The sequence below is a fragment of the Flectobacillus roseus genome (genome assembly GCF_030056595.1).
Lineage (GTDB): Bacteria > Bacteroidota > Bacteroidia > Cytophagales > Spirosomataceae > Flectobacillus > Flectobacillus roseus.
This window is the reverse complement of sequence record NZ_JASHIF010000002.1, coordinates 807399-865069: the sequence shown is the minus strand read 5'-3', so window position 1 is coordinate 865069 and position 57671 is coordinate 807399. Positions and strand designations below refer to the sequence as shown.

39 protein-coding genes (1 of these 39 only partly in view) are annotated in these 57671 nt (G+C 37.6%); 13 read left to right on the top strand and 26 right to left on the bottom strand.

All coding sequences use genetic code 11. The features are described 5' to 3' along the window. The 9 genes from QM524_RS03660 to QM524_RS03620 form a co-directional block, all read right to left on the bottom strand. Nucleotides 1–416, bottom strand: partial view of an acyltransferase family protein gene (locus QM524_RS03660; protein ID WP_283343541.1) — the 5' portion only. 730 nt of this gene lie to the left of the window's left edge; 416 of the gene's 1146 nt are visible here — the first part of the coding sequence; it begins with the start codon at nt 414–416; its stop codon lies beyond the left edge, outside the window. Between the two features lie 106 nt (nt 417–522). Next, nucleotides 523–2736: an alpha-N-acetylglucosaminidase gene (locus tag QM524_RS03655; protein WP_283343540.1), complete on the bottom strand. Its 2214-nt coding sequence runs from the start codon at nt 2734–2736 to the stop codon at nt 523–525. Between the two features lie 272 nt (nt 2737–3008). Next, on the bottom strand, nt 3009–4625 hold the full coding sequence (locus QM524_RS03650) for a RagB/SusD family nutrient uptake outer membrane protein (protein WP_283343539.1): 1617 nt from the start codon (nt 4623–4625) through the stop codon (nt 3009–3011). 19 nt (nt 4626–4644) lie between these two features. After that, complete coding sequence (locus tag QM524_RS03645; RefSeq protein ID WP_283343538.1) at nt 4645–7908, bottom strand: TonB-dependent receptor; 3264 nt, start codon at nt 7906–7908, stop codon at nt 4645–4647. A gap of 505 nt (nt 7909–8413) precedes the next feature. Continuing rightward, nucleotides 8414–9613, bottom strand: coding sequence for a FecR family protein (locus QM524_RS03640; protein WP_283343537.1), 1200 nt, complete (start codon nt 9611–9613; stop codon nt 8414–8416). A gap of 152 nt (nt 9614–9765) precedes the next feature. Further along, the gene (locus tag QM524_RS03635; protein ID WP_283343536.1) at nt 9766–10362 is read right to left on the bottom strand and encodes an RNA polymerase sigma factor; all 597 of its coding nucleotides are present in this window, start codon (nt 10360–10362) and stop codon (nt 9766–9768) included. A 318-nt stretch (nt 10363–10680) separates the two neighbouring features. Further along, the gene (locus tag QM524_RS03630; protein ID WP_283343535.1) at nt 10681–11073 is read right to left on the bottom strand and encodes a hypothetical protein; all 393 of its coding nucleotides are present in this window, start codon (nt 11071–11073) and stop codon (nt 10681–10683) included. Nucleotides 11074–11304: 231 nt separating this feature from the next. Then, on the bottom strand, nt 11305–12498 hold the full coding sequence (locus QM524_RS03625; protein WP_283343534.1) for an aspartyl protease family protein: 1194 nt from the start codon (nt 12496–12498) through the stop codon (nt 11305–11307). A gap of 70 nt (nt 12499–12568) precedes the next feature. Then, the gene (locus QM524_RS03620) at nt 12569–13357 is read right to left on the bottom strand and encodes a helix-turn-helix transcriptional regulator (protein WP_283343533.1); all 789 of its coding nucleotides are present in this window, start codon (nt 13355–13357) and stop codon (nt 12569–12571) included. A 1372-nt stretch (nt 13358–14729) separates the two neighbouring features. Between QM524_RS03620 and QM524_RS03615 the strand changes: the two genes are divergently transcribed. The 3 genes from QM524_RS03615 to QM524_RS03605 all read left to right on the top strand — a co-directional run bounded on the left by QM524_RS03615 (nt 14730) and on the right by QM524_RS03605 (nt 17111). Then, nucleotides 14730–15494: a hypothetical protein gene (locus QM524_RS03615; protein ID WP_283343532.1), complete on the top strand. Its 765-nt coding sequence runs from the start codon at nt 14730–14732 to the stop codon at nt 15492–15494. Further along, nucleotides 15460–16734, top strand: a complete 1275-nt coding sequence (locus QM524_RS03610) for a T9SS type A sorting domain-containing protein (protein WP_283343531.1) — start codon at nt 15460–15462, stop codon at nt 16732–16734. Before QM524_RS03615 ends, QM524_RS03610 begins: the two co-directional genes overlap by 35 nt. A 212-nt stretch (nt 16735–16946) precedes the next feature. Further along, nucleotides 16947–17111, top strand: a complete 165-nt coding sequence (locus tag QM524_RS03605) for a hypothetical protein (protein WP_283343530.1) — start codon at nt 16947–16949, stop codon at nt 17109–17111. 649 nt (nt 17112–17760) lie between these two features. Here the strand turns inward: QM524_RS03605 and dnaK are convergent. After that, complete coding sequence (gene dnaK / locus QM524_RS03600; protein WP_283343529.1) at nt 17761–19665, bottom strand: molecular chaperone DnaK; 1905 nt, start codon at nt 19663–19665, stop codon at nt 17761–17763. A 912-nt stretch (nt 19666–20577) separates the two neighbouring features. Here dnaK and QM524_RS03595 point away from each other — a divergent pair. Continuing rightward, entirely contained in the window at nt 20578–21522 is a 945-nt protein-coding gene (locus QM524_RS03595; protein ID WP_283343528.1) for a D-2-hydroxyacid dehydrogenase, read from the top strand. 202 nt (nt 21523–21724) lie between these two features. On the opposite strand, the gene QM524_RS03590 is transcribed toward QM524_RS03595, so the two are convergent. Further along, complete coding sequence (locus tag QM524_RS03590; protein WP_283343527.1) at nt 21725–22681, bottom strand: hypothetical protein; 957 nt, start codon at nt 22679–22681, stop codon at nt 21725–21727. Nucleotides 22682–22814: 133 nt separating this feature from the next. Between QM524_RS03590 and QM524_RS03585 the strand changes: the two genes are divergently transcribed. After that, a complete protein-coding gene (locus QM524_RS03585) occupies nt 22815–23264 on the top strand; it encodes a hypothetical protein (RefSeq protein WP_283343526.1) in 450 nt (149 codons plus the stop codon). 177 nt (nt 23265–23441) lie between these two features. Further along, nucleotides 23442–24257, top strand: coding sequence for a Cof-type HAD-IIB family hydrolase (locus QM524_RS03580; RefSeq protein ID WP_283343525.1), 816 nt, complete (start codon nt 23442–23444; stop codon nt 24255–24257). A gap of 349 nt (nt 24258–24606) precedes the next feature. Here the strand turns inward: QM524_RS03580 and QM524_RS03575 are convergent, their stop codons facing one another. Continuing rightward, on the bottom strand, nt 24607–25719 hold the full coding sequence (locus tag QM524_RS03575) for an XdhC family protein (protein WP_283343524.1): 1113 nt from the start codon (nt 25717–25719) through the stop codon (nt 24607–24609). Nucleotides 25720–26193: 474 nt separating this feature from the next. Here QM524_RS03575 and QM524_RS03570 point away from each other — a divergent pair, with 474 nt between their 5' ends. From QM524_RS03570 to QM524_RS03550, 5 genes are all read left to right on the top strand, one after another. Further along, entirely contained in the window at nt 26194–26634 is a 441-nt protein-coding gene (locus QM524_RS03570) for a CoxG family protein (RefSeq protein ID WP_283343523.1), read from the top strand. Between the two features lie 59 nt (nt 26635–26693). Further along, on the top strand, nt 26694–27176 hold the full coding sequence (locus QM524_RS03565; protein ID WP_283343522.1) for a (2Fe-2S)-binding protein: 483 nt from the start codon (nt 26694–26696) through the stop codon (nt 27174–27176). A gap of 42 nt (nt 27177–27218) precedes the next feature. Then, nucleotides 27219–29603 carry a xanthine dehydrogenase family protein molybdopterin-binding subunit gene (locus tag QM524_RS03560; protein ID WP_283343521.1) on the top strand — a complete coding sequence of 795 codons (2385 nt, stop codon included), beginning with the start codon at nt 27219–27221 and terminating at the stop codon, nt 29601–29603. A gap of 63 nt (nt 29604–29666) precedes the next feature. Further along, the gene (locus QM524_RS03555; protein ID WP_283343520.1) at nt 29667–30491 is read left to right on the top strand and encodes an FAD binding domain-containing protein; all 825 of its coding nucleotides are present in this window, start codon (nt 29667–29669) and stop codon (nt 30489–30491) included. 133 nt (nt 30492–30624) lie between these two features. After that, nucleotides 30625–31524, top strand: a complete 900-nt coding sequence (locus tag QM524_RS03550) for an AAA family ATPase (protein ID WP_283343519.1) — start codon at nt 30625–30627, stop codon at nt 31522–31524. 239 nt (nt 31525–31763) lie between these two features. Here QM524_RS03550 and QM524_RS03545 read toward each other — a convergent pair whose 3' ends face one another. The 14 genes from QM524_RS03545 to QM524_RS03485 form a co-directional block, all read right to left on the bottom strand. Further along, complete coding sequence (locus tag QM524_RS03545; protein WP_283343518.1) at nt 31764–34550, bottom strand: MSEP-CTERM sorting domain-containing protein; 2787 nt, start codon at nt 34548–34550, stop codon at nt 31764–31766. Beyond that, nucleotides 34534–35028, bottom strand: a complete 495-nt coding sequence (gene xrtK, locus QM524_RS25970) for an exosortase K (protein WP_388046289.1) — start codon at nt 35026–35028, stop codon at nt 34534–34536. Before xrtK ends, QM524_RS03545 begins: the two co-directional genes overlap by 17 nt. 286 nt (nt 35029–35314) lie before the next feature. After that, nucleotides 35315–37537, bottom strand: a complete 2223-nt coding sequence (locus tag QM524_RS03540; RefSeq protein WP_283343517.1) for a GH92 family glycosyl hydrolase — start codon at nt 37535–37537, stop codon at nt 35315–35317. A gap of 65 nt (nt 37538–37602) precedes the next feature. Further along, on the bottom strand, nt 37603–39801 hold the full coding sequence (locus tag QM524_RS03535) for an alpha-N-acetylglucosaminidase (RefSeq protein ID WP_283343516.1): 2199 nt from the start codon (nt 39799–39801) through the stop codon (nt 37603–37605). Nucleotides 39802–40033: 232 nt separating this feature from the next. Further along, nucleotides 40034–41158 (bottom strand): acyltransferase family protein, encoded by a 1125-nt coding sequence (locus QM524_RS03530; protein ID WP_283343515.1) that lies wholly within the window; start codon nt 41156–41158, stop codon nt 40034–40036. A 563-nt stretch (nt 41159–41721) separates the two neighbouring features. After that, nucleotides 41722–43305, bottom strand: coding sequence for a RagB/SusD family nutrient uptake outer membrane protein (locus tag QM524_RS03525; RefSeq protein WP_095163690.1), 1584 nt, complete (start codon nt 43303–43305; stop codon nt 41722–41724). A gap of 72 nt (nt 43306–43377) precedes the next feature. After that, on the bottom strand, nt 43378–46734 hold the full coding sequence (locus QM524_RS03520) for a TonB-dependent receptor (protein ID WP_283343514.1): 3357 nt from the start codon (nt 46732–46734) through the stop codon (nt 43378–43380). A gap of 121 nt (nt 46735–46855) precedes the next feature. Then, nucleotides 46856–47851 (bottom strand): FecR family protein, encoded by a 996-nt coding sequence (locus QM524_RS03515; RefSeq protein ID WP_283343513.1) that lies wholly within the window; start codon nt 47849–47851, stop codon nt 46856–46858. Nucleotides 47852–47905: 54 nt separating this feature from the next. Then, a complete protein-coding gene (locus tag QM524_RS03510) occupies nt 47906–48460 on the bottom strand; it encodes an RNA polymerase sigma-70 factor (protein ID WP_095163687.1) in 555 nt (184 codons plus the stop codon). A 425-nt stretch (nt 48461–48885) separates the two neighbouring features. Next, entirely contained in the window at nt 48886–50013 is a 1128-nt protein-coding gene (locus QM524_RS03505; RefSeq protein ID WP_283343512.1) for a Gfo/Idh/MocA family protein, read from the bottom strand. 33 nt (nt 50014–50046) lie between these two features. Continuing rightward, entirely contained in the window at nt 50047–51405 is a 1359-nt protein-coding gene (locus QM524_RS03500) for a putative oxidoreductase C-terminal domain-containing protein (RefSeq protein ID WP_283343511.1), read from the bottom strand. Nucleotides 51406–51707: 302 nt separating this feature from the next. Next, entirely contained in the window at nt 51708–53105 is a 1398-nt protein-coding gene (locus QM524_RS03495) for a Gfo/Idh/MocA family protein (RefSeq protein ID WP_283343510.1), read from the bottom strand. Between the two features lie 181 nt (nt 53106–53286). After that, entirely contained in the window at nt 53287–54309 is a 1023-nt protein-coding gene (locus QM524_RS03490) for a hypothetical protein (protein ID WP_283343509.1), read from the bottom strand. 109 nt (nt 54310–54418) lie between these two features. Continuing rightward, nucleotides 54419–55510, bottom strand: a complete 1092-nt coding sequence (locus QM524_RS03485) for a helix-turn-helix domain-containing protein (protein ID WP_283343508.1) — start codon at nt 55508–55510, stop codon at nt 54419–54421. Nucleotides 55511–55726: 216 nt separating this feature from the next. Between QM524_RS03485 and QM524_RS03480 the strand changes: the two genes are divergently transcribed. Next, a complete protein-coding gene (locus QM524_RS03480; RefSeq protein WP_283343507.1) occupies nt 55727–56338 on the top strand; it encodes a TetR/AcrR family transcriptional regulator in 612 nt (203 codons plus the stop codon). A 32-nt stretch (nt 56339–56370) separates the two neighbouring features. After that, on the top strand, nt 56371–57594 hold the full coding sequence (locus QM524_RS03475; RefSeq protein ID WP_283343506.1) for an MFS transporter: 1224 nt from the start codon (nt 56371–56373) through the stop codon (nt 57592–57594). The last annotated feature ends 77 nt before the right edge of the window (nt 57595–57671 follow it).

The following is a 57671-nucleotide window of genomic DNA, read 5'->3' as shown; positions in this document are numbered from 1 at the left end:
AATACACTCGCCATTCTTGTCTGCTCGTAACCATTCCATTTAAACAAACCATTTACCACTAGACCTAAAAATATTAGCGTAATAGTTCGCTTTAACATACTCCAATACAAAGGCTTTTTAATGTTGAAAGGCAACTCATAAGCCTCTGCAACGGATGCTTCATTCACTTTCTTTTGCATAGAGAAAGGCATCGAGGCACCTGCAATAAACAAAAACAATGGGAATATCATATCATAAAATGTGATACCGTCCCAAGCTGTATGATGCAGTTGTTCGGACATCCACTCAAATGCTGGAATATGCGTAGTTTCTGCCAAAGCATGAATGATATGCTCACCACTCATAATCCAAAACATATCAAACCCACGAAGCGCATCCAGCGAAATGAGTCTTAGATTTTTTGACTGATTGCTCATATTATAGTTTGTCGAAAAACATTTTCTATTTTCTTTTGTAAAAACTCCAAAGAAGCCACAGTTCAAGCCCTTGTTTAGTTGCCTTCAACAAGGGCTTGAATTGACACTATTTATATGCTTCAATCAAGGCTTTTTGATACTTCAAGTGTAATTTTTGCGCTAAAGCAATGCTACTTCCTTGTGGGGTTGATGGAAATGATTTTTGTGTAGTTACCCATTTCCATTCCCAAGTACGAATTTGCTCGTCGAAAGCTTTCAAATCTGGCTCCTTATTTTCAGACATTGCCTTAGTTAACTCTTGAAAAAACTGTGACCAACGTGGCTTATAAAAATCATTGAGCAAACCGCTCCACTGGCGATTTGAATACTCGTGCAGAGGACTGTTGGCATCGCCCCAAAGCGTAACCAAGTCTCTCGCATTTTGCTCGTAAAGTGCTTTTTCTTGTGGTGTAGTACCCCAAGATCTAGCCGAGCTAATCCAAGGACCAAGCATAAAATCTTTTCGGGTTGCTAATAAAGCATCCATGTCAGAAATCAAAGTAAGAAAAGCTTCTGAGTCGACTTTGAACTGCGCTGCATTTTTACTTTTGTAAGAATCTTTCCATTTTTTCTGTAAAATCAAGGCATAATTAGCCAAAACCTGACGAGTAACATCTACCACATCGTACTGAAATCCATCTGCGTTTACTCCTTTTTTGGAAGCTTCAATAAATAAATCCCAAGCAGGTAAAAGCTCTTTTGGCGGGTAATTCAATCTTGTACGAGTCCAAATCGTAGTGGAATCAAACGTAGGACGACCAGTAACAATAGACTCGGCACCATCGCGAATGTCTTTGCCATTGTAAACCGTATTTCTTAGAATTTGCCAAGCATCCACCAACGATTTGTCATCTGTTTTATATCTATTTTTTGCATATTTCACCAACCACTCGTCCAAATTTACAGGAGTAGTTTGCCAAGTATGCTGCATCATCAATTCATAAATCACTGGATTTTGCTCAATTGCTTCCATAGTCAAACCTATTCCCTGCAAATTCTTGGAATTGGGGTCATTGAGTGCTAGTGCTGGTCCAGAAGCCACACCCTCCAAACGTCCAAAAAGGTTGACATTTCCCCCAAAATTATTCAACATATTCCAAATCCAAGGCTTTCCATAAAACGCTTCGGTTCTTTTCCACACGGGCTCAATTTCAGTAGCTAAATCCAAAAGTAACATTTTGTCATTTGGTACTGCATTCAATAAAGCCTCAATTTGAGGAGCCTTCCAGAATTTTCTATCACTATAAAACAACCAACCTTGCATCACCCAAATACCTTTAGGGTCTGCCTGACGGATACCTTCATAAATCCTTGCACTCAATTTTGATAAATAGGCAGGCTCATCGGTCGGAGGCTCATTTTCGTTAAAGGTATCAGCCGAATACAAATGATTTGTACCAAAAAGTTTGGTTTGTTTATCAATAAACTTTTTCCCTAATTCTGCAAAAAGCGGGTCTTCCGAATCAAGAATATAGGTATCGCCAAAGCCATTAGTCCAGTTTGTAGCTTTTAGTTTGGCGTTTGGATATTTCTTTTTAAATGCAGCTGGTACGTGTCCCGTAAAGGCAGGCAATACCGGTGTCATGCCCAAAGCTCTTTCTCTTTGTAATATTTTTACCTGCAAATCTTTGTGGGATTTCATCCAGCTTACTGGCAGTGGACCACCCCAACCGTCTAAGTTTCCCATCCAAAACCAAGAGAAATAAGCCGGTCCACTAAAAAAGTCTTTTAGGTCATTATCAGAAAAACCCATTTCGTTATAAACCTCTCTCCAAGTGTACTCTTCACCTGTAATGGCCAATGGCATATTGATGCCATGCATAGCCATCCAGTCTATTTCTTTTTGCCATCTTTCCCAATTCCACCATGACATACTATAGTTGAATGTGCAATAGTTGAGATAATAACGGTATTGATATGGCGTAGTCTTAGTGATTTTTTGAGTAAGTTGTGGCAATTTAGTTGGCAAATCAAGGTTTTCACCGTTCCAAGTGATTTGGCAATGACAGTACTCAGTAAGGTAGTAATACAAAGCTGAGGCTACAGATACACCGTTATTTCCTCGCAATATAATCTTATTGTTTTTACTTTCTATTTCGAAAAGGTCTTTTGGTGCAGAGGCAGAAAGGGACTCAACCACAAATGATTCTGCTCTTTGAGGAATTACGCGTCCGATGAGAGCCTGCGATTCTTTTAAATTTAACTGTGCCATTGCATCTGCGCCTACAAATAGACCCAGCAGTATGCCACAAATTTTGAGAGTTTGGTAAAATGTTTTCATTGAGGTATTATAATTAAGTTGAATAGACAAAGTTCTGTCACTTTTGAAGACTTTGAAAGGTAGGATAGATAGTAAGATTTTGAATACCTCTGACAAGCTAATCTCGACTTGTCAGAGGTAAAACAAAGCACTAACGTATTTTATTATACGCTATTTCAAAATTTATGAGAGTGATTTACTTATTCAATAAATTTTAATTCATTTGGCAAAAGTGATGTGGATGCAGATTTGAGGTTATTTTTCAAAACTCTACACTCGCAACTCATCACTTATTAATAGCCTGGGTTTTGCTTCAAGTTTGGATTCAATTGCAAGGCATTACGTGGAATTGGGAAAATTCTACGGTATGTGTCTGCGTTAGTTTTGAAACCCCACTTGTTTTCAAATTTCCCAAAACGAATCATATCGTTACGATGCCAAGATTCAAAAGCAAATTCTCTAACACGTTCTGCATAAACTCCTTCTAAGTCGATTGTGGTTAATGCAGGAGAAGTTGTACGTTCTGAACGAACTTGATTAACCAAAGAAACTGCCGTTGCACCACCTGTAGGAGCACCACCACGCAAAATTGCCTCTGCTTTCATCATCAAAATGTCAGAATAACGGAATACAGGAACGTCGTTATTTTGGTCACGGTTCAAAGAAGTAGCATCAGGATAAAACTTGATATTACGATATCCCATGTTCCATGCAACTTCATCATTACCAGCATCAAATGATGCAACACTTTGACGCAAAACGATATCAGGTGTTAAATTCACTTGGAATGTTTTCACCTCTGTTGGATTGCTTCCTTTATAGAATTGGTCATATCCTAAATTTGTAGTCGTTACAGTAATTGGAGTCACACCATCCGCCATATACTGCAATCCTGTTAACCATTGACCGTTACGAACGTCTTTCGAGTCATTGAAGTAAGCGTAGTACTCAGGCAATGTACTTGCCGAACCAGCTGGAGTATATGGCATGCTGAAGCGTTTTGCCATACTTCTTGGTACTTGGTAACGAGCGTGAATATTTACCGAACGGAATGGGAAGCTGTTAGACATCGTTGGATTGTAAGGAATCGCAAAGATGAACTCTTTCATTTGTGGTCCATTGTTAGGATAGAACATCTGCAAATATGAAGCTCTTGGTTCGATTCCGTATTTGCCTGAAGCAATTACCTTATCACAAGCTGCAATACAATCATCGTAACGTTTTGTACCTGTATACACTTCAGCATTCAAATACATTTTTGCCAAAAGCGCATAAGCAGTCCATTTGTTCGGACGTCCATACTGAGATACGTCATTAGCCTCACTTAAAAATGGAATACATGATTGGATTTCTTTTTCAACAAAATCAAAAACTTGTGCTCTTGGCGTATTAGTTTTTGGTGTAAAATCACCATACAATGTATCCAAAGGCACATTTCCATAATTGTCCATCATCATGTAATAAGCAAATGCTCTTACCATTTTGATTTCGGCAATACCTGTATTTTTTGCTGCACCAGACGGCATTGTTGTTCTCAAAATATTGATAGTTTGGTTAGAAACACCAATAATCGTCGACATCCAGTACCAGTTACCATTCAAATAACCGTTGTCTTGCGTCCATGTGTGATAGTGCATAGTTTGGTTTTGACCACCGTCAAACCAGTTACCACCACGTGCAGGCATGATTGTTTCGTCTGTACTAAAAGACTGTTGTTGGAAATATTCAACAGCATAATTTCCTCTCAACGCCACATAGGCTGGACCAGAAGCAGAAATATATTGAGCTGCATTTGAGGGGAATACATCAGGAGTAAGTTCTGTCGTAACAGGAACATACAAATCGTGGCAGGAGAACATAGCTCCCGACATCAAAATGATTGCGAGTATATGTAAAAATGTCTTTTTCATGATTTCAACTAAAAGAGGATTAGAATGATACATTAACACCTAACAAGAAGGTACGAGTTTTTGGATAGAAGTTGTTGTAATCTACCCCTGGCGCGATTCCACCTTGGTTTACCTCTGGATCAATACCCTTGTAACCTGTGATAACAAACAAGTTGTTTACAGAACCATACACGCGAAGGTTTCTAAGAACTCCAATTTTCTTGAAATTATAACCCAATGTAGCATTATCGAAACGAATGAAGCTACCATCCTCAATAAAGCGTGAAGAGTAGAAATAAGCATTGTAATCAGCAGCAGATTCATTGCCTGCATCTACCAAAATATTAGCATATTGTGCTGTATTTGGTCTGAATAAATCGGCACGAGTTGCATTGAAAATCTTGTTTCCAAAGACACCACGGATAAATACATTCAAATCAAAATTACCATACTTGAAGGTGTTGTTCCAGCCCAACATCAATTTTGGTTGAGCACTTCCCAAATATTTGTAATCCTTTCCATCCACTGGTGTTGTTGTCAACTTACCATCAGCACCTACAAATTGAGATACTCCACTGGCATTTTTTCCTGCATATTCCAAAGCAAAGAACTGACCTAATGGACGACCTGCTTTCAGAATCTGTAACGAACGACCTGATTGGCCTCCACCTTCTGGACGTGACAATAATACTGAGTCACCACCTGCAAAAAGTGGGTTTGTCAAACTTGTAATTACGTTGCTGTTATGTGCCAAGTTCAATGTACTATTCCACGAGAATGCACCTTGTTGAATCAATTTAGCATTTAAAGTCAACTCGACGCCTTTGTTATTGATACTTCCACCGTTTGCCACTATACTACCTGTTGGTACTTTGATTGGGTCAACACTGTATGAATAAATCATACCTGTAGTGTTTTTGTTGTAAAATTCAATCGAACCAGATAGTTTACTTTTTGCTAGCGTAAAATCTAAACCGATGTTGGTTGTAGCTGTTTTTTCCCATTGTAAATCTGGGTTAGCAGCCTTTGTAGGACCGAAAGCACCTGTTACTGTACCATTATAGTAGTAAGTACCCAAACTACCAGAGATAAACTGAGAAGTGTAAGCATTAAAGCCTGAAGCGTTACCAGTTACACCATAACTTGCTCTTAATTTCAAGTCATCAAAGATATTTTGTCCTTCTAAGAAATCCTCTTGACTTAATCTCCAAGCTACCCCAACTGATGGGAATACCCCCCATTGGTTGTTGGTACCAAATACCGAACTACCATCTCTACGTACCGAAGCTTGTAACAAGTATTTACTTTTGTAGTTGTAGTTCAAACGAGCAAAGTCAGAGATCAATCTTGTTTCTTGGTAAACTCCATCAGGACCGAAGCTAATCTGGTAACCTGAAATACCGTAAGGATTACTCAAAGCCAAGTTGTTATAGCCGATATTATCTACTGGCATATTACTAGTTGTTACCTGAAAACCTTCACCAATTTTGTTGTTTTGCCAAGAATAACCAATTACTGCGTTGATCGAGTGATCACCAAATTCCTTGTTCCATGTCAAATACGTTTCTAGAATTTTAGATGTATTTTGGTATGAACTACGGTTGGCCTGTCCATTTTTACCAAAAAGTTGGTTTGTGTGATATCCGAAACCTGGGTCTGGGTTATCATACATGTTATTGTAATTAGTAGTATAATAACTATTGTAAAAACTTCCTGATAGGCTATTTGAGTTAAGATAAGAAAGGTTCAAATTATACGTCAATCCAAAAGGCAATTTCAATTCAGATTTGAAACTCCCAATCAAATTACTATACTTGGTATTCATTTGGCTATTATTAATCATAGCCACTGGATTGTAATAGTTGTTGTTTTGAAAATTTTCAAAGTAAGTACCATTACTTCTCATGATTGGAGATACTGGCAAATACAAGGTTGATTGTAACAAAACCGTATTTCTGTAAGGCATATCCTCCGCATCACTCGTTGAATTAGTTACCGAAAAGCCTAATTTCAACTTATCTTTTAAAGCATATTGTTCAACTGACAAACGACCAATTACTCTTTCCAATGAGCTATTTAAAAGGATACCATCCTTTTTAACATAGTTTACACTTACACTATAGTTGCTATGTTCGCCACCACCTGATACCGATAGGTTATGGTTCGTTGAGATAGCTGTACTTTTCTGAATAGCTGATTGCCAGTCTGTACTTGCACCCAAATCATCTTTATCCGTTAGACCAACACCTGTTTTTTTCAAAAAATCTCTCAATTGGTCAGCATTCATCATGTTTAATCTGCTAGATACTTTTTCAGCACTGATGAATGCGCTATATGAAACCTGCATTTGTCCTGCTTTTCCTTTTTTAGTGGTTACCATGATTACCCCATTGGCAGCACGGTTACCATAAATTGCAGTAGCAGCAGCATCTTTCAATACGTCAATTGTAGCAATGTCATCTGGCGCGATTGTTGAGATATCAGCACCTGGCACTCCATCAATTACATAAAATGGACCTTGCGAGCTATTCAATGTAGACGCACCACGCATAACGACTGCGGCAGGCTTGTTAGGGTCACCACTAGCTGTGATGTTCAATCCTGGCACTTTACCTTGAAGTAACTGACCTACGTCAGTCATTGCGCCCTTATTCAATTCTTCTGTTTTTACAGAACTTACCGCACTTGATAAGTTTTTGCGTGATTGGCTACCATATCCAACTACTGCAACCTCAGTTAATGAAGTAGCAGATTCTTGTAAAGCAAGCGTAATAAATGTCTGATTACCAACGGCTACCTCTTTGCCATTAAAGCCAATGTATGAAAACACAAGCGTTTCATTCTTTGATGCATTTAGCGAAAATTCCCCATTAGCATCGGTAGTAGTACCACGAGTAGTACCCTTTACAGCCACACTCACGCCAACCAATGGCTTACCGTCAGTCGATGAGGTTACTTTACCTTTTACTGGAGTTGCAACTACCTCGACAGGTGCCAATACAGGCGCCACTTTGGCAGGTTTTAATACGATAGTTTTGTCAACAATAGAGTATTCGATTTTCTCATTAGCAAAACATGATTCAAGAACTTCTTCGAGTTTGGCGTTTTTCAACGAAACGGTTACTTTATCAGACTTTTGCAACAAATCGGATTTATACCAAAAAGTATAACCGCTTTGACGTTCAATTTCTTTAAAAACCTGTGTAACACTAGCATTTCGAAGATTAATATTAAATCTCTGCGAAAAACTAACTGCACTTACCTGTAAACATATCGTAAGCGATAAAATAAAGGTTAGTTTCATGACCCTGTAAAGTTTTGTGGAAAAGTGCCCACGACAGGAAGCCGAAAGGCATGGCAAATCCAGCCTAATTTGGAAAATAGGATTGCGATTCATACTTTTGTTTGGGGTTTAAAAAATAAGATACTTGGAAAACTGATTTTTATCAAACTCCGAATGTAAGCGAAGACGTGCCAGCGTTTTCGCTTTTTCTTTGTTCAATGTCTTGTCGTGAAATAAGCGTCACGGGCACTGTACTGGTTAAAAGAATATAAGTATTAGTGCTGAATTATGAATTATGAGTTATGAATTGTGAATGAAAATTTAAAATTTCATAACCTTACATACTCAGTTGATCAAATCTTATTTTGCATGATTACTTAAGTTTACAAATACAGTATTTCGGTCGACTCGAAATTGTATCTATCATTTAATAATCTATTGATGCTCAATTTATTTTCATAGTTAATAGGAAATCAATTTCCACTAACGCAATTCCACCCTATTTGTACTCAGTAGTAAACTTCACTTACGGGGTAATAATAATTTTTTTGCCCTCTATTTTAAAATCAACTTCACTCATAGACAGAATCTTTAGCACATTCGAGAGATTGGTATTACGAGGAAGCTTTCCCGTAAAATGCTCGTTGGATATTTTACCAACATATTCAATATCAACATCGTACCATCGCTCAATTTGACGCATTACCTGCTCTAGACTGGCATCATTAAATTGGAAATAGCCGTTCTTCCATGCCAATTCCTCTTCAATATTCACATCATTGACCGTTCTGAAAATATTGCTATTGATACCAACTTTTGATTGCTGACCCGGTTGTAAAATAGTCGTCTTTTCATTATTACTTACTTTTACCGAACCTTCTAGCAAAGTTGTTTTAATTACTTTTTCGTTCTGAAATGCCATCACGTTAAAGTGTGTTCCCAAAACTTCTACCTCTTGGCCTTGGGTTACTACTTTAAAAGGCATTTTTGGATTTTTTGCCACTTCAAAGTACACCTCTCCTGTCATTTCTACTCTTCGTTCATTACCAGTAAACGCTGTAGGAAATCTCAAGCTAGAAGCAGCATTAAGCCATACTTTCGTACCATCTGACAATACCACCTGATATTGACCACCTTTGGGTGTTGTCAATGTATTGAACATAGGCTTAGCAACAGCAACCTGTCCACCTTCATAAACGACTTTACCACTTTGGGTTTTACGAATATCTGTTTCTCCTTGCTTACCCAAACTTCCATTAGCAGAATTATCTAAAACTACTTTCGAGCCATCATCTAGTGTCAAAACAGCCTTATCTCCCCCTGGGAGCACATCGTGTTGTTCAAACGATTTTACTTCTACAATTCGGTTTTCGGTTCTTTTCAGATTAGCATTATACTGTAACCAACCAAAAAAGCCAAAGCTTATAATCAATGCCACAGAGGCAGCCATGCCATAAGTGGTTCGCCAAAAACTTGGTTCTCTGTATTCTTCTTCTATCGGAGTCGCTTCTTCCTCATGATTGAAGATATTAGTCAGTATTCGCTCCGACATCTCTTCGGGCATTGGAGTATCCGAAGAAAAGTTTTTCCAAATACCCGCCAACTTCTGACCTAGTTCAGTTTCCGAACTTGCATCTACCCACTCCATTAGCTCTTGTAATTCCTCTTCGGAACAGGAGCTTTGAAAATATTTATCTATCAAAAAGTCAATTCGTGTCGAAGGCATATCACTTCTATGGATTTTACTCCCTTGGTTTATGGTTTTTGAAAAATTCCCAATGGTTCAAACATACAACCGAAGGGCTCACGGAAGAGGTTAGCTAAAAAGAAGACAATTGTCAAAAAGGATAGGACTAGTCAAATTGAAAAAAAATTAAATTATTTTTTCAATTCGTACCAAAAAGCTAAAGCCATCAAGATAACAGCCTGATATTTAAGGCTTTTCTTAATCGTATTTAAGGCTTGAATAATGTGATTTTTTACGGTAAGTGGAGAAATATTAAGCATTTCCGCAATTTCATCATGTTTGAGATATTGCTCTCGGCTTAATTGATACACCAATTTTTGTTGTGGAGGCAATGTTTCAACAATTTGTTGAAGCAAAAATTGTGTTTCTTCAAACTGAATTTTATGATCCGTGCTGTAGTCCTCCTCAGTTTGGGTTTCGAGGTACTCGACATACAACAAAGCTTGACGAGCTCTGGATTTGAAGGAATTAATGGCATAATTTTTTGCCATTCTAAACAGATAAGAATCAAAAGAAATAATGTTTACTAAATCAGTTTTGTCTTTCCAGAGTTTCAAAAAAATCTCTTGAATAATATCCTCCGCTACATCACTAGATTCAGTAATTCGAAACAAATAACCATAAAGCTTATTTTTATACGTATGAAAAATCAAAGAAAATGCTTCTTCACTACCATTAGAGGCATGAATAAGTAGTTCTTTTTCATCATATAAAGTCTTCGTAGTCATTCAATCATTTATCATAAGGTAACTAATTCCAAATCGGATACTAGTATAAATCTACTCAATAATTTCAAAAAAATATAACTTTTGGATTATTATTGTATCATAATCATCCAATAATACTGTAAAAAATTTTAATAAACGGAAACATAGTGCCGAAATACATCAGAAATCGATTGAAAAGCAAAAATACTTACCAACACAGCAATAGTACTTTTCCAATATTTAATCAAAAATAATACAGAAGTATCTATATAACAAAAAATCCCCAGCAATGTTTTTCAAGTCATCACTGGGGATTTTGCTACTGAATAGTTATGCTGTTTATTTCTTTTTCGCTTTCGGGTCCTCCAAACTAATAGCAATTCTAAAGCTTGTCTTTTTAGGACTATTATTTTTTACTGTAAAAGTATAATCTTTCGTCACAGAGATTGTAGCCTGATAAGGATCAGCATTTGGCTCAATCGACTCTTTACCTAATTCCATCATACCTTTTTTGGTATCGTCAATAAAACTCAATGTCAATACTTGTCCTTTCGTTGCTTTGAACACAAAACTTTTACTGCTGTTAGCTTCAACTTTTTGTTCCCATACCAAAGAATTAGAACCTTCCTTTGCAAAATCGATACGTTTTGGTGCTTGTGCCAACGAGGCATTTACCGCAACAACAAAAGTGAATAATACAAGAGTGGCGAGTTTGAAAATGTTGTTTTTCATGTGAGATATGTTAAAGTGTTTATCATGAGAAAATCTCCTAGATTACCAAATTACAAGTTTTTTCAAGAGTAAACCAAAACACTTTAGAAAAAGAATGATGACAATTTGATGACAAAAAACAACAGGAAAATTCGGCGCTTAATTGGTTTAACTAACGATTATATTTAGGGATGAATTTTGAAAAATGGCTAGTACTGGCTAGAAAGCCAGCACTAGCAGAGCAAGCAAATTTTAATCCATCCGTGAATACATCAAGTTATTCGGATTTAGATACATACAATTATTCCTAAAATCGATGATTGTTGTGAAGCGTTTCAAGATTAGATTACCAATGTTTCCCAATCTGTCTGGTGTATCAGGGTCTTTTTGTGGGACACTCAATTGTATATTGTAAAGTTCAAAATCTGCAATTTTTAGTCTTCGCAACAACAAAACATCAGTTACGATATTTATATCTGCTGTTCCAATCCAACCAGATTCCCCAAGTTTATTGAGCTTGCCAGCTAAATTATGCTTAGTAAAATATTCCTTAGAAATACTTAATGAACCATCCGAACCCGAATCAAAATCAAACCATTCTTCGTATTCAGTATTATTCACAATCATTTTACATTTGATATACGGTATGCCGTCAATTAATCTAAAATCAACCTTTCTAAAATCACCAGAAATAGGTGGTAATGAGTCATACACAATCATTTTTTTAGTCTCGTAATTAATTTTTAAGACCTTATTCTGAAAGGCTACCCAACCCAAGACAGCATCGAAGGGAGAATCTCCGAAATCTATTGCTAGAAGTGGTACTTGATTCCAGGTTAATCCATTTATTGTTAATTTATTTTGTGAGCTAGTAGGCACTCTTTCCACCCCATCGGAACCAACATTTAGAAACGACCCATCTAATTTTACTTTTACCTTTTTATCAATCAAAGGTGTTGAAATAACCATTCCAGAAGCGCCAGTATCAAACAAAAAGGTAAGCGTGTCAGAATTATTGATGCTTCCTTTCAAATAAATTCGACTGTCCTCCCCTATGCTAAAGGGGATGGTATCATGCTTTGCTGACTTGTTCTTGGTATAAGCGTATTTTGGATAGCTAATAACTTGATTTCTATTGGTATTAATTTGTGTTTTGATGGTATCCTTTCCATTTTGAACTATCAAAAAATCAACTATTTTATTCATCTCAACCTTGAATGTGATTGAATCAATATCTGAGATATAGGTTATTTCTTGTGTTTTTGTAAATGGTTTCGGGACATACACATCAGGATTGGCCTTGGCGATAGGATGCTGCTCGTGAATTTCGGATTTTCCCTCTCTAATCTTAATGGTCTTGGCATTAGACTTAAGAATTGGCAACGTTTTTTGGGCAAATGAACATTGACAGAGTAAAAAAGATAGGATAAAAAATAGTTTTTTCATGTTTGAGAAGTTTGATTTGGTGCAAAATAACAAACCTCCCAACTCGTAAAATAGAACAAAATTAGCCTAACTAAAAATTTCTGAATGATTTTGGATTGAGTCCAGTCAAATGTTTGAAGGTTCGTAAAAAATGACTCTGATCTGAGAATCCGCAAAAAAGTGCAATCTCAGTCAAAGATTGATTCGATGATTTTAATAAATCTAAACTTCGCGTGATTCTTATTCTTCTTACGTATTCACTAATGGTGCAGCCGATGTATTTCGGAAAATGCTTTGATATCGTCACAGGATGTACACCCAGCAAAATAGATAACTCTTCAAGACTGTGATTAAGATTCCAGTTGTCATTTAAAAACTCTTCAAGTTTTGTACACCATAAAATCTGTTGATAATCTTTGACATCTGCTTCGGCAACAAAATCTAATATAAGTGAATGTAGTGCAGTTTGAGACAAACCATCGTTGAAATTGAGTTCAGAATTTAGTTTGAGCATAAACAGCTTGCTTCTTACATTTTTTAGCACTGCTTTTTCTAATAATTCTTCCGAAATATCATGTTTACGCAAAAAATCGGAATCAATTTCAAGATTCAGGTTTTTAGTATCTGGTGTAAATGGAATTGTTTGGTGAAATTCTCCTGAATGATAAAACAAAACATCCTTTGAAGTTTTAACAGCTGTTTGATTGTTTTTCCGTTCCAAATGCCCTCCATTAATGATAAAACTCAAATGCGGATTTGCATGATAGTGGTAAGACTGATCGACCTTGTCATGATAGGCAGTTTTGCTGGTTATGATGCCCTCAAATTCAACTAAATTTAAGATATTCCCAGAATATTCACCTTTGTTTAGCGTACTCATATTTTATTATAAATGTAGTTTAGATCATCTTGAAGTCTTCGTTTTCCAGCCTAAAGAAAAGCATCCTTTATTCATAGAGTATTCATTTAATCCTTTCAGTATATCAAAGGTAAAAGGAGGATTGGTTGAAAGCTTGTGCTAATGGAGTAAAAAATAGTTTGGCTTCACTTAAGGCTCTGTTTGATATAAATTTGCATTTTGCATAACCTCATAAATTTGGTATATAGTTATGATTAAACCGAATACTACGCCGATGGTAAATTGAGTTTTAAACACTTTTTTATAAGAAATAGAAGTATCCATAACCCGTTTTAGCATCGCCCAAATCATAAGAGTAATGGTCGTAATGAACAGACTTATGAAGGCTGATGAGAAAAGTCTTCCCAGAAAATATAGGATAAAACTTTCTTGCAATTGACGGTAAATGATATGGTTTGTTCTCATTCCAATAGTATGGATGAACAAGGTTACTCCAAAAATTAAAATCTCATAGAGAATAATTGATATAAAATCTTGTGAATTGTTCATAGTAATTTTTCTATATTTAAAGGAATCTAGGTCAGTAAAAATGCTACTAATGGTATGTTTCTATTTGACAAATTTCTATAAACTTTAATCATTAAAAGGATTTGATTCTCCTATTGATTGTCCTAAGAATAATATGTGTCTAGTGCTTGTCCAGCAAGCTATTTTAGGATAAACTCTGCAAGTTATATAGATATTGTTTGGGGGTTCTTTATTTCTGATAACAAATACAAATAATTTTTATTATTAAAATATTTCATTGCTTAAGATACCTTCAGAACCTGATGGATATTTACGTTTTGATTTATCTTGAAAATTTAACTTCACTACCAAGTTTTATCCATACAAACAAATCCTGTTAAGCTAATTTTAAATGATTTAACTATTAGAAATTAGGATAGAATCCTTAGAAACTATGAGTGCTGGCTTGCAAGCAAGTGCTAGCAGGCAAGACACACGGAAATATATCAGCACCGTAGGTGCGACAGTTTGGTAGCAAGCATATAACAGGAGAACATTAAAAAGCGCCGTAGGTGCGACAGAATATGGTTTGTTTTCTGTCGCACCTACGGCGCTTAAATGATTATAATTCATAATGATAATACTACCAAACTGTCGCTCCTACGGAGCTATGCTATTATTAACCTATCCTTCCTTGTAAAATATTTTGAAATCAGGACAGAATCCATATAAACTGCTAGTACTGGTTTGAGAGCCAGCACTAGCGGAACTTTGGCGTGTTTTGGCGTGAAATGTCATATTTATTTCCTTTTAAATGCAAAATTCTACATTTATCTTTGTTTGAAATATATTCTTGTAACTACATCAAGGATAAAACTAAACTTATATGAAAATCAAAGCACGCTACACTATCCGACTATTCTTGGGAATAGTTCTAGCATTCCTAATCAATTCAAAAGCTATCTCACAAAACACCATTGGTCCGAGTTGGGAAATAAGTCCAGAAATGGGAGTAATAACTTCTTATTTCGGAAAAACTAATAGATTATTTTCGAATAAGACATTAATAAGACCAATTTTTGGGGTGGCTATTGTTAGAAATATTCATAAAAATTATAAAATCAAACTACAAACTGACTTTGTAAGGATTGGTGAAATAGATAAATACTATAACCCATTTGTGGCGGGTATACAATACCAAGATGATATTATTCTCCCCTATATTCAGTCCGATTTATCTTTCAATTCAAAACTCAATTTAAAAAGAATAAAATTTAGCAGTCTGTCTTTCGGCGTAGGTGTATTTTTAGGCAAAATACTTACCCCTTATATAACAACGAAGATTATAGGAACTGATACTTGTACTTATCAATGTAACAATGGAACTATAACAAACTATAGTTCTTTTAATTGGGGAATTTTAGCCGCGGCAGATTTGAATTTACAATCCTACATAAAATTGCCAATCTCTCTGAATGTGAAATACAACTTAGGTATTTCTGATTTAAGAGATAGCAATATTTCCCCTCTTACAGGTATAGCATCTCCAATTAGAGTAACAACCAACTCATTATCAATTCAATTAAACTATTGGTTTTCCCTAAACAAAAAGAAACATGACAGCAAAACACTTATTCTTCCAGAAGATTAGTTTAATCCTTTATTTAACATTTGCGGTATCTTTAGTTAGTTATGGACAATGTCCTACTCCACCTCCTGTTTGGGATGTTGAATACAATGTAGACGTAACCGCAGTTTGCGGAAATACAAACAATATTACAATACTCGTTAGAGTCGTGGAAGACACCAATGCTGAAAATGTATATTTTCCTGGTCCCAAAGATGCCTCGTGCTTTATCCTTCCATCAGGCTGGAGTTTTATTTCTGCTACTCGTGGTGGAACAGAAAAGGAATTTAATACTACGGTTCGAAAGTGGACTGTTGTACTTCAACCTTCAGCGTATAGTAGTGGTGTAGCAAAAGTTCGTTCTGGATATGGATGCACTCTGGGAAATAATTATTACTCTGAATGGCACAATTTCACAATTAGGCGGGTAGTTCCTAATCCTGTTATAACTAGTACTGGTTCGGCTCAAACATTTTCCAATGGGGTATTACTTTGTAGTCCAACTAATTTTACTGTTAATTCAAGTGGTGCAACCTCATATTTATGGCAAAATTCAGGTGGTGTTTCAGCTAATGGAAGCACAAGCTCTTCTGCCTATATTACTGCTACAAGTTCAGGAACAATTTCAGTAACTTCGTTTAATAGTTTTTGTAATGTCCAAAGTTCTGGTTCAGCAAATATTTCGGTAGGTTATGGAGTTCCTTCCAATGTTAGTTTTACTGCTGACGGAGATGGGGGCAGTTTTATAAATATGTGTTCTGGAAATAGTAAATTTTTATCAGTAAATGCTAACTTTTCCTCAAGCTATAATTTCCAATTACTGAACGGAAGTGCTTCACTTCTGTATTATGGTGGCAATACAGCCTCATTTACAGCTTACAATACTGGCACGTATAGAATAGAAGCATCTGCTTCGAACTGTTTTGGTTCAGGTAGTAATACAAAATATATAAATGTTATCAATTGTTCATCATCAGCATATACAGTTGGCCCAAACCCAGCAAGCAGCTCTATATCAGTAACTTACGAAAAAGACACACCTACAGACCTAATGCCTGATAACATTAAGCTCTTTGATAGTAAGATGACGGAATATTTTTCAGAGGACATTAAGAGTAATATAAAAAGTAAGAAAATTACTGGATATGCAATTGAAATTGATGTTAGTAAAATCCCACGAGGTGAATATTATCTGCATATTACCAATAAAAATCATCCTGAAACGGACAAAAGATTAGAGAAATTGAAAGTTATTCTACAATAAAAATGCAGTTATACCGATTATTTTGTTACTACTATATTTTGCTCAAAGGTAAACTATAGTAGTAACAAAATACAATTATACATCTTAACATTTTATTATTTATTGCGACTTCGCTGTTTTATTCAAATAAATCCTAAAAATTTCTTATTTTTGAATCAAATACACAGTAAAGTCATTATAATACATTAAAATAATCTCTACTTATCAATTTTATGGAAGAAAAATTCAAACCTCGTAAAGCCTTGGCTGCAGAGTTAGGTCTTGCTACACGTACATTTGAGCGTAAAATTAAAAAAGCTCAAATTTTAATTCCCAAAGGTTTATTATCCCCTCAAACTCAGAAATTTATAAAAGAAGCACTAGGATGTACATCTTGAAGATTACGTAAACAAAACTTTAAATCCTCCTACTGTTCCTATGTTTAGTAAAATAATGTAGAAAACACTGTAACAAACGAGAGTCTGAGAATGACTTCTATTGACTATTTTACCCACAAACGCTAGCAGTTCGTAGTGCAATGCTTCGCTTCTATATCTTTTCATCTAATAGACTTTAAAGATGTTTAAACTTTCGTAGAAATTGCGTAAGCAATGCATTTATAATGTTTTAGCGAGACGAGGAGGACGCCACTCCAAGAATTATAAACTCTTATTTTATTTTGTGGTTGCTGCTTCGGTTACATATTCTCTCTAGATAGAAACGCCAACTTAAAAGTAAGACGAAGTATCAATCAATAAAATATATTTTTGAAAAGTTCAAACGGCTTTATTATTATTCTTTTTATAAATAAAACATGAATCTAGCAATAGGATTTATTAAGGACTGAGAAGTAGTAGTGAATTTATTTGGATGTCTACCTAAAATTGACATTAATTTCGATTTTATGTCAAGATAAATCATTAAAATCAATTACCACAAAAAAAAGTGCTACAAAATCTCCTTTCAAAAAACTGAAAGATTCCCGAAGGGAGATTCTATAGCACTTTAATATATTTAGCCAGAGGCTAAGGGTCGGTTACCGACTTCTTATTTTACTTCTTCAAATGGAACGTCTTCTGCTTGTGAAGAACCACCACCTGCGTTAGCTGATTGACCTGCATCGCCAGTTGGTTGAGCTGCGTCACCACCTTGAGCGTACATTTCTTGAGATGCTGCCATCCAAGCGCTGTTCAATTTTTCTAGTGAAGCATCGATAGAAGCAATATCACGTGAAGCATGTGCTGTACGTAATTCAGCTAATGCACCTTCAATCGCAGTTTTGTTTCCTTCTGAAAGTTTTTCACCGTATTCTTTCAATTGTTTTTCTGTTTGGAAAATCAATGAATCTGCTTGGTTAACTTTCTCGATTTTTTCTTTTTCTGCTTTATCTGCTGCCTCGTTAGCTTTCGCTTCTTGACGCATTCTTTCGATTTCTGCATCTGTCAAACCGCTAGATGCTTCGATACGGATGTTGTTTTCTTTACCTGTACCTTTATCTTTCGCTGATACATGCAAGATACCATTGGCATCGATATCGAAAATTACTTCGATTTGAGGAACACCACGTGGTGCTGGTGGAATACCGTCTAAGTGGAAACGACCTAATGAACGGTTGTTAGCTGCCATTGGACGCTCACCTTGTAAGATGTTCAATTCCACAGATGGTTGGCTATCAGATGCCGTTGAGAATACCTCAGACTTACGAGTTGGAATTGTAGTGTTTGCTTCAATCAATTTAGTAAACACGCCACCCATAGTCTCGATACCTAATGACAAAGGAATAACGTCTAGCAACAATACATCTTTTACTTCACCTGTCAATACACCACCTTGTACTGCTGCACCGATTGCTACTGCTTCGTCAGGGTTAACGCCTTTAGAAGCTTTTTTACCCCAGAATTTCTCTACTTCTTCAACTACACGTGGGATACGAGTCGAACCACCTACCAAGATAACTTCGTCGATATCAGAGTTGCTATAGCCAGAGTTTTTCATAGCACGACGGCAAGGCTCCAACATTCTTTGAATCAATGTATCAGCCAATTGCTCAAATTTAGAACGTGACAATGAACGTACTAAGTGCTTAGGCATACCATTTACTGGGAAGATATATGGCAAGTTGATTTCAGTTGATGCACCAGAAGACAACTCAATTTTAGCTTTTTCTGCTGCTTCTTTCAAACGTTGCAATGCCATTGGGTCTTGACGCAAATCAACACCTTCGTCATTTTTAAATTCGTCTGCCAACCAGTTGATAATTACTTGGTCGAAGTCATCACCACCTAAGTGTGTATCACCGTCAGTTGATTTTACTTCGAATACGCCATCACCTAATTCCAAGATTGAAATATCGAAAGTACCACCACCAAGGTCAAATACTGCGATTTTCATATCTTTACCACCTTTGTCCAAACCGTAAGCCAAAGCAGCAGCAGTTGGTTCGTTGATGATACGTTTTACTTCCAAACCTGCGATTGCACCAGCTTCTTTTGTAGCCTGACGCTCAGCATCGTTGAAGTATGCAGGAACAGTAATAACAGCTTCAGTAACAGTTTGACCTAAATAATCTTCAGCAGTTTGCTTCATTTTAGTCAAAATCTGCGCTGAGATTTCTTGTGGTGTATATAAACGATCACCGATACGAACGCGTGGCGTATCGTTTGAACCTTGTTCTACTGTGTAAGCAATTGTTTTAAGCTCGCTACCTACTTCAGAGTAGCGCTTACCCATAAAACGTTTGATTGAAGAAATCGTGTTTGTAGGGTTTGTAATTGCTTGACGCTTTGCTGGATCTCCTACTTTACGCTCTCCGTTTCCGTTATCCAAAAATGCTACGATTGAAGGTGTAGTACGACGACCTTCTGAGTTAGCGATTACGACTGGCTCGTTACCTTCCATAACTGCAACACAAGAGTTGGTTGTGCCTAAGTCAATACCGATAATTTTTCCCATTGCTAGAGTGAATTAATTATTGTTAAATATCTTGTTTTCTTTTTAAGTCAAATGTTAAGATTGGTTTATTCCACCTTTCGGACTTTGCCTTTCGCATCTTTTTTTCATCTGACGACGTAAAGTATTTAACAATCTTAATGCCAACCGAAAATTCAGTTAATTTTGCTGACAATCTGTCAGTATGCCAAAATAGCCCATTTTTAATGTCTGACAAAAGATTAGGAACTATGACAGGAATGGCAGATTCTTCAGAGTGATGAGTTTTGAATTGTGAGTTTTGAGTAGGTTAAAAATATTGGGGATTTGTGATTGCTGATTTCGGAAGTGTTAGAAAAATACTTTTGTTTGTACAACTTATAGAAGATTACACTTCCGAAATCCAACATCCGATCTCAGAAATAAAGGGTTTTTAAAATCTTTTGTGCAATACTAATTTAGGGTTGCCCCTACATTCCTAAAAGTAAAAAAGATACACAAAGAGGATTTATCTAAGTTTAGTTTTAAAACTAAGAGTTTGAAAGAAATATGATTCCTCTTAGTCGGTGAATAAATTCACCGACTAAGAAAAGAATACGCCAATTTCAAAGAACCAATAACCTGTAACACGACAAAGGCTGTTAAGTAGAATTCTAACTACTACATACTTTTAGAAGAAATAGACTTCATAGTATTAAGGTCAATTTATTAAGTTAGTGGGCAAAATAAAATTTAAGATTATGCTTTGGGCTTTCAGGTAACGGCTTTCGGCGGTGGGTTTTGGAAAAAAGCATGGCGATGGATAATAAAAAACATTTTAACACTCTGTGCCTTTTGCCTGTTGCCTTATCCCTTAACCCATCACTTAAATCTTATTTTGCAGTACTACTTAACTTATATACCGTTAACTTTTAACTTACAGCAACTTATCTCGAAATGAAAATTTATATCCACACATTACTCAACGATGCTGAAAAGCAGTTATTAGTCAACGCATTATCTCCAGAAAAAGGCTACCAGGTCAGTTTTGGCGATACCTTATTACCTGAAAATCGTAAGGAAACCTTCTTAGAGGCAAGCGTATGTATGGGTAATGTTCCCTTAGATTGGGCGGAGGAAAGTACCCAATTACAATGGTTACAATTACATTCGGCGGGTTTAGATCCGTATCAAAAATTATCGCATAGTCGTTTCCCAATCACACATCTCAAAGGATTTTTTGGTCAGTCTGTGGCAGAAACCGCAGTGGCAGGTATCATGGCAGTCTATCGTGGCATCGACCGTTTGTCTGTGCTACAAACTCAAAATCACTGGGTAGGTGGTAGTATTCGTCCTTCTTTGCATTTATTATTTAGAAAAAAGGTGGGGATTTTAGGAAATGGCGCGATTGGTCAAACGGTAGCAAAAATCCTAAAGGGTTTTGACTGCGATATTAAAATCTTTTCAAGAACGGCCATCGAAGGAGAAGTATGGTCATGGTCAGACATAGGAGACTATTTACCTGAGCTAGATATTTTAGTCGCTTGTTTGCCAGAAACTACTGAAACAATTGGCTTGATTGATGGGGCTTTTCTTAATCAAATGAAAAGAGAAGCCTTGTTTGTCAATGTAGGTCGTGGTTCGGCAGTGGACGAACCTGTTTTAATCGAAAAGCTACAAAGTGGAGCTATTGCTGGGGCTGTTTTAGATGTTACGGTTGAAGAACCCCTTCCAGAAAATCATGTCTTGTGGAATATGCCCAATGTGCTTTTGACGCAACATTCGTCAGGAGGCTGGGCAGAAGAAAACGCTGATAAGGTGAGAGTATTCTTAAACAATCTTCAACGTTTTGAAAACAATGAGCCATTAGAAAATATCGCAGATTTGGCAAAAGGATACTAGGGAGTGAGGAGTTTTGAGTTTTGAGTGCGGAGTTATCCGCATTCAAAACCACGTAGAGACGTAATATTTTACGTCTCCAAACCAAAGAACCCAAACCCAAATTACTAGTTCAAGACTTTGTCTTTGACTTTTTTTAAACAGTTTATAAACTCGAGAAAATTCTAGTCCGAGACAAAGTCTCGAACTAGCCTCTACAAAAAAATTATATTCCTAATTTTGACATCAACTTGGCGCCCATGCTGTTTTTATTCGAAATATATCGCACGCTCGCACCGATATATGGTGCTGTGCCAGGGTGATAAGTTTGAAGATTTTCTACGGCAGAATTAAAGATTTTGTCTTGCCTAAAGGTCACGATTCCTCCTTCCAAGGATAAATTGAATACTTTCAGTACGTGAGCGTTGGCGGAAACTGTGAATTTTACGTGCTGATAATTTTCTTTTCTCGCCAACTTTTCTCCTGAACCAAATTCCTGAAAACCTGCGCTGTAGCCTCCTAAAGCAATATTTCCTCCCAGATTAAACCATTCTGTGATTTTGCGAGTACCTGTTACCTGAAATGGCAAAATCCCAGAAATACGCCAATCTTCGTTGATACGTTTGTTAAAACCAAAAATTGGGATAATTCTAAATTTTTGATTGAAAGCCACCGCTGTTCCGTACATGATTTGGGTATTTAATCCCAATATTCTAACACGAGCCGCCCCACCCCACAAAAAAGGTTGTGGCGAAAAAAAAGTCTCGTTTGATTCAGTAATACCTAAGCCTCCGCCATAGAGCCAGAACTTGTCTCGCAAACTTGCTTTTAACTGAAAAACTCCAGCCGAAAGGGTTTTATAACCACCAGAGGGGGTTTCCTTCCCTGAAATGGTAGGATTAATCTGACTCAAATTGGCTACTAAAAAAGTGTGCTTTGCTTGAATATCAAACTTTTTCCCGAAACCAATTCCTACATTGAAATCAGTGGAAAGTGGCACAAAGCCAAGCGTTGAAGTACGAGTAAGTCCAAAGTCTTTGCCATCGCCCATATTGGCAGAGGGCATCGCTTCGGTTTTGATGGTAATATTAGGATAGAAAATTTGTGATATTGAGTTGTTTTGGGCATTAGCATGCAATCCTAACGCCGAAAGAGAAATTGTAAAGCAGATTTTTTTGAACATATTATCAAAGGTTATATGCGGGTTTAACGAAGAAATTCCACAAATAGTATGATGGTCATGCAACCCTCGTAGGCACTGCAACGTCTATACGAGTAGCTCATAAATCTATTCGTTTACTAAACATCTTCACATCATGAAATTTTTTGCTTACACCCTAGTATTGCTGTCGGGTATCGCCGTGTTTAGTTCTTGCAATCATCTCTTCAAATGTGAAGGCTATGCTTGTGTTTCTCCTCCTCCTATTCCTAGGTTTTCTATTTTTAATGCTTCAGGAAAAAACATTACAGACTCTACCAGTTTTTATATCCGCAGTGCTGGCGATGACACCAAGTACAAGGGTACTGTAGTTGGAACTCCTACAGCAGTTATTTATTGGGATATCATGTTTACCAAAGCAGGTAATGGCATTAAGGATTTTGAACTCTTTATAAACGATACCAAAATAGGAAACATCGTTTATGAAACATTGGTGGTAAAATCAGAATGTTGTTCTAATTCGGTGATTAATACCTTGAATTTCAATGGCAATTCTATATTGGCTTCACAAAATCAATATGGTGTTTACGAACTGAAACTAAAATGATTTAAAGATTTTTTTATCTTTTCAAAAGAACTTTCTTGAATATTCAAAGGGATAAGAATAGGATGTAATACAAGCCCTTATTTTTGTGGAGTAAGGTAAAATCAACATCCATTTTACCGCTACTCAAAGCGATTACCAGAACACTGTAATCGTGATTTCACAAAATATTTATCCCCTATGAAATATAAAATGTTGGTATTGGACATGGACGACACTTTGTTGACCGATGACCACCGTATCTCAAAAAAGAATAAATCTGCCATCGCGCAGGCACAAGAAACAGGCGTAAAAGTGGTATTGGCTTCTGGCAGACCTACTCCAGCCATGTTGAGTTATGCCAAAGAACTTGGCTTGCATCAAAATAACTCTTATATCTTGGCTTACAATGGGGCTGTGATATTGGATATGACCACAGAAGAGGTACTTTTTGAACAAAGTATTAGCAAAGAAGATATTCATGCTTTGTATGACTTTAGTCAAGAAAACGGGGTACATATTATTACTTATTTAGATGGCAATATTATAGCTTCTTCAGAATCGCCATATATCGATATTGAAACTCAAATTACAGGGATGCCATTGATTAAAGTTGATGACTTTAAGAAAGCAGTAGACCGTGATTCTGTCAAATGTATTATGCTCGATGAGCCTGAGCGTTTGGTTGAGGTTATGGCAAAACTCAAGGCGCAGGTAAATCACAAAAGTATTACTACGTCGAAACCTTTCTTCTTGGAAATCATGCAATTGGGTATTGACAAGGCCGCTAGTTTGGATAGATTAGCTCAAAAATTAAATATTTCATCCGACGAAATTATTGCTGTTGGCAATGCGAGCAACGACCTTTCTATGATTCAATACGCTGGCTTGGGCGTTTGGGTAGATAATGTAGAAGATGCGCTACGTCATCACGCAGATGTCGTTGTTGCTTCTAATAATGAAGATGGTGTTGCCGAAGTAATTGAAAGATTTATTTTGGAGGAAACTTTGGTGTAAATAGGATATATTTCCGCAAATGTTCATCAAACATGAGTCATCCCGAATTTAGCGATTTAGTGAATAAGTGGTTGAGTGATTATGTAAAAAATTCCATCAGTAGAGACGCAATGATTGCGTCTTAAGCCATTCATATCTAGCATAGTAGCATCAAAAAAGCGGTCGAAAAATATGTTTTCGACCGCTTTTTTGATAAAAATTTGGAGAATAATCCCAATCCTAAAAATTAGGGATGACTCATGTTTCAAAATGTATTTTAGAATGACGCTTTTTAGACGCAAAGTATTGCGTCGCTACAATTTAAAAAATCACTCATTCACTCAACCGCTCAATCACTCAATAATAAAAGCTAGCTCTCATAAATTGGCTTATCCCTTAGTCTAAGTCGTTGTCCTGAACGACCAGCAAACATGGCACGAATTTCGGCTATGATTGATATGGCGATTTCTTCAGGAGTACTTGCCCCTATATCCAAGCCTACGGGCGTAGCGATTCTCGCTAAATCCTCTGGTGAAATTGGACTTCCTTCTTCCTCCATTTTTGTAAACATTTTATCTGTACGCTTTTTAGGACCAAGCATCCCAATGTATTTAATGGGCGTTGCTACTAAATTTCGCATGTTTCTAAAATCTGTCTCATAGTCATGTGCCATGAGAACCGCGACGGTATATGCATCTATTTCCACTGTTTCAGCATCCTCTTTGGCAATAACATGATCTGCCCAATCAAACAGGCGTTTGTGAACCTTTAAAGGATTACACACCACTGAAACTTTCCAGCCTACTTCTTTGCTAAGTTGCACCATAGGGTAGATATCGTAATTACCCCCGTAAATCAAAATATGAGTAGCGGGTAAAATTACCTCAACAAATAACCCTACCTCGGCTCCACTGTCTAAAGTAAAATGATAAGAGCTTGATTTTTCGGAAAATAATGCGCCTTCTACAGCTTTTGTGACTTCGTCATGTATTTCGTTAACAGGAAAATCAACGGCAAATCTACCATTATCAAATTTATACACAGCTCCCAATGGTAATTGCTCAGGTATATCCGAAGCAGTCACGGTTACTACAACCGTTGGAACGCGTTTGTCAAGAATATCTAACAATATAGCGACAGGGTTATTACTATCATTTGAGTCGATAGGGGTCAGTAATACGTCAATTATGCCATTACAACCCAATCCCACTCCTATTTGATAAGGATCATCGTCGGTTGTATCGTAAGTAACAATGGTAGATTTACCTTGTGCCATCGCTAAACGAGCCCTTTTGAGTGCGTCACCCTCGAGGCAGCCTCCACTAATACCACCAATCCACTCTCCTGAATCACTCACTAGCATTCGAGCACCCGCACGTCGGTAGGATGAGCCCTCTACTCTCACAACCGTTGCCAGAGCTGCTGAATGAGTCTCAAAGTTCATTTTGAGATAGGCGTCTACAATAGCCTTAATTTCTTTCATAAATTTATCCTTTCGATAATAATATTCGGTAGTTCTTTTTCCAAGTTATTCGTCACGAATGACAATTTTACAAAATCTCAACATATACCTTCCTATTTTTTCTCCCAGCTATGCTTTTTTTCGACCAAAGGCTAATTTCTCTACCTTAAATGCTTCCAACCAATTTGATATCTACCACTACTACCAATTTGGTCAAAAGTTTGATAAGACAAGTCCAATCTTTTTTCAAATCCAAAAGGTAATTATATTTTTTCAAGACAAATAACTCTAAAAATTGTACTATTTCAAAACAACTTGATTAAATACAAGTTTTACTTTGAAAGATAAAAAATGTTTTATAAAATAGAGAAATAATTCAATTTAAAATTATCAAAACAAGTTAACATTTGGTAATTCCTTAAAATTAAATTAGAAAAATACAATTGAATTATTGATGATTTTTATCACTCTTTATCAATTTAACTTAACGAAAATATGCAATTAACAGGTTCACATACTTTGGCTGCTCCCATTGAGAAAGTCTGGCAAATGTTGATGGATACCGACATACTCGCCAAAATTGTCCCAGGGGTTTCGAGACTAGAAAAAACTGGCGAGAACGAATTTGAAGCTATTTCCGAGATCAAATTGGGACCTGTAAGCGGCAAATTCTCAGGCGGACTCACGCTGTCGGATATTGTTGAGCCATCTACTTTCACCCTTAATGTTAGTCAAAACAGCAAAATTGGTAATGCTGATGCCTCTATCAAAATCAATTTAGTGGCACTCGACGCGCAACAAACAGAAATCAGTTTTGATGGTGAGGCCAAGTTATCTGGTCTATTAGCTCGCACAGGTCAGCGGGTATTGAGTGGTGTTGCCAATACCTTGACCAAACAATTCTTCACCAATTTTGAGGAAGAAATTGCCTCCTAAGTTGGTCAAAGCATTTCATAATCAAACAAATACAAACCTTTAAATAAAAACTATCGAAAATGGAAATTAAGATTTCAGTAAATGTTAACGGCAAGAACTATGTCCGAGAAGTGGAGCCTCGCACCCTTCTTGTGCATTTCTTGCGAGATACCCTTCGATTGACAGGCACGCACATTGGTTGCGATACCAGTAGCTGTGGTGCTTGTACGATACATGTAGATGGAGTTGCCGTAAAATCTTGCACCATGTTAGCTGTTCAAGCCGACGGAAGTTCGATTACCACGATTGAAGGTTTGGCTCAAGGGGCAGAATTACATCCTCTACAGGAAGGTTTTAAAGAATGTCATGGCTTACAATGTGGTTTTTGTACTCCGGGAATGATTATGACTGCGGCAGATTTATTGGCTAAAAATCCGAATCCAAGCGAGGCTGAAATTCGCCACGGCTTGGAGGGTAATTTTTGCCGATGTACTGGCTATCACAATATCGTTAAAGCAGTGCAATATGCTGCCGAAAAGATAGGTACTGAAGTAAGTGCCTAATAGTATCACCGATTAATCATTTTTAACATTCATTCAGAAATCATGAGTAATAAATATATTGGTAAAGCCGTAAAACGTGTCGAAGACAAGCGTTTTATTACAGGCAAGGGCAAATATACCGATGATATGATTTTGCCGGGACAAACCTACGCCTATATCATCCGAAGTCCGTATGCACATGCCCAAGTCAAAAGTATCGACATCAGTCAGGCACTAGCTGCTGAAGGCGTTGTGGCAGTATTCACTGGCGATGACATTGCTCAGTCTGGCATCAATGGTGTACCAGCAGGTTGGCAGGTAAATTTCAAAAATGGAGACATTATGAAAGAGCCTCCTCACCCCTTGTTAGTTGGTACAGGAAGCACAGTAAAACACGTAGGCGACGCTGTGGCAGTGGTTATTGCGGAATCCAAAGAAATTGCCGCAGATGCCGCAGAGTTAGTGGAGATAGATTATCAGGTTTTTGACGCTGTTGTCAATCCTGCAGAGGCAGTAAAAGAAGGTGCGCCTTTGGTTCATGAATCTGCACCAAACAATATTGCTTTCGACTGGGAAATAGGCAATCCCAAAGCTGAAGTCGATGAGGCTATTGCCAACTCGCATCATGTGACTTCATTGGAATTTGTCAATCAAAGAATGGTGCCAAATCCTATCGAACCACGTTCAGCGATTGGGCATTATGAATCTTCTTCTGATAGATATACGCTTTATACCAGTACACAAAACCCTCATTTGATTCGTCTTTTGATGTGTGCTTTTGTACTCGGTATTCCAGAACATAAAGTTCGTGTGGTTGGTCCTGACGTGGGTGGCGGATTTGGGTCAAAAATTTTCCACTATACCGAAGAGGCTTTGGTTACATGGTGTTCAAAACAAATAGAAAGACCAGTAAAATGGACTTCTGAGCGCTCGGAGGCATTTATTACTGACGCTCACGGTCGTGACCACGTAACTCATGCCGAGATGGGCTTTGATAAGGATGGAAACGTTACAGCCCTTCGTATCAAAACATTTGCCAACCTTGGTGCCTATCTTTCGACCTTTGCCCCTGCTGTACCAACTTATTTGCATGGTACTCTTTTGCAAGGTTTGTACACTACTCCAAAAATTCATTTGGATATGACTTGTGCCTTTACGCATACCAATGCTGTAGATGCTTACCGTGGTGCGGGTCGTCCAGAAGCAACTTATTTATTAGAGCGTCTCATGGATTTGGCAGCACACGAAATGGGGGTGGATCCAGTTGAGCTACGATTGAAAAACTTTATTCCTCCTTTTGATGGTGTAAATCAGCCTGGCTATCAAACACAAGTAGCCTTACAATACGATTCAGGTAATTACCATGAGGTATTGAGAAGAGGTGTAGCTATGCTCGGCTATGAAGAATTCAGAGAAGCGCAAGCTGAAGCGGCTCAATCTAACAAGCTTTTAGGAGTTGGTTTTTCTACTTACATTGAGGCCTGTGGTATTGCACCATCGGCGGTAGTAGGAGCCTTGGGAGCTCGTGCAGGCTTATATGAAGTCGGACAAGTTCGTGTTCAACCTACGGGTAAAGTCAGTGTGTACACGGGTGCGCATTCTCACGGACAAGGACATGAGACTACGTTTGCCCAAGTGGTTGCCGATAAACTCGGTATTCCTTTGGAAGACGTCGAAATTCACCATGGAGATACCGAAACAGTCGCTTTTGGTATGGGAACCTATGGTTCTCGTTCTCTGGCTGTTGGTGGAAGTGCTATTGTGAAAAGCTTGGAAAAAATCATTGAAAAAGGTGCTAAAATTGCCGCACATAAGCTTGAGGCCAATGAAGAAGACCTTACGTTTGCGGATGGAAAATACACCGTAAATGGAACAGATAAATCCGTAGCGTTTGGCGATATTGCCTTGACAGCATATGTCCCTCATAATTATCCTGCGGGTTTAGAGCCAGGTTTAGACTTCTCTAGTTTTTATGATCCAGCCAATTTTACCTATCCTTACGGCTGTCATATTGCAGTGGTAGAAGTCGATAAAGAAACTGGAAAGGTTAGTCTGAAACGGTTTATTGCTGTTGACGACGTTGGTAATGTCATTAATCCAATGATTGTGGATGGACAAATTCATGGTGGTTTGGCGCAAGGGATTGGTCAGGCCCTATTGGAAGGAGCAACTTTTGATGAAAATGGACAGCTCATCAACGGTTCATACATGGATTACTGTATGCCAAGAGCCGACGATTTGCCGATGTTTGAACTTGACCGTACCGAAACTCCTTGCCCACATAACCCACTTGGAGTAAAAGGCGCTGGAGAGGCTGGTTGCATTGGATCAACACCTGCGGTTGTCAATGCTGTCTTGGACGCTCTTTGGAGTGGTGGCTTTGGACATGTCAAAGACATTTTGATGCCAACAACACCAGAAAGAGTATGGCGTGCGATGAATAGCTAAACCATCATTATTTACTGGAAATAGATTTTTTTCTAGAAAAATAACCATCAAAATTTTACCAAAATGATACCTCATTCATTTGATTATAAACGAGCGTCTTCAGTGGAAGAAGCTATCGAAATATTACAAAATGGGAGCTATGCTAAAGTACTCGGAGGAGGACATAGCCTAGTGCCAGCCTTAAAACTACGTCTCAATGCACCAGAAACCTTAGTAGACGTAACTCGAATCGAGTCGTTAAAGGGTATTGCCATCGAAGATGGAACTTTAATCATTGGCGCCGCCAATACACATCATGAAATAGCTACCTCCGCTGAAGTCCGAAACTCGCTTTCTTTTTTGGCAGATGGTGCTAGTGCCATTGGTGATGTTCAAGTGCGCAATAAAGGAACCATTGGGGGAAGTATAGCACACGCAGACCCATCAGCAGATTGGCCAGCTTTGTTACTAGCCGCCAACGCCCAAATTGTTATTCAGGGTGCAGATGGCACCAAAACTGTTGCTACTCAGGATTTCTTTACAGGATTTTTCTCAACCGTACTCGAAGAGTCTGATATTATTACCCAAATCAGAATTCCTATTCCTCCGGAAGGAACAAAATCAACTTATCAGAAATTTGTCCAACCAGCTTCTCGCTTTGCTATTGTTGGTTGTGCCGCAGTAAAAGAGCCTTCTGGAGCTACCAGAGTTGCTTTTGCAGGCGTGTCTGATTATGCGTTTAGGGACGAAGCCGTCGAAAGCGCTTCAAGTGCTGGGGTCTCAGCCGAAGAAGCAGCCGCTAAAGCAGCCGAAGGCGTTAGTATTATGTCAGACCACTATGCCTCAGAGGATTATCGTAAACATTTGGCCAAAGTTTATGCTAGAAGAGCTTTAGTGGAAGTTAGTTAAACAGGCACAGAGGAGCAAAGGCACAAAGTGGTAGGAATTGAGGTTAGGGTCGTTTATTAATGATTATTGCCATTTCCCCAATTTCAGCAATTCATTTTGTGCCTTTGTCTATCTATGCCTCAACAAAAAAACTATGTTAGACGTCACGCTTGAATCCATACGAGGTTTGTTGTTCGAACAAGGATATATCACTGACCATTCAATTGAAATGGCATTGTTTTTATCGCTCAAACTTCAAAAACCTATACTCATAGAAGGTCCGGCAGGAGTAGGAAAAACTGAAATTGCCAGAGTCATGACGCAGATCTTGGAAACTGAGCTGATTCGTTTGCAATGTTATGAAGGTTTGGACGCCTCACAAGCTTTGTATGAATGGAATTACCAACGTCAGTTGTTACATTTAAAGGCGTCGGAGGAATCTGGCATTAGCGTGGAGGAAAAAGAAAAAGGACTATTCGACGAAAAGTTTTTATTGAAACGTCCCTTGCTCAAAGCCATTCAGTCGCCACAAAAATGTGTCCTTTTAATTGACGAAATCGACCGAGCTGATGAAGAATTTGAGAGTTTTCTACTCGAAGTATTATCTGATTGGCAGATTACCATTCCCGAACTTGGAACTATTCAAGCCTCTTCAATTCCCCAAGTAATTGTAACAGGCAACAGAGTCCGAGAGCTTTCGGAGGCCTTAAGACGACGTTGCTTGTATCTCTGGATTGATTATCCTGATTTTGAAAAAGAATTAATGATTGTCCGCCATCGTTTGCCTAATATTGATGCTAAACTCGCAGAACAAATCTGTCGTTTTATGCAGGTTTTAAGAGCGCAAAAGTTAGAAAAAACACCAGGCATTGCAGAAACCTTAGACTGGGCAACTGCCTTGGCGACGCTACATTTTTCAGCTTTGGACAAAAATATCATTGAATCTACGCTTGGCGTTATCCTAAAAGACTGGAAAGATATTAGAGCTATCCAATTATCACTCAGCGAACTATTGGACAAAACAGGAGTTCAATCAAAAGTAGATTCTATCTAATACTGTCCAGATGCGTAGGCTTATTATTGGCATTAGGCAAAATGTTTTTAGAATCACACGGGTGTAAAATATACGTTTAGACCGAGGTTTAGATTTAATGTTTTTTAGAAACCAATATTTTATCAGCTCCTTAGTTGCGACAGAATTGCTTTCTACCGCAACTAAGGAGCTTTTACAAAGGATTAAAATATGTATCTTGTCTATTCAATCCTATTTAAACGCTTATTTAGGCAAAAAAATCAAGAGAAAAATCGAGAGGCAATTTTTTCCCGTTCTCGATAAATTCCCAATAACCCTACTATTACAATCATAAGCCAAAGTTCAGGCTCACTCATACGCTCCAAATCTTGTACCAAGTCAAGATTGGAATTCGCATTCAAAACTTCACGTTGTTTTCTCTTCAAAACTGCTTTTTGTGCTTCGTTTTCAAGTGCTATATACGAGGTGTATTCACTAAGGATATTGCTCTCAAAACTGTTTTTCACTAAAGTTCGCCAATATTTTTCCTGTTGTTCGGGATGAAGCAAAAGTTGTCTCCTCTGGCTTTCTAACAACATACCCGACTGCCATGATTCTTTTGAAAACGTGAGTGACTCCTCTAAAGCATTCGACTTGAATATAACTGTAGTTTTATCATCATCGGCAAGAAAATACTTCTTCCCTTCTGATAAGAATAGACGCACTTTTTTAGGATACAAAATAGAATCTAATTTTTCTGGATATCCCATCATTGGGTTTTCCAAAGTGTGATTGGTGAGTATATTCTGACTGTCTAACAACAGGAAATTAGCTCCTTCAGGAAAAGCAAAACCCCAATGTGATAATTTATTCTCAGGAAATACACCATTAGCGATCGAATCACTTAGTACGACTATAATCGGGTAAAAACTAGATTGATTTTTTGTTTCTTGATAAGCAATTTGTTGAATTGCTCTTTCTAGAAAAAAGCCCCCTTCTATACCGTCTTCCGATAATTCATCCATCCAATTATCTGTATAATCGACAGTTTTAACATAAGAATTAACCAAGCTTATCTTGGCTTTCGAGAAATGAGCAGGGTAATCTTTCTTTAACTTTTGTAATTGATATATATATCTCTGAAAAGAGTTTCCATGTGCAACATCCAAAATAAAATGAAAATAGGGTTTCCGATAGGATTCAGATAATTTTGCTTTTCCCTTGTTGGGTATAAAGATAAAATGTGGTGTATTCAGTATCACATTTTGGTGTTTATCTGCTCCTAATTTGGCTATTTTGTTTCCGATTAAAAGCTCAATAGGCTCTCTGTGAATCAACTGAAAACCAGTAGTTCTCAATTCGTTTGGCGCAAAAGGATACACATGCAATTCAACTTTATTCTCACCAGAAAAATACAATAAACCAGGATCTTTTACTATGCTTTCATTTACAATATTACGATATACCCATTTAGCTGTTTTCTTCTCCGCCAAAATTCCCATTTCTCTTTTGCCTGCAATATCTAAATAATAATTGGAGACAAAGGTTCCTACTGGCAGATTGAATTTTCCATGATATTCGGCATTTTGATTTTTACCATTCCTGATAACTAAATGCACCCAAGATTTCCAAGTTTGGGTGGTACTATCATAGACACTTTCAGTTCTAATATCTTGCAGACTTGCAATTTGATTAGGAGTAGTTTCCACAAGAATTTGTGAGGCTTTCCCAAGATAGATTTGTTCTAAATCACTAATTTTTCGATTGGACAAACTCAAATTATCCAATACCATCCATGAATAAAAAGTATCAATATAAGGAGTCCAGCTAAAAGTAGCGGGGCGGCTCTGCTTGGTAGATTTTACATATTTCAATAGTTTTTTAAGATTCACCGAAGTCGTTTGAGGCTCTTTTTCATAGTTCGGACTGTAGACATACTCGAGGGTTGTATGTAAATCGTTTCTGGCATTCCAAAAATCAATAATAATTATCGTGGGAATGAACGAAAATGATAATAATCCAGTAATTATCAGATAGTAAGCTTTGAAGCTTTTCTTCAAACCTTGAAAGTCTTGATACAATTCCGCACTGTGAACTATAAAAAGTGCACTTGGAGTAAGCATTAACACGCCAAAAACTACTGTAAAAAGTAAAATAAAAGAAAGGGGTGTATACGGTAAAAATACCAAAAAGAAATAGCAGGTAAAACTAAAGGTACTTGCTCTTAATATCCACAGACAGAGGTTAATTGTAGGGTTAAGACTTCTCGGTACACAAACAATTATACCATTTGTAATGGCCAAAATAAAAAACCATTTGTTTGAGAAGTCACCGAAAATTCCTCCTATAGGCATCAGGGTAGCGTATAGACCTAATCCAAGAAATGGAAAGATCAATGCAATGACAATTTTCCATAAAATGGCTGGTATCTTTTTGAGTAGATTTTTATTGAATATTAAAATATAAAGCGCCCTTGTAGCAAAATAAAAAAAGCTAACCATAACACCAACTATCAGAATCCAGAGGAAAATCTCTAAATAATCAGATATTTGATTTGGATGATAGACGGAGCCCATCATGAAAAAGAAAAAATAAAACCCAATCGGAATTGCCAACGAAAGTGCTAGATTTTTAGAAAAACTAACCTTGGATACATCAGGAGTAGATTCAAGGATTAGTACAATCATGGCATAAAGCAAACTTGGCATCATAAACGTAAATATGTAGACGTATTTATTACCATCAATCATCCATGCAGGTACTTCCCTCGGTACAATCTCATCGCTGTAGGTCACATATACAATTAAGCATAATAAATGCACAATCAAGGTTATCACTCCGTAGAGCAGCGGTATGTTTTTTCGAAGAATGATGAGTCGTATAGCATAAATACTTTGTATTACAAGCAATCCTAACACTATACCAGCTACTATAAACCAGTACTTTTGAGTGTCCTCCCGCAAGAGTGTATGAATTGTTTGCCATTCAATAAAGAGTAAAAAAAGTAGTACCGAAAAAGGCAGGGTGTTGGATAAAATAATCCAAAAGGGTTTAAGAAGACTTTTCATGTTGTAGACTTGTTTTGAATAGGTATTGAAAAACTAAATACGTGAAAATGAGAAAAAATAAATTGGTGAGAACCCCAACTCCTTGATGAACAGAAGAGTGATGTACTATCCAATTCTGAGGAAATGCTTGACTTAATAAAATGGAAAAACAAATTCGTGTAGTGTTGCTAACAATCGTACTCAGATATGACATCAGCAATATTGATAAGGCATATTTTGGAGAAATTTGTTTATTTTTCTGCAAAATTAAATAGGATAACATTGCAGAGCATATCAGCAAAAAATTGAAACCCGAACAGGATTTTTCTATACAAATACCTAAACTAGAAAACACATAGCCAGACGAATCATCCCAATACATTTCAGCATTGGTGAGCAGTGAAATCCAAATAGCCACTGGTTTGACAAGCCAGAGAAGTTGCGAGATATTGGCGTATTTGTAGAAAATTTTGGCACACAGAAACAGTGTTCCAAGCACGAACAAGGTAGAATATTTACTTTTCACGAACTATTTACTTTATGTAAAAGGATGTTATTAGTTAACAGTATATCTGTTATTAGAATAGATTCATAAACAGGAGGATATATTTAATGTGTATCGTAGCCGTATTATTAATTTATTCTATTCTGTTACTTAACATCATAAATTTTATGTCGTGAAGATAGAAAAGCTAAATCAAAATAAAAATTAAAGATTGAGAAATATGACTAGAGCGTAAACATTTTACCAAAAACAGCTCACACTCTAGCCAAAACTTATCATTCTATTTCATCCAAACTTCTAAAAGTCCACCTTTTAACAAGTCTTGATGTGCGATTTCAATGGCTGAAAAAGGTTTACCATTCAATTTCATTTTGTCAATCATTGGGTGACTATCCGATTGATTATAGGTTTTTATGGTAAAATACTTGCCTGAAGGTGTCTGAATTTTCACTTCATCAAACATCGGACTACCAAGGGTATAGCTCGGATTTCCTGGGCAAACTGGGTAGAAGCCCATCATGCTAAACACCAACCAAGATGACATTTGTCCACCATCTTCATTACCACTCATTCCTCCAGGACTGGTATCGTATTCTTCTCTAATAATTTTGCGTAACCATTTTTGAGTCTTTTCCGCCTGACCCGCATAGGGATATAGGTAGGCAATCTGATTATTCGGCTCGTTGCCATGCCAATAATAACCTTGTTCGAAAAGTGTATCTAGCTTTTGAATAAATCGCTCCTTTCCTCCTACTTGCGCTATTAATCCTTGAATATCATGTGGTACATAAAAGGTATATTGGGCTGGAGAACCCTCGGTTATAAAACTTGAACGTTGGGCAAATGGGTCAAATTTCGGAATCCAAGAACCATTTGCATATCTTCCTCTTGCCCAGCCAGTTTGTGGGTCGATGACGTTTTTGTAGTTTTTAGCCCTTTGTGCAAGTATTTCTGCATCTGCTTTTTTCCCCAACTTTTCTGCCACTTTTCCCAAAACAAAATCATCATACGCATATTCGAGCGTACGTGAAACCTGCTCGCGCTTATGAAATGCCTGCCAAACAGAATCCTCTAAAGGGATATAGTTGTACTTGAGATAGCTTGTTAAAGCTCTTCTTCCTTGACCTTGCTCGTAACTTTTGGCGTCAGGATTAGGCTCAAAAGCATTTTTACGCATATAGCGATAGCCTTTTTCGATGTCAAAACCTTTAATTCCTTTGATATACGCATCTCCGATGGCGGATATTGCATGGTCACCAATCATGGCAGCCGTATATTGATTCCAGCATGGGAAGATAGGCAACCAACCACCTTGTTCGGCCTTAACAATCAATGATTGCATCATGTCTGCGGTACGTTTTGGCTCTAAAATCGTATGCAGAGGATGGACAGCTCGATAAGTATCCCAAAGGTTGAAATCTTCATAATAGGTAAATCCTTTTGCCGTTTCGATCTTTTTGCCTCCAGCAAATTGAGGGTATTTTCCGTCATAATCTGAGAAAACTCTTGGTGTCAATTTGGCATGATAAAGTGCTGAGTAAAATAAAGTTTTATCATTTTCTGACCCTTTTACTTGAATTTTACCAAGTGCCATATTCCATTGGTTGGCAGCACTTTGCCTTACTAAATCAAAATTCCAATGCGAAATTTCTGACTTCAAATTATTACGTGCGCCCTCAATACTTGTAAAAGAAGTACCGATACGAATGTTTACCTCTTTTGAGGTAAATTTCACAAAAGCCCCTACATTTTCACCAACTGCTTTTCCTTGAGCAAACGCCTGTTTTGGTGTAATAACATTTTTCAACCATGTTCCAAAATCAGTAACATCTGAATCAAATTGTATGACAAAATAACCACTAAAACCTGCTGGCTGGCCAGAACCTTGGTAGATTCGATGCACGGGATTGTAGCCAACAATTTCTCTTTTTTCTGGAAAAACCTGTACAAACCCGACTCCTTCATCAGAATTGGGTTCTACAATAAGATAGTTCGCTTGCTGATTAGGATATTTAATTTTAAAAAATCCGCTTCTACAAAGTGCCGTCATGGCTACTTTGATACCCGAACCTTCGAGGTCAACTTGATATAAGTCAGGTCGTACGATTTCTGTTTTTCTGGAGTAACTTTCTGCCCTTTTATAAGGATTGATCTCTACTCCGCCTACTTGTGGCATAAGAGTCATCGTGCCATAATCTTGCACACAACTCCCATTCATCCAGTGACTTGCACGAAAGCCCTGAATTTTTCCATCGTTAAAATAATAAGGAGGAATACATTTTTGTTCGGTGGCTCTGGTTTGAGGTGTCCAAGTAGTTAGCCCCTGTGGTACGCCAATCATGGGCACCACTTGCCCTTTGAGTTCTGAGCCTGCCTCGCTATGTTTTTGGGCACTCGGCGTGGTACTAGGAGCCGACCCAATCAAGGGATTGACATAATCGAGTGGTTTTTTCTGAGCAAACAGAGAGGTTGAAACTGATAAAATAAATAAGATTTTTTTCACAATTGAATTAAATTAGTAGAGACGTCGCAAGCAACGTCTCCAAAAGATTTAAGGGAATAATGTATCTATTCGTAAGCCTGTTCGATTTTTGAGAAATATTTATCAAACAGTTTTTGAGCTACTTGATTTGGACTTCCTTTTGGCGTAGCCATAAAATCCTTATGTGAAGTCACCCACGACCATTCCCATTGTTTGATTTCCTTTTCGAATGCCTCATGCTCATATTTCTCTCCTTTTTGATGCGCTGTAGTCAAGGCATCGAAGAATTTTTTCCAACGAACTTTGTAAAAATCCTTCATCAAGCCATTCCATTGGCGATTTGAATATTCGTGTAGTGGCGAATTAGCATCACCCCAAAGCGTGATTAAATCTCTGGCATTTTGCTCATACAAGTCTTTTTCCACTGGGGTAAAGCCACAAGCACGGGCTTCTTTAATCCATTTACCCAAAAGAAAATCCTGACGAGTTCCCAATAATTCGTCCATATCGTCCATCAAAACCAGATATTCCTGAGCATATTTTTGGAAGTTAGTCCAATCATTATTACGGTAAGCGGTTACCCATTTTTTCTGTAAAGGCAAGGCATAATTTGCTAGAACTTGTCTCGAAATATCAACTAAATCATACTGAAAACCCTCTTTTGCCCCATTCGTTTTGATAGACTTTATCATCAATTTCCAAGCAGGCAATAGCTCTTTGGGAGGATAATTCAATTTGGTTCTTGTCCAAATAGTTGTTGAGTCAAAGGTTGGACGACCCGTCAAAATAGACTCTGCTCCATCTCGAATCGTTGTTCCATTGTAGGCAGTCTTTTTAAGAATTTGCCAAACTTCACGGTTTTCTGGGGTCACTTTTCCGTAACGATTTCGGATATATCCATCTAACCATTGATCTAAATCCAGAGGCGAACTATCCCAAGCATGGCGCATTGTCAAGGCATACAATACTGGATTTTGCTCAATTGCTTCCATTGTCAAACCCAAGCCTTGTAAATTTCCTTTGTTAGGGTCATTCAGCGCTTGAACGGGGCCATTGGCAACTCCTTCAATTCTACCAAAAAGATTGACATTCCCACCAAAATTATGCAACATATTCCAAACCCAAGGTTTACCGTAATAAGCTTGCGTACGTTTCCAAACAGGTTCAATTTCAGTTGCCAAATCTAGCAATAACATTTTATCGTTCGGCACCGCTTCCAAAAGAGCCTTTACCTGTGGTTCTTTCCAGAATTTTCTATCAGAATAAAACAACCATGCTTGCATTACCCATACGGCTTTGGGATCGGCTTGTTGCATTCCTTCATAAACTTTTGCACTCAGTTTTGATAAAAATGCAGGTTCATCCGAAGGTGGTTCGTTTTCGTTGAAAGTATCAGCAGAGTAAAAATGGTCTGTACCAAACATTTTCGTTTGCTTCTCTAAAAACTTCTTGCCCAACTCAGCAAAAAGCGGGTCTTCAGCATCCAAAATATAGGTATCAGCAAAACCATTTGTCCAGTTAGTGGCTTTGAGTTTAGCTTTGGGAAAATGCTTTTTGAAAGCTTCAGGCACATGTCCTGTGAAGGCAGGCAAAACAGGTTTCATTCCCAAGGCTCTTTCTCGCTGAATTATCTTCTTTTGTAATTCATGATGACTTTTCATCCAGCTCAAAGGCAATGGACCACCCCAACCGTCAAGATTTCCCATCCAAAACCATGAAAAATATGCAGGACCAGAGAAAAACCCTTTCAAATCATCGTTGCTAAAGCCCATTTCCTTGTAGACTTCGTACCAAGTATATTCTTCGCCAGTGATTGCTAAAGGCATATTGATGCCGTGAAGCGCCATCCAGTCAATTTCTTTTTCCCAACGTTTCCAATCCCACCATGACATACTATAGTTGAATGTACAATAGTTGAGATAGTATCTGTAAAGAAAATCTGAGTTCTTTTTAATGGGAGTTTTGAGCGTTGGCAACACCTTTGGTAATGCCAAGTTGGAGCCATTCCATGTGATTTGGCAATGACAATATTCATTCAAATAGTAATTAAACGCCGAAGCGATACTTACGCCTGTACTTCCTTTAAGGATAATTTTGCCGTTTTTCGAACTGATTTCAAAAACATCCTTTCCGTTTTCTTGCGTAAGATAACCCACTTCAAAGGAATTGGCTCTGGTCGGGATTATTCTTTTAATTAATGCTTTAGACTCTCCTAAATCGATTTGGGCCGATATTTGAAAAAGACAAAGCAAACTTACCAACAGCGTTAGAGATTCTTTTTTCATAATATGTTAATTAAAATTGGGTAAGTAAAAAGAAGCTTAATGTTAATAGTATATTCGTTATTTGAAGGTGCTCATAATCAAAAATTTACAGCAAAATTTCACCTACGATATACTATTTATCCAATCTTTTCTACTCCATAAAATCTGTTTTTTGAAAAGTTTAAATAGCTTCAATAATTAGAATATTACATTCACAATTCTCCACTCACAATTCAGTATTAATACTTATGACCTATATTTTCAAAAATAATTTATTTCTATACAAAAAATACAAGCCCGCTAGTTGTAAAAACAAAACGCCTGTTGCAATTCCAAAGTTTTGGGCATCCACTGTTGCGTTTTGTAGGATTCCATCTAAAAAATAATGTGCTGTCGACTCAAAATTAATGATATTATGAACCGCCAAGTATATCGTAATGGAGTTGGTACCAATCCAAATAAAAGGTTTTACTACTGATTTAAAACCCAAAATATCTACAAACCAATAAAAGAAAGTAAACAATAAAACACTTATACCACCCGTGATTAGCACAAAAGAGGAAGTCCACACAATTTTGTTGATCGGAAAAAACAAGCCCCAAAGCTCGGCTAAGGCCACCAGACCCAATCCTATCAGCACTAAAGCCCCTAAAAGTCGGTTAGTAGTTAAATTTAGAGGATTTTTCAATAAAAATCTTGCAGTAAAAGCTCCCATCAATGCATTACAAATAGCAGGGATAGTTGATAATATTCCCTCAGGATCATATACTTTTCTATGTAATTTCCCCGGTAAAAACAATCTATCAAAATAGGCAGTAACATTGCCTTCTTTTGTAAAATTGTATACTCCAAATTCGGGAACTGGATAAAATCTAACGACAAAGAAATAGCCTAATAAAATTCCTGTAAAAGCAACTATTTGGATACGAACAGAAGTATACAATACCAAAATCCCAGCTCCCAAGCAAGCTAATGCAATTCGGGCAAGAACACTGGCAATTCTAGTATTCTCATAGCCTTGAAATTTGAAAAAACCATTCACAACAACCCCGAGGATTATCAAAATGACTGTTCGCTTTAGCAAATGCCCTAGGATTTTAGATTGCGGATTGGGATCAGCAAGTTCTCTTAATTTTAGAATCTGGCTTTCAAAACTCAAAGGCATTGAAAAGCCTGCCATAAAAATAAAAAGTGGGAAAATGCAATCGTAAAAGGTTAAGCCATTCCAATCACTGTGATGCAACTGGGAGGACATCCAAACGGCTGGAGGCCAGTTCGAATAGCTTGCCCATGTATGGATAAAAGCCTCGCCTCCAATAATCCAAAACATATCAAAACCACGTAAGGCATCTAAAGAATCTAGTCGTTTTTTCAACATAAATATGCTACTTATGAGTGCGTTATTGTTTTAACGTAAAACCAAATTATTCTAAAAACTACTCAATCAGACTATCCATATCCCCAATTACACACATTGCCAAAGTTTTTGACTTTGGCAATGTGTAAGCTAGGTATTAATGCTGAATTGTGAGTGGTGAATTGTGAATATAAAAATCAAATTATCAACACTTTACATCTCCAGTTTATCAAATTTAATTTTGCATTTATACTGATATTTTAGAGCTAAATTGTAATCTTTCCATTTCGGATTGTGGATGTTGAATTGCGGTGGGATACTTCCTTTTTTTACTATATTATCTTCTACTTCAAACATTAGAAATCCCAAATCAAACATTACCTTTCCAATCCTACCTCAAAATTCAGTCCTCCAACTTAAGGTTTGGTGCAAAATAAGATTTAAGATTTTCATTTCAGGGACAAGGCAACAGGCACAAGGCAAAGAGTGTTAAAATGTTTTTTAGTAACGACAGATATATTTTGCCGAATGCCCAGAGCCAAAAGCCGAAAGCTCAAAAATTAAATCCTATTTTGCCTACTAACTTAATACCCCGGATTTTGGGTAAGTAATCTGTTGACTTGCAAGGCATTTGTTGGAATCGGGAAGAGACGTTTACGAATATCACTATCAGTTTTCACACCCCATTTATCCTCATATTTTCCAAAACGAATCATGTCATTGCGGTGCCATGTCTCCCAAGTAAACTCACGAGCACGCTCTTCGTATAAAGTTTGTAAACTCACAGAGGTCCAAGCAGGAGAAGTAGTACGTTTTGCGCGAACCTCATTCACCAAACTTAAAGCAGTCTGTCCATTGGTGGCAGTTCCTCCTCTTAAAATTGCCTCTGCCTTCATCAATAGTACATCAGCATATCTGAAAATTGGAACATCATTATTTTGGTTACGAGTAGCTGAAGTTGAGTCACAGTAAAATTTGTTATTTCTATAACCCATATTCCAAGCTTTTTCGTCATTGCCAAGGTCGAAACTTGCCGCATTTTTAATTACTACATTCGGTGTAATTTCCACCTGATAATTTAGCGTAGCAGAAGCATCAGCACCTTTGTAGTCTTCGTCAAAACCTTGTTTTGTCGTGCTCACCATTACTGGATTACCTTTATAGTCAAATTGTTTTCCTGTAATCCATTGCTGATTTCTTACGTCTTTTGAATCGTTGAAATACGCATAAAACTCAGGTAAAGTACTACAAGCAGCACTAGGCGTAAAAGGCAGACTATATTTCGCTCTCAAGGATCTTGGCAAGGCATAACGCGCATAGAACATGTAACCATTCGGAGCAGAAGCATCATAAGGAATGGCATAAATAAATTCTTTAATTTGCGGACCGTTATTGATAAAAAACATTTTTCTGTAGTCTGACTCTAGCGCAAACTTTCCAGAGCTGATGATTTTATCACAAGCCGCAATGGCGTCGTTCCAGCGAGCTGTACCAGTGTAAACCTCAGCATTCAAATACATTTTTGCCAAAATCGCATACGCCGTAAACTTAGTTGGGCGACCATAGGTTTCTTGTCCAACAGTTTCGCTCAACGTTGGGATACTTTCATTTAACTCTTTTTCAATGAACTTAAACACATCTGCACGCGCTGTAGTTTTGGCTGTTGTGGTATCGCCAAACTGTGTGGTAACAGGTACATTGCCCCACAAATCCATCATCATAAAATAGCACATCGCACGCATGGTTCTCAATTCGGCGATTGACGTCTTTTTGGCGTCAGATTCGGCAGCCTTAGAAATCAAGAATATATTTTGGTTACTGATTGAAATGGTTGAGGTTAACCAGTTCCAAGCCCCTTGAACGTGCGCATTGTCACGATTCCACGTATGTTTATGGTGTTGTTCATATCTGCCACCATCATACCAGTTACCACCACGAGCTGGTAAAATGGCCTCATCGGTACTCAAAGACTGTAAAAACCAATACTCTACAGCAAAGCTTTGACGAAAACTATTGTAGGTTGGCCCTGCGGCTTGAACAAACTGAGCGGTAGTTTGAGGAAATACGTCAGGGGTTAGCTGAGTAGTTACTGGTACATCCAAATCATGGCAGGAATACAGCCCGATTGCACCAAAAAATAGAATAAATATATTTAAAAATCTTTTCATCGTTTTCAAAATTTGAATTGAACCTAAAACTTTTACTGTGTAAATTTTAAAAGTAAAACAGGGGATTTTCTTTTAAAAAGACGCATTTACACCAATTAAGAAGGTTCTAGTTTTAGGATAAAAATTATTTGCATCTACACCTGGCGCAAGACCACCTTGGTTGATTTCAGGGTCAATTCCTTTATAACCAGTAATGACAAACAGGTTATTTACAGAGCCATACACTCTCACTCTTTTGAAATTTTTTCCTAAATTTTTGAAAGTATAGGCTAAAGTGGCATTATCCAATCTCAAATAAGAACCATCTTCAATAAATCTTGATGAATAGCGGTATGAGTTGAAATCAGCAGCCGATTCACCTGCTACTTCTACAGGAATATTGGTAAATCGAGCAGTGCTTGGTCTAAACAAATCTGCACGGGTTACGTTCATGATTTTATTCCCAATCACCGAACGGAAAAATACATTCAAATCAAAATTTTTGTAGGTAAACGAGTTTGTCCATCCTAACAACAATTTTGGTTGAGCGTTTCCGAGCATACGGTAGTCTTTACCAATCTCAGGACGGGTTGTCAACTCGCCGTTTGCTTTGTAGTATTGTGAAATACCATTCGCATTTTTTCCAGCGTACTCGTACGTATAAAACTGACCGATAGGCATACCAGCCACGATAACTTGTACTGTTTCACCTGTTTGACCTCCGCCATCTGGCTGTACAATCTTTACAGAATCTGTTTTGAGGGTAGAGTTTGACAGGCTTTCAATTTTGTTGCGGTTATGTGCCAAGTTCAAAGTTGTATTCCATGAAAAATGTTTTGTTCTAACAGCAGCCACATTTACCGTTAACTCTGCACCTTTGTTGCTCATTTTACCTACATTGGCAGTCAATGAACCATTAGGATACAACACTGTACTCACTGGATAAGTCCAGATTAGGTCAGAAGTAGTTTTGTCATAAACTTCCAAACTACCGCTAACTTTTCCTTTTGCCACAGCAAAATCAACTCCTATATTGGCTGTAGCTGTTTTTTCCCAACCTAAATCAGGATTTTCATTTTGTAAAGCACCAATGGCAGATTGTTGTGTTCCGTTGTAGTAAAATGTACCAACATTTCCATAAATCAATTTGGTAGTATAAGGACTAAAACCCAAAGAGTTACCTGTTACCCCATAACTTACACGCAATTTGAGTTCATCAAAAATCTTCTGATTTTCCATAAACGACTCATTGTCTACACGCCAAGCCAATCCAACTGATGGGAAATACCCCCAACGTTTATTGGTTCCAAAAACAGACGAACCATCACGACGAACAGAAGCCTGTAACAAATATTTGTTTTTGAAATTATAGTTCAAACGAGCAAAATCAGAAATCAAACGCACCTGTTGATAGTTATCGCCTCCGTAGTTTACACGGAAAGAAGGGATAGCGTATGGGTTACCCATACCAAGATTGTTATAGCTGACTGCATCTACTGGGAAGTTGGTACTTGTAGCCTGAAAACCATCTCCGTTGATACTTTCTTGCCAAGAATAACCTAGAACAGCGTTGATGGAATGATCACCGAATTGTCTATCCCAAGTCAAGTAAGTTTCTAGTAGATTCTGACGATTCTCGTATGAGTTGCGGGTAGCAAAACCATTTGTACCAACCAAATTTATGAAAGATGGGTTACCTGGGGGTTCTGGCGTACTTCTGATATTGTTGTAGTATTGTGTGTAATAGCTGTTGTAATATGCCCCATAGTTGGTTTGAAAACTTTGATAAGAAAGTTTCAAATCATACGTTAGTCCGAAAGGTAATTTCACCTGTGTGAAGAATGTACCAATGAGACTTTTGTATTTCAATTTTTCAGTACCATTTTCAATTAATGAAACAGGATTATAATAACTACTTTTGTTGAAGTTATCGAACCAAGTACCATTAGGATTTTTAATTGGCGAAGTCGGTAAATACGTCAACATTTGTGCAAGCACGGTATTTCTATACGGAACCCAATCAGCGTCACTCATAGAGTTGGTTACAGACAAGCCGAATTTCAATTTATCATTCATTGCTTTTTGCTCAATCGACAAACGAGCAACCACACGGCTCAATCCAGAAGATTTTATGATACCTTGTTGGTTGAAATAGTTGATACTGGCATTATAGACTGTATTTTCTGTTCCACCACCAAAAGATAAATTATGGTTTTGGGAAAATGCTTCGCGACGTTGTACTGCATCTTGCCAGTTGGTATTAGCTCCCTTGTCGTCGTCGGCAGTTAAAGCCTGTCCATTGGCAGAAAGAAAAGATTTCAACTGGTTGGCATCCATCATTTCATATTTATTCGAAACTTTATCAACTGCCATATATGCTCCATAAGACACCTGCATTTGTCCTTTATTGGCACGCTTAGTAGTAACCATAATCACACCATTTGAAGCACGGTTACCATAAATAGCCGTTGCAGCGGCATCTTTCAATACATCCATAGTAGCGATATCATCTGGAGCAATGAGTGAAATATCTGCACCAGGCACACCATCAATTACAAAAAGTGGTGATTGCGCTCCGTCACGAAGTGTAGAAGCCCCACGTAAAATAATCGCCGCAGAACGGTTTGGATCGCCACTACGAGTAATATTTAATCCAGGAACCTTTCCTTGAAGCAATTGACCAACATCTGAAATAGCCCCCTTGTTTAGGTCTTCAGGCTTAATGGTAGTTACCGCAGAAACCAAGTTTTTACGAGACTGTGTACCATAACCTACGACCACAACTTCTTCTAAGTTTTGGTTTTCAGGTTGAAGAGAAAGCATAATTTTGCTTCGACCAGCCACACTCACTTCTTGCTTTTTATACCCAACAAATGAGAAAACTAATACCGCATTGTTATCTGGCACTGCAATTTTAAAATTACCAGATCCATCTGATGTAGTTCCTCTTGTACTACCTTTTACCAACACCGATACCCCAGTCAAAGGCTGACCTTTTTCGTCAGTTACTTGTCCTGTTATGTTTATATCGGCGTTTATTACGTTTGGGAGTTCTTTCGTATTAGTCGTTTGAGGAACAATTTCTATTTCCTTTTTACTAAGTACTATTCTGTTACCAACGACTTCATAAGAAATATTTAAAGGAGTCAAAAATTCATTAAGAATCGTTGACAAACGGTTATTGTCGAAAGAAAGGTTTACTTTTCTCTCTGATTGAATCAAATTTGGACTGTAAATAAATTTTACATCAGCAAGTCTTTCGATTTGCGTTAAAGCTCTTTTAACTGTGATTGTTTCTGGTTTCAGAGAAATACTCTTGTTGAGTACCTCTTGAGAAAAAGCATCGTTTGCTAGGGTTATCCCACAAAACACAAACGACAGCAATAGCTGGGTCAAAGTGATTCGCATTGCTTCGGAGAGAATCTTTTTAAATAGTACGTTTTTTTTCATAATTTTAATTGTTTTTAACTGTAACTGGATAAAAACATCCCCTGAGACCCATTGCAGTGGGTACTCGAATTGCAGTTCGAGCAGGAAATGCACCTACGGTGTTCGCGCACTGTAGGTTTTTTTATTTACAACCTGAGCCGTAAAGAAAAATAACGGTTCCTCGTTGTTCATAGCTGGCATTCACAGCCTTACAAACGAGATTTAATTGCGTATGAAGTGGAAGGTCGTTGATATCTCCTGTAAAAACACAATGTTCAAAAGCATCACTTTCTATCTCAAAATCAATCATGTAACTTTCCTTTAGGCGTTGCAGCACCTGCGAAAGATGAGCATCTTCAAAAATGAGTTGGGTTGGTTGTACAGGAGGCACTATCACAACTGGTTCTTCTACCAGACTTGGAATAATTTTTTTGGATTCTTTTTCAAAAATCACTTTTTGATTTGGAGTTAGAATCACCCCATTTTTCCTAGTATTTTCTGCCTTAGTTCGCTCATAGACAGACACTTTACCTGTGCGAACCAAAACCTCTATTGCTTTGGCATTCTCGTAGGATTTAATGGTAAAACTCGTCCCAAGAACTTCAGTAACCAACTCACCGGTATGTACCACAAATGGCTTGGCTGGATTTCTTTTGATAGAAAAAAACGCTTCCCCTTTGAGGTATACAGTTCTGGTTTTTTGTCCAAAATGTTCAGGGTAGGATATCGTGGAATTAGGGTTTAATTGAACCTCACTCCCATCCTCCAAGGTTAATTTTTGGACTTTGTTAGAATGATTGGTTAAGTCAATAACGCCCCAATTGCTTGAGGCAATTGACTCACGGATAAGATGTTCGGGGCTATCCTGCCAAGTGTACCATTTTATTCCTAGACCTATCAGGAGCACAATACTCGCGGCCAAAGCCAAAGGCTTCCATCGAAAAGGTTTAATACCTACAGTTTGTTGGATTTTTTCCCAGAGTTGTGTTTCCATTTGTTGTTGCTCGCTCACACTCAGCGGTGAGGTTGCCATGGAAAGCATATTTTCAGACCATTGCTCAACAAAAGCAATCTCCTCGGGGGTGCATTCCCCGTTCAGATATTTTTCGAGTAATTGGTCAAATTCAAATTGATTCATGTTCGTAAAAGGCTAATTAGATAATCACGCTAGGTGTTTACATTTCAACATAGTTTATGATTGATGGTAGGCTTTCAAATTTTCTCTTAGGAGTTTAAGAGATTTGGTAATATGATATTCTACCGCTTTTTCAGAGAGGTTTAGTTTCACTGCGATGTCCTTAACTGATTGGTTCTCGAACCGACTCATTCTAAAAACCTCACAAGTTTTTTCTGGAAGTTTTTTCATGGCCTCTTCTACGGCCTCGGATAGCTCGGTAAAATGTACAACCTCCTCTGTGGCATGAGATTGTCGCAACTCACTAAAAATGAGGTACTCCTGATATTTTCTATTGGTAATTTGGGATTTTATAAAATTAGTACTTAGGTGTTTGATAGACACAACAAGGTAGGCACTCAACATCCTAATGTTGAGTTGATGACGGCGATTCCAAAGACTTTCGAATAAATCGTGGACTAGCTCTTCGGCCTCTTCCCTTGTGCCTATTTCGTGATAGGCCACACCAAAAAGTTTGTACCAATAACGATGATAAACCTCCTCAAAGGCATATTTATTATCCTCCATGATTAGCACCACCAACTGCTCATCCGTTAACTTTTGATATTTCATAGATTTGATTCAGGGTATATTACTGTATAGTCAAACAACAGGACAAAATCCCTAATTGATTTTAAATATTCTTTGAAAATTTATATTAATATTTCAACAAGTTGTATGGAAGAGGCTGATATTAGCTTTACTAAAGGTGTAATTTCTGAAGCAGAAGAATGATTTGATATGTATTAATGCAAAGTTAAGTCTATGAAAAGATATTTAAACAATTTTATTAAATATCTGAAAAATACAATTCACAATTTAGTTTCAAAACTATGAATAAGTGAATAGAATACTAAGGTCGAATCAGTTTTCCATGAGTTACCAATGCTTCAAAGTCAATGGCGTAGTCTCAAAAACTAAAAAAGGCACAAAATGATTGAGGTTTTTCATACATAAACCCTTAACCACTTTGTGCCTTTAAACCGACCTTATTCTAACTAAATACTCAATTGCTTGGCATATTTTTGAGCTTTAATCGCTAATTCGGTGGCTAAAAAACAATGCTCTTGAGACATGGCAGTTTCAGTTCGATTCACCACGTCATCTACCAAAAGACGACCATATGGTAATTCCACATCGTTACAGTCGATATGTACAGTTTCTTTTTGATTTACAAGAAACAAATGATTAGCACCTTCTTTACCTGCAATATCTATATTTTTACGAATTTCGATATACCCTTCAGTACCTAAAATAGTCAAGCGACCGTCGCCCCATGTTTTTAAGCCATCTGGAGAAAACCAGTCTACCCGAATATACCCAGTACCTTTATCACCACGCATCATAACATCACCAAAATCCTCAAAGTTTGGATATTGTGGATGGTTCACATTGCCAACTTGTGAAGTTACAATTTCAGCTTTGGTAGACCCAGTAAAAAACAAAAATTGGTCAAATTGGTGAGAAGCAATATCACAAAGAATTCCTCCAAATTGCTCCTTGTTGAAGAACCAAGCAGGACGAGAAGACAAGCTAATACGGTGTGGCCCCATACCAATGGTTTGAATCACTCGACCAATTGCACCTGCTTTTACTAATTCTCCAGCTTTAACAGTAGCCTTATTCTCCAAGCGTTCACTAAACAAAATTGAATAAATTCGTTTGGTTTCTTTTTGGACTTTACGAACTTCAGCTAATTGCTCAAGGGTAGTAATACCAGGTTTGTCAGACATAAAATCCTTACCTGACTTCATCACACGTATACCCAAAGGCGCACGCTCATTGGCAATAGCAGAGCTTAATACCAAATGAATAGACTTATCATTCAATATCTCCGCCTCGGAACTTGCTTGTTTGACATTGGGATAACGTTTGGCAAATGCAGCCAACAAATCAGCTTCTTTGGCATAAAACGCAACCAATTGACCTCCTCCACGAATAACAGCCTCGACTTGACCATAGATATGCCCATGGTTCATACCAATTACGGCAAACTTAATCCTAGGTTCGGCATTCATTAACTCTGCGCTTGAAGTATTTGAGGCAGTTGCAGCCTGATTAGCTAGTACAATTCCAGCAGCGGTACCGAAGGTATTTCTTATAAATTCTCTTCTATTATTTTGCATTGACTGAATTATTTAGGGGAGTTTTCACTAAAACTATTTTGTTTTTTGAGCAAGCTTCAAAGCCTCTGTTGTTGTGTAATATTTTGCCAACATATTAGGAACCTCCCAAACAGGCAACTTTCCATCTTTCAGGTATTGCATATAGCGTTGCGCTACCAAACCAAAGTGCGCTTCATGACCGTCTTTGTACTTATCAGGAACAATTACATCCCAACCCTTTGAGGTTTTTTGGACTTCTATCCCGGGATATTTCTGTGCAATTTTAGCAACCGCCAAAACAAGCTTTTTCTCAAAGTCTGTTGAGTTTTTGAGTGGTTCGATAGATAAAACAGGTTGGTATTTTTGCTCTGCTCCTTGACGAATTACAAGATTGGCTTTGGTTCCACGCATAATAGAGTAATGCGTATCGCCACCGCCCTCAGGAGCTTTATAGGCCCAAATCACAGAGGCCTTTGCATGCACTCCTTTAATGGTATAATTAATTTCTCCATTAGAATATACCTTCAAAACATCACGATTTACATCCTTTTGTAAGTATTGAGGAAACTGCTCCAACTGAGTAATTTCCTTAAACTGTGTTAATGTCATGTCTGTTGACCATCTTTTTGCAGAAGTGAGCTTGATGTCTTTTTTATAATCTATGATTTGTTCGGGAAAACATTCCCATTGAATCAAATCTACCAAGTGCGTATTGACATCTACGATACCTTCACCTTGCTGTGCTACATCCATAAACCAAGCTGGACGCGTAAGCACACTTCCAGATACATATTTCCAGAAATGGTGAACACTTTCTTTAGTAACAGCGGGATTTTCAGGGGTTCCTTTTTGTAGGGTACCAAAAACCGAAGCATCCATTGAAAATTCCCTTTGAAGCATCGTAGTAATCTCGGAGCGTTCTGTCATAATGTCGTAGAGCAAGACACCCTTTTTCTTTGCTGATTCGAAGGCAGCCTTCAACATATCAAAGTTTTGTGGATCGATTACCATTGGCTTATCCGCCAAAACATTAAATCCTGCATCAATAGCTTTTTTGATATACTCTGTTTTCTTTTTATTATTTCCAGCCATTACTACTACATTTCCTGCCTTTTCTGAGACCATTTTCTCAAAAAAATCAGGTGAAGTATACAGAATTTCCTTCCAAGCTGTAGGGTTCTGCACACGAGTATTGTAGCCGTTGATACGAGCCAAGTGCATATCTAGGTCTTTCCCCTGAGCCGCATAGACTTTCACTTCGGCGCTTACGTTAGGAAACATATTTTTTTGAACCAAGGCCGCATGGAAATGTCCAGGGTCCAGGGTAATTAATCTGATTTGCTCGTTCTTTTGAGCAAAAGTTTGAGAAAATCCCGCCATCAACACGGCAGCTAACAAATATCTTTTTTTCATTACAAAAATTTTATATAAATGATTATCATTTATGCCGTTTACGCCGTTGCTGGAGTTATCTCCAGCAACCATGCGTCAGCAACAAAGCCTAAATTAGTCCTATTGAATACATTCAGCTTGGTGTGTGAGACGCAAGCATTGCGTCTCTACATTATCGAACTGCATAGACTGCCCTGTGGGCCGTTGCTGGAGTTATCTCCAGCAACCATGCGACAGCAACAAATGCGGTAGATTACCTCAAGAATAAGTCCTATTGAAAACAATCAGCTTTGTGTGTGAGACGCAAGCATTGAGTCTCTACATTATCGAACTGCGTAGGCAGCCCTTTGAGGTCTCGACAATAAAGTATTTGCCTCTGGGTCATTCAGGAATTTCTCATTTTTAGGGTCCCAATACAAACGACGTTTGAGCTTCATGGCTGCATGATGCAATAAACAAGCACTACATGAGCGGTGACCGATTTCGGCTGGAGCAATGGGGTCTTTTCGTGAAATAATACTTTCCAACCAGTTGCCATGATGGTCTTTACTTTCGGTCAAATGAATTTCATTCGGACCAATCACCGATTCTAAAATCTTAGGATTACTAGCATCAATCGCTTTGGCAGCTTGTTGTTTGGCAATAGGGTCCGATGAAGTCACGGAAGCATCCCCACGAGAAACGAAAATCCAGCCCTCTGTTCCTTCGAATCGAATACCGTTAGCGATTTCATTCGTTACCACCATTTTTACTCCGTTGGCATACATAGCCTCAGTTCTAAATATCCCGTGAACATCCCACAAACCACTTTTCGGAAAATCTGCACGTCCCCACACTTCTACTGGCCCCGAATGTTCCATATTCATAGCCCAGTGAGCACAGTCGATATGATGTGAACCCCAACCTGTAATCATCCCTGCCCCAAACTGCTCGCAACGCAACCAACCCGGACGGTCAAAACCTACTTGAGGATGCACCCGTTTTTCTGTATAATATACTTCTGGTGTTGTACCCAGCCACATATCGTAGTTGAGATTTGATGGAATCGACATTTGAGGTTCAACTTCGCCCCCCGGGTCACCCGGCAAGCCCACATATACAGTTTTGAGTTCGCCAATCCTGCCATTTCTTACTAATTCGGCAGCATATCTAAACTGCCAACTCGAACGCTGTTGGCTACCTACTTGTACTATTCTTTTGGTTTGTTTTACAGCATCCGCCATGGCTCTACCTTCTGAAATAGTCAGAGAGGCTGGCTTTTGCATATATACATCTTTTCCTGCACGAACAGAACTAATCACAATTGGCGCGTGCCAGTGGTCAGGAGTACTCACTAAAACGGCATCTATATCCTTGTTATTCAACAACTCACGATAATCGGTATAAACGTTTACCCCATCGTAAGGTTTTCCATTTTTCTTCGAATAAGTATCCACTACCAAATTTTTGGCCAATTTGGCACGGTTGCTGTCGACATCGCAAACTGCAATAATCTGGGCATTATCATACTTCCAAACTCCTGGCATATCGTGACCACGTGAGATACGACCTGTTCCAATCGCACCGATGGTAATACGGTTACTTGGTGCATTTTTACCAAACACAGAGGCAGGAACAATCGTCGGAAAGCCAGAAATGACTGCAGTTGTTGCTATGGTTGATTTAATGGATAAGTCGAGAAAACCTCTACGACTCATACCATTGTCTTTTTTTTCATTCATGATTAAAATAGGATTATTATGTTTGGGAGATTTTAATCATGAAAGCCTTGTGGGAGTATTTTTTTACTCGAAATATTAATATCGAAGGGAAAAATTGTAGAAACAATAGGCGAAAACTGAGGTTAGACTATTTTTTAAGCCCTAATTCGAAGGGGATTCATAAGCTTACTTTACTATGAAACTAACGTTTAAAAGGCTTTAGGTAAATTTCCACCGAATCTTTTCCCATTTTTCCTACCAGTAGAATTTGGTTATTGGCTAAACTAATTTTACCGCTAAATATTGGTAAGTCTTTTCGAGGAAAATGCCATTTTGCTACTATCTGATTATTTTTCAATTGATAAGTGCCTATGTATCTTCTTTCAGTCGTATTAAAGTCGAATACAATGTCATTTCCAATATCAAAATAAACTCTTGTCAAAGTACTGTCATAAGGTGATTTTGCCGTAGTATTCACATGATTGATTTTGATGGTTTGAACATGATATTTTCCTGTCAACTGTGGGTTTTTGTCAATGGGTAATCTCAATAATATTAATACCAGAGGTAAAAAAAGTATGAGAACACGGGTGATTGTCTTCTTGAAAGAGCTCTGGTCTAGCAAATCAGAAGTATTCAATTTTTGATTTAAAAAGAAGGCTTGTACAAATTCAATATTTTGAAAAATCAGATACACTAGAGCCATAATTAACATGAGCGCATGAAGAATTACACCTATGTCCAGATGATAAAAAATGTCAATGAATAAGATGGTGACAAGAATGGGTAGCAAAATAAAAACACCAAGAAGTCTGGTTCTAGAAAAAAGCAGTAGAAGTGAGCCCAACATTTGGGTTAGTCCTATTGTAACAGTAAAGGGATAGGAGTGTCCAAAAAATGCCCACATCAACGAGACATCATCGATTTCGGTAAAGGGCAAGTCTAGCATACCCAATGGGACAATAAATTGTAGGTGGTAAATTTTTTGCCAGCCAAAAGTAATCAGATCAAAGGCAACGGCACCGCATAGCAGTGCGAGTTGGAGTTTATAAATCTTATCAAAGTTAGTTTCTTTTTTCGCCCTCCTCAAGAAGTACACTACATAAGAAAATAGAAAAACAACACTGATTGAAATAATGATTGAGGTTGGAACAGCTTTTAAAAAAGCAAGTCCGATTCGACTTAACACTTTTGCAACTACCAATCCTGAAATGATAGAAAGCATGATTTTTTTGGTAAAACGCATGGGCTTTTGAAATTTAAGTTTGTCAAAACTATCGACAAACCCTCAACCCAGAGTTCAGAATTATCCATTCGAACCAAATACCAAGCTTTTAAGACAAACTTATTTTTTTATATGCCAAGGGGGATAGTCCCACAATCTTCTTAAAACTAGTAAAAAACGAAGATTTAGAACTAAAGCCCGATTCATACCCAATACCTTCAATACTTAAATGAGTGTGCTTAGGAGATATCAATAATCTTTTGGCTTCATCAATTCTATAGTTATTGATAAAATCATTGAAGTTGATTGAAAGCCCCTTATTTAGTAAAAAAGATAAGTCATGTGTAGAAATATGAAGGTGTTCTGCCAGTTGAAATAGCGTAATATCGCTTTGTAAATAGAGTTTCTCCTCCTCCATAATTGTCTCCAATTTGGTTTTCAAAAATGCTATTTCGGTGTCGCTTAATCGAGCTGAAGCGCTTTTTTTTGAAGACGAAACATCAATAATTTCTTGGATTTCTATTTTTACCTTTTCGGGAAAAGGGTAAATTTCTTTCTGTGGAAGAATGTAATAAGCAATAAATCCTGAGCAAAAACAGTAAATAATCGGCAAATACTGATGTATAGATAAATGGGAAAATCTTGCCCCGAGCAAGGCTACTACTATAATGACCAAAATAATATACAACAAGTTATTTAGCCAATTCAGATTTAACTGATTGGTCTGTGTTGAAAATAATTGAATGTCTCTTCTATGTTTTCTTAATAAAAAGAATGAGTATGCCCAATAAATTAAAATTTGGAGCTTTAGAGCAATGGATAACGCAAAACCCAAATGTTTACTTCCTTGTACAGGCACAATGATGGGATATTCATTATTAATCAGGAACGTAAGTGCAAAATAACTAAAGATTACAAATGGGATAAAGTGAAGGGTGGAATATACAGAAAATAGGAATTTGGGCTTCGTGAAATAAACAATGCTAAAGTATAAAAATGGTGCAATCAAGAAACGACTACATTCGCTTAGTACGACAAAATCAGAGTTTTGTTGGTACAAATCTCTTTCTGCCAAGCCCAACCCTACACAAAACAAAAACCCACTAAACCAATATTTTGCTTTTGTGTTGTGTGCTGGAGGATTTATAATAACGATAAACGCTAAAATAATAAAGCAACCAGCAGCCAAAGAATGAATCATAAATATTTGTTGTGACAAGAGATTTAGGAATAAATAAAATTGAATAGGGAAAGTACAAAAATCTACTTGAAATAGGATTGCCTCCAGGTCAAAAAAGGAAATTTTATATTGGAGGGATACTTTAGAAACGACTCTGGAGTAGCCTAATTTGACACTATTTTCCTCTGGGCTAACTCTTTAAAAATAAATCTTCCTAATAAATTTATAAATAAACAAATGTTCATTTATATTTGTGCTATGAGATTAAGAGATGAACAAAAAGAACTATTAGTCAGAACAAAAGCCCTTGAGTTATTGGTAGCAGAAGGCTTTAATGGCTTTAGTATGCACAAACTTGCCAGAGCTGCCAATGTTTCACCAGCCACTTTATACATCTATTTTCAAAATAAAGAAGACCTCATTGTGCAATTAGGAATAGAGGTAGGACAAAAAATACATGAAGTCACTTTTGAAGATTTTGATTTTGAGGAGTCGTTTGAAGCTGGTTTGTGGAAACAGTGGAAAAACCGAGCGAAATATGTGCTTGAAAATCCAATTGCTGCCGCTTTTATTGAACAATTCAGAAACTCTCCTTATAAGAAAAAACTTGGGGAGGAATACTTTCAAGAATTTAGGAACAATATGACTAAATTTCTAAAAAGCGCTATTAAAAAAGGTGAGTTAATTCCTCTCCCTAAAGAAGTTTTCTGGACATTGGCATTTGCTCCTCTCTATCAATTAATTCATTTTGCCCAAGATGGTCATAATATGGCAGGCGAACCTTTTGAGCTTACAGAAGAGGTAATGTATCTTACCTTTAAACAAGTAATTAAATCACTTCAACCCTAAAATTTCTCTTAATAATTCAATTATCTATCTCAATGGAACAAGAAAAAATCTTTACTGGCTATCAGAAATTCATGATTGCGGTACTTTCATTTATTCAATTCACAGTCGTGCTTGATTTCATGGTTTTGTCACCTTTGGGTGCTATCCTCATGCCAGAACTTCATATTACGCCACAACAATTTGGACTAGTAGTTTCAGCCTATGCGTTTAGCGCGGGTGCTTCTGGATTACTGGCAGCGGGATTTGCTGACAAATTTGACCGCAAAAAATTCCTTTTATTTTTCTACGTAGGTTTTCTAATCGGTACTGCATTTTGTGCTATGGCTCCGACGTATGAGTTACTGATGGCGGCTCGTATTTTCACGGGTATTTTTGGAGGTGTTATTGGCTCTGTATCTGTGGCTGTGATCTCGGATATTTTCAAGCCGGAGGTTCGAGGACGTGTTATGGGATTTGTCCAAATGTCTTTTGCAGCTAGTCAGGTATTAGGATTACCAATAGGCTTGCAACTCGCCAATATGTTTGATTGGCATGCCCCATTTTGGATGATTGTGATGGTAGGTATCCTAGTTGGCATAATTATCTTGGTTAAAATGCAGCCTTTAACAAGCCATTTAGCCCTACAAAAGGATGGAAATCCTTTTGTGCATCTATTTCATACCGTATCAAAACCGCATTATTTAAGAGCCTTTTCTAGCACGGTTTTATTGGCTACTGGTGGTTTCATGTTGATGCCATTTGGGAGTGCTTTTAGTACCAAAAACTTAGGATTAACGCTCGACCAACTTCCACTATTATATGCTGTTACAGGTGTGGCAGCCTTGTTTTTTGGGCCAATGATTGGAAAATTAAGTGACCGTTTTGGTAAGTATAATATGTTTGTAATTGGTTCTGCTATCAGTTCATTATTAGTGGGTATATTTTGTAATCTCGGAACAACTCCACTTCAAATCATTATGGTAATCAACGTGATTATGTTTGCAGGAATTTCTTCACGTATGATTTCAGCTTCGGCTCTAATGACATCCGTTCCAAACCTTGAAGATAGAGGTGCATTTATGAGTGTCAACTCTTCTATTCAACAAATTTCGGGTGGTTTGGCATCTTTATTAGCAGGCGCAATCGTTGTAAAAGCGCCAGATGGACATTTGGAACGATATGATTGGTTGGGATATACCGTAATTGCAAGTATGGTTATTTCAGTAGTTTTGATGAAATGGGTAGATAATTTTGTCAAAAATAAAGAAGCAAAATAGGTTATGAGGGGTCAGGGGTTAGGGTTTTGGCTATCAGCTATCGGCATTCGGCGATATTTTCTATTAAGATTATCTTT

Coding starts and splice junctions, on each gene's coding strand:
- QM524_RS03655 (WP_283343540.1), bottom strand. CDS start 2,736: ATGAAAACATTTTACCAAACTCTCAAAATTTGTGGCATACTGCTGGGT.
- QM524_RS03650 (WP_283343539.1), bottom strand. CDS start 4,625: ATGAAAAAGACATTTTTACATATACTCGCAATCATTTTGATGTCGGGA.
- QM524_RS03645 (WP_283343538.1), bottom strand. CDS start 7,908: ATGAAACTAACCTTTATTTTATCGCTTACGATATGTTTACAGGTAAGT.
- QM524_RS03640 (WP_283343537.1), bottom strand. CDS start 9,613: ATGCCTTCGACACGAATTGACTTTTTGATAGATAAATATTTTCAAAGC.
- QM524_RS03635 (WP_283343536.1), bottom strand. CDS start 10,362: ATGACTACGAAGACTTTATATGATGAAAAAGAACTACTTATTCATGCC.
- QM524_RS03630 (WP_283343535.1), bottom strand. CDS start 11,073: ATGAAAAACAACATTTTCAAACTCGCCACTCTTGTATTATTCACTTTT.
- QM524_RS03625 (WP_283343534.1), bottom strand. CDS start 12,498: ATGAAAAAACTATTTTTTATCCTATCTTTTTTACTCTGTCAATGTTCA.
- QM524_RS03620 (WP_283343533.1), bottom strand. CDS start 13,357: ATGAGTACGCTAAACAAAGGTGAATATTCTGGGAATATCTTAAATTTA.
- QM524_RS03615 (WP_283343532.1), top strand. CDS start 14,730: ATGAAAATCAAAGCACGCTACACTATCCGACTATTCTTGGGAATAGTT.
- QM524_RS03610 (WP_283343531.1), top strand. CDS start 15,460: ATGACAGCAAAACACTTATTCTTCCAGAAGATTAGTTTAATCCTTTAT.
- QM524_RS03605 (WP_283343530.1), top strand. CDS start 16,947: ATGGAAGAAAAATTCAAACCTCGTAAAGCCTTGGCTGCAGAGTTAGGT.
- dnaK (WP_283343529.1), bottom strand. CDS start 19,665: ATGGGAAAAATTATCGGTATTGACTTAGGCACAACCAACTCTTGTGTT.
- QM524_RS03595 (WP_283343528.1), top strand. CDS start 20,578: ATGAAAATTTATATCCACACATTACTCAACGATGCTGAAAAGCAGTTA.
- QM524_RS03590 (WP_283343527.1), bottom strand. CDS start 22,681: ATGTTCAAAAAAATCTGCTTTACAATTTCTCTTTCGGCGTTAGGATTG.
- QM524_RS03585 (WP_283343526.1), top strand. CDS start 22,815: ATGAAATTTTTTGCTTACACCCTAGTATTGCTGTCGGGTATCGCCGTG.
- QM524_RS03580 (WP_283343525.1), top strand. CDS start 23,442: ATGAAATATAAAATGTTGGTATTGGACATGGACGACACTTTGTTGACC.
- QM524_RS03575 (WP_283343524.1), bottom strand. CDS start 25,719: ATGAAAGAAATTAAGGCTATTGTAGACGCCTATCTCAAAATGAACTTT.
- QM524_RS03570 (WP_283343523.1), top strand. CDS start 26,194: ATGCAATTAACAGGTTCACATACTTTGGCTGCTCCCATTGAGAAAGTC.
- QM524_RS03565 (WP_283343522.1), top strand. CDS start 26,694: ATGGAAATTAAGATTTCAGTAAATGTTAACGGCAAGAACTATGTCCGA.
- QM524_RS03560 (WP_283343521.1), top strand. CDS start 27,219: ATGAGTAATAAATATATTGGTAAAGCCGTAAAACGTGTCGAAGACAAG.
- QM524_RS03555 (WP_283343520.1), top strand. CDS start 29,667: ATGATACCTCATTCATTTGATTATAAACGAGCGTCTTCAGTGGAAGAA.
- QM524_RS03550 (WP_283343519.1), top strand. CDS start 30,625: ATGTTAGACGTCACGCTTGAATCCATACGAGGTTTGTTGTTCGAACAA.
- QM524_RS03545 (WP_283343518.1), bottom strand. CDS start 34,550: ATGAAAAGTCTTCTTAAACCCTTTTGGATTATTTTATCCAACACCCTG.
- QM524_RS03535 (WP_283343516.1), bottom strand. CDS start 39,801: ATGAAAAAAGAATCTCTAACGCTGTTGGTAAGTTTGCTTTGTCTTTTT.
- QM524_RS03530 (WP_283343515.1), bottom strand. CDS start 41,158: ATGTTGAAAAAACGACTAGATTCTTTAGATGCCTTACGTGGTTTTGAT.
- QM524_RS03525 (WP_095163690.1), bottom strand. CDS start 43,305: ATGAAAAGATTTTTAAATATATTTATTCTATTTTTTGGTGCAATCGGG.
- QM524_RS03520 (WP_283343514.1), bottom strand. CDS start 46,734: ATGAAAAAAAACGTACTATTTAAAAAGATTCTCTCCGAAGCAATGCGA.
- QM524_RS03515 (WP_283343513.1), bottom strand. CDS start 47,851: ATGAATCAATTTGAATTTGACCAATTACTCGAAAAATATCTGAACGGG.
- QM524_RS03510 (WP_095163687.1), bottom strand. CDS start 48,460: ATGAAATATCAAAAGTTAACGGATGAGCAGTTGGTGGTGCTAATCATG.
- QM524_RS03505 (WP_283343512.1), bottom strand. CDS start 50,013: ATGCAAAATAATAGAAGAGAATTTATAAGAAATACCTTCGGTACCGCT.
- QM524_RS03500 (WP_283343511.1), bottom strand. CDS start 51,405: ATGAAAAAAAGATATTTGTTAGCTGCCGTGTTGATGGCGGGATTTTCT.
- QM524_RS03495 (WP_283343510.1), bottom strand. CDS start 53,105: ATGAATGAAAAAAAAGACAATGGTATGAGTCGTAGAGGTTTTCTCGAC.
- QM524_RS03490 (WP_283343509.1), bottom strand. CDS start 54,309: ATGCTTTCTATCATTTCAGGATTGGTAGTTGCAAAAGTGTTAAGTCGA.
- QM524_RS03485 (WP_283343508.1), bottom strand. CDS start 55,510: ATGATTCATTCTTTGGCTGCTGGTTGCTTTATTATTTTAGCGTTTATC.
- QM524_RS03480 (WP_283343507.1), top strand. CDS start 55,727: ATGTTCATTTATATTTGTGCTATGAGATTAAGAGATGAACAAAAAGAA.
- QM524_RS03475 (WP_283343506.1), top strand. CDS start 56,371: ATGGAACAAGAAAAAATCTTTACTGGCTATCAGAAATTCATGATTGCG.